Source organism: Hyphomonas sp., assembly GCF_036964145.1.
Lineage (GTDB): Bacteria > Pseudomonadota > Alphaproteobacteria > Caulobacterales > Hyphomonadaceae > Hyphomonas.
The window spans coordinates 363,459-421,129 of sequence record NZ_JBALUC010000003.1 but is presented as its reverse complement, the minus strand read 5'-3'; the positions used below and the strand labels follow the sequence as shown (position 1 = coordinate 421,129).

The following is a 57,671-nucleotide window of genomic DNA, read 5'->3' as shown; positions in this document are numbered from 1 at the left end:
TATCGACGCCGTCTGACGAGGTGAAATCCAGAGCCCGGTAGTCACGGTCACCGCCGGTGATGTTGTCATTTTCCCTGTACTGGTAGGCGGCCAATACGGACCCCGTTCCCCAGTCCTGCCCTACCAGTCCATTCGCCGTAAACGACTCATAGTCATCGGCAATCCCGTAATCGACGGACACATCAACGCCCGAGAACCGCTTACGCGTGATGAAGTTCACAACGCCCGCAACCGCATCCGAGCCATAGATCGAAGACGCACCATCTGCGACGATTTCGACCCGCTCAATCGCGAGGCTTGGAATTAGCGGATAATCGGGATTGGTCTCATTGGCTGCCGCCGCGACCAGCCGATGCCCATTCATCAGCGGCAATGTCGCACTCGCCGGCAAACCTCGCAGGCCCGGCGCAAAGGAACCGAAACCATCGAGACTGGCCTTGGGTGCAGTATTGAAACTGTTCAGTTGTGGCACCGTCGCAAGCAGGTCCGGAGTTGTTGCCGCGCCGATGAGTTCAATGTCGTCACGGGTGACGCCGATCAGATTAGACCCGGTCGGCGGTACGCCTCGGATGCTCGATCCGGTCACAATGATTTTTTCGGCAACGAGTTGGTCTTCGGTCTCAGACTCAGCGGTACTTGTCGTCAGCGTGGTTTCCGCCGGTTCCTGGTCAGATGAGGACTGTGCTTCTGCCGGCGCGGCACAGGACCATGCCATTGCGATGGTGATGGCTGACACAGAGCCAATGAGCTTTGAATTGGTAATCATGTTTTCCTCCCAATAATGTCCGTCTTCCAACAAGCTTGACCGGCCTGTCTTTGCGGATTTCATTTGTTGCAAAAGCGCTACCCCGGTGAATTCGGCCCGTCAAGTTCATTTATTTAGTGCTAAATGAATTAATTTCGCCTGCAACGCTGGCTTGCTTGACTGGACGTTGGCCACGCCCCATCCTAACGCTGCAACTGTGAGGCGAACGACATGTCTCACGGAGGCGCCGAATCAGGAAAGGCCGGTATTTATGGCAGCAACGCCGAAACCCAAGGCTCGCCGCACTCGCGCAGAGCAACGGGCTGCGACGATCAAACTTATTCTCGATACGAGCGAAGGACTCTTCGCTCAGCTTGGATATTTCGGCGTGACGATCAAGGATGTCGCGGACAAAATGGGCATCCATCCCGCTTTGATTCACTACTACTTCAATGGCAAGAAAGAGCTGTTCGATGCCGTCTTCGACCGGCGCATGGAGTTTGCGATCTCGACGCGGACAGCTGGCCTGGACGCCTATGAAGCAGAAGTCGGCGAGCGCCCGACCATAGAAGGTGCCCTGCGGGCCTATTATGACGAAGCCTTTGACGTTTACATCAATGACGATGAAGGCTGGCGGAATTTCGGCCGCATCTTCGCCCAAGTGAACAATGCGCCCGGCTATGGCGCCGAAAAGATGGATACCTATTTTGATCCACTCGTGTTGCGGCTCATCAGCCTTCTGAGCAAGGCATTGCCAGATGCAGAGCCCGAGGACCTCTTCTGGAGCTTCCAGTTCACCTCAGGCGCGTATACGCTCATACTGTCCCAGACAGGCCGAATTGATCGCCTGTCGGACAATTTGTGTGCCTCAGACGATTTCGAAGCAGCCCGGGACCGGTTCGTCACCTTCATGGCTGGCGGATTTGACGCCCTCTATAAAAGCCGCAAGGGAAAATCCGGTCGCGGCTCCAAGCGCGTGCGACCAAAGGCCGGATAAAGTCCAGCCCGGCCCACCGCGCGAGACCCAGCATCCCTACTCTTCAATCGGTACGGCCAGCCGTGCATCCCGGAGGGCCGCGCGGCGCACTTTGCCTGCCTCGTCCCGCAAGGACTCGCTTGTGAATTCGAGGCTCTTGGGCAGCTTGAAGCGCGCCAATTGCCCCGACACGAATTCCATCAACTCGGCTTCACTCAGGGCCTCCCCCTCAAGCGGTTGGACGATCGCGTGGACCCGGGCGCCCCAATCTTCGTCCGGCAGGCCAATCACGGCGCTGGTACGAACAGAGGGATGCGCCTCTATCGCGGCTTCAACTTCCGCCGGATAGATGTTGGCGCCGCCTGAGATGATCAAATCATTACGACGGTCTGACAGGTAGAGATATCCCGCTTCATCCAGAGAGCCGAGATCGCCAGGCGCTTCCCACTCGCCGCGACGCCGCGGCGTGCTTCCGAGGTAGTGATAGGTCGATCCCACGCCCCCCTGGGGACGGAAATATATTTCCCCAACTTCGCCGGCGGGGCATTCCTGTCCTTCCGCATCCAGGATCTTTACTTCATAGCCTTCCCGGACACGTCCCACCGAACCGCGGTGCGATAACCAGTCGGTTCCCGAAATCATGGTCGAGCCTGTCGCCTCGGTCGTTCCGTAATATTCCCAGACGCGTTCGCTCCCGAGCCAGTCAATCCAGGCCTGCTTCAGCCAGGGCGCACACGGTGCCGCCATATGAACCATCATGCGCAAGCTTGGCAGGCTGAAATTGGACAATACATCAGGACCGAGATGCCAGATGCGATGCATCATCGTCGGCACCATGGTCACCCAATTCACGTCATGCGCCTCCATGAGCTGCAGCGCACGCAGCGCATCGAACTTGCGCATTTCGACGATCGTTGCCCCTATGCAAAGACCCATGTGGATGCAGTGAAACGGTGCATTGTGATAGAGCGGGCCAGGGTTGAGGATCACATCTCCTGGGCTTTGGCCCAGGAAGCCCTCCTTCGGGTTCCAACGCGCAGGCATGGCGTCAACGATCACTTTAGGTCGTCCGGTGGATCCCCCACTTGTCATCGCTTTCCAATGGGGGGACACAATCTCTGGCAAACCTTCGACCGAATATGATCGGGCCGCGCCCTCGCCTTCCCGGATAGCTGGAATGTCGGCCCCCGGCGGAGTTCCCACGAAGAGTTTGGGGCGAACGATTTCCAGAATCGCTTCCATCTCCGGACGCGCCAACTTGGCCGACACGATGTTCGGGATGGCGCCCAGTTTCCAGATCGCGAAAACGGTCTCATAGAATTCCAAGCCATTTGGAAGCGCCACCGTGACGAAATCCCCGTATTCGACATCATGCGTCATCAGCATCCGGGCCCGCTGGTTCGAGCGCGCATCAAGTTCACCATATGTGACGGGAACATTCTCGACGATCACGGCCGCCCGGGACGGCGCGTTTCGGGCATGATGTGTGAGCATCGAACCCAGGGCAACATCAGTGTTCGACATAAGGGAAGCGCCTCTCTGTAAAACCCTATCTTCCGCGCACCTGTATGACGCCGCGGATCGGAGCAATTATTGGAAACGACGACTTCACTAACTTAGCACTAAATGAATGACAAGGCGGATTCGTGTCTTCCCTGCCTCTGGATTTTTTGTGAATAAAACTCAGTAAAAATGAGTATTTCTTCAGCAGAAGACTCCATTAAGTCATTGAACTTAATAGAATTTATGATATTCATCGAAAAGCATTTGAAATGATGGAATCATTCCACTCAATAATCCCGAATCCTAGTCTGTGATAAGCATGACTTCATCCTATCGACTAACCAGCCTTTCCACCTGCCCGAATAAATTCGAGGAAGCCTTCAGGATTTACGAGGTTTCATTGCCGGCATCTGAACGGAAAAATCGGGAGGATATTTTCAACCTGCTTGCTCGGGAAGACTATGCGGTAACAGTCTTGGAAATGAATGATCGCGTGATCGGGTTTTCAATTGTTTTCCTGCCTCATCCGCACCCGATTGGCCTACTGGAGTACATGGCAACCGATCAGGCATACCGAAATATGGGCATGGGCGAGATCATGTTTGAGCACGCCCTAAGTCTCTGCGCGGAACGTGTGCTTTTGGTAGAGGTTGAAGCAGCCTTCGGTTCACCTGCGTCTCGCAAACTGCAAAGACGAAGGCAGGACTATTATGGGCGCCTAGGGTGCAGGCCTATCGCCGGTCTGGCGTATAGAATGCCTCAACTCCAAGCGGCGCCGCCACCTCCACTCATTCTGATGTGCCATCCTAATGGAAATCAGATAAATATCTCAAAAGAACTGCTCCGCGATTGGGTCGCGTGCATCTATTCCGGTGTTTATGGCCGTGCCGATAACGACGATATCATTGATGCCATGTTCGCAAACTGGTTCCAACGCGAACAGGCAAACGGCTTTATATAGACCCCTATTTTACGCGCCGGGACAGAACGCCAGAATGGAAGATAAATTTTCCCGGTGCGAAGTCGCGCAGTGGATTTCGCACCGGGATATCATCCCACATTACTCTGCGGGAGCCGGATCATCTACGGCCGTGTCGGTCACAATCTTCCAGGCACCATCTACCTTGCGCCACACGGTTACATAATCTCCAGTTGTATCCGGATCCCCGTCCACAACAAAGCTGCCCCAGGTGATTCCCAGGTCAGCACTGCTTGCGCCCATCGCGCCAACGGGCTGCCAGTGAACGGGCGAGGGAACCTTGTCCAGCTGGCGCTCTGCCATGATCGCTTTCTCGCCCGTGAGGAATCCATCACCCGCTTCAATCATGAAACCCTGTTCAAAATCCACATACTCCAGTGAGGCTGCCTTGTATCCATGAGCGAGATTATAGGCTTCGTATGCCCTGTCTGCCGCCAGGAGTTCCGCTTCAACCTGTTCGGCAGGTATGGGAAGACTGGCGCAGGCAGTCAGGCCAATTGTAAAGCTCAGAACTGCCGTGGCGCGCATCATAGTGACAATGGGATTCATGGGACTCTCCTCTTTCAGACACAATGTAGCGGCGGCCGAGCGTGAGGGGCACTGCGTTTTAAGGCAAGGTTGGTGCGCCCACATCACCAGCCGGTCGACAGTTTGCATCACCCGGCAATTCTATAGGGTGCTATCCTGCACACAGTAGGAGGAAACCATCATGCACATCCGCTCACTGATCTTATACGTGCTTGCATCGGCGGCGACGACAACGGGCCACGCGGTGGCTCAAGCCTCTATCCCCGGCAAATCCGACGCGAAGATTGTTACGTTCGAGCTTTCCGAAGGCTCATGGATGAGCTTGGATATCAGCCCCGATGGCAAGACCCTCATGTTCGACCTTCTGAACGATATCTACAAAATGCCAGCCTCAGGCGGGCCTGCGGTCGCAGTCCACCAAGGTTCCGCAACACAGCGCAGTCCCCAATTCAGCCCAGACGGGCAGTTTATCGTTTATCTCAGCGATGAAAGTGGCGCCGATAATGTTTGGATTTCCCGAGCGGATGGCAGCGACGCCCGTCAGATTACCCATGAAACCCACGCGATGGTCGCTGGACCCGCCTGGTCCCCGGATGGAGAATCCATTGCTGCAGTCCTGACCTATTCAGATATCTTCCGTGTTCGCAATTCAGAGATTCATCTCTATTCGCTAGATGAAACATCGGACACAGTAATCGTGCCCCCACCCGAGAGTGGTAAAGATGTCCAGGAACCGCGCTTTGCCCCGAATGGTATCGATCTCTATTACACAGAGCGGATCAGCGGCGATCACTACGTGTACATGAATACAGGCGCAAAGAATTTCGCCATCAACCGGATCGATCTTGAGAGAGCCTACAGCGCTGGTAATAAAAGGCGCGCCGGAAATAAATCCAGCCAAGACCGGCACCCTGCTCGCCATTCAGACCGGCGCAACCAGAAGCGGCGGGTTATCTCAGGGTTTGGCGGCGCGACAACACCTCAGATTTCACCGGACGGAAAATCCATCGCCTTCATTCGTCGGCTTGGCGCAAAAACGGTCCTGTTCGTCAAGAATCTGGGCACGGGCGAGGAACGCCCCATATATCAAAATCTCGGACGCGACCTGCATGGAGACTACCTGCCACAAGAGCACTACTACCCTGCGTTCGACTGGTTCCCCGACAATCGCAACATTGCCATCTGGGCAAAAGGCAAGCTTGTCCGGATTGACACGCAGACTGCGGATGCAACCAACATTCCCTTTCGGCTGACAGCACGCCACGAAATTCGACCCGCCATCCGCATACGTCAGGACCTGGCGCCAGAGCAAGTTGATGTTCGCACAATCCGGCAATTGGCGCCGGCGCCATCTGGCGATGTGATGCTGTTCCGGGCTTTGGGGAAACTGTGGCAAGTCAATATGGATTCGCATAGTCCGCCTGTACGCCTGACCAAGGCCGACTCTTCAGAGTCAGAACCCGCTTGGTCTTCCGACGGACAAAAGATTGCTTATGTCAGCTGGCAAGACGAAACCGGCAGTCGACTGATTGTTCGTGACGCAGCAACCGGTGCAGAAAAAATCCTGGTTGAGAGCCTTTCCGTGATAAGGGAGCCTCGCTTTTCCAATTCCGGCGACCAGATTGTCTACCGCATCATGGATCCTGACCCGTCTCTGAATGCAGCCGGGCCGGAAACGGGTCTCTACATCGTGGATACTGCCGGAGGGACAGCCCAGCATCTTTCGCCCGCATCGGGTATCGCAGGGTTCTCCGCAGACGACCGCCGCATCTTCCACTTTGCAGAACCCCAGTTTCGCAAGCGCCGTGCATCCGTCCTAATGAGTATCCAGGTAGACGGAAGCGACCTGCAGGCACACGCGATCGCGGAGACCGCAGACATACGAAATCTCGTTCTCAGCCCAGACGGAAAATGGCTCGGCTTCAAGTACTACAACCGCCCCTATGTCATGCCGTTCGAAATGAATGATGCTCCCATTGTGCTGTCACCTAAAGACAATCCAGACGTTCGATTGCTCAGCGAAATAGGTGGATACGAGATGAGCTGGGCAACCGACTCCTCCCGTTTGTACTGGACCTTGGGAACCGATATCCATTCCGTCTCTCCCGAGGCGAGCGATGCCAGAGACGACGTTTTCCCGGTCTCCCTCCAGACTCCTGCGGACAAACCGGAAGGTGTGGTCGCCTTTGTCGGCGGTAAGATCGTGCCAATTGTTGGTGAGGTGATCGAGGACGGAACGGTCATTGTCGAGGGCAACCGTATTGCAGCTGTTGGATCTCGCGGAAAGATCAAGGTCCCCAAGCACGCCACCCGCATAGATACGCGCGGCAAGACGCTGATGCCGGGCCTTTTCGATGCCCACGGGCATATCGATTGCTGTTTCCGGGCTGGAACCATGCCACAGCAACAACCCACAAGATATGCCGCCCTTGCCTATGGCGTTACAACCAATTTCGATCCCTACTCAAATGATCTTATGTCCTATGAGAGTAGCGAGATGACTCAGGCCGGCCTGTTGGTCGGCCCGCGGTGGCTCAAATCCGGACAGGTAGTGCATGGGCTCGAAGCGCGTACCGACGGGGTCTACCACCCCCTCTCCTCACTTGAAGATGCTCGCAATGTCTTGAAACGGCGCGAAGCGCTGGGCCCTTCAATCCTGAAGAGCTACAAACTGTCGACGCGAGCCCAGCGCCAACGCCTGCTACAGGCTGCCCGCGAGTATGGATACATGGTGGACGGAGAGGGCGCCGGCCAGTTCTACACCAATATCGGCATGATCCTGGATGGACACACCAACCTCGAACACAATCTGCCGGTTGCGACATATTACGATGATCTCCAGCAGTTGATTGCGGCTGCTGACACGTCACTGACGCCGACGCTGATTGTCGTATTTGGCGAACTGTTTGGCGAAAACTTTATCTACGAAAACGAACGGCCCTGGACGGACGAGAAGGCGCAGACCTTCATTCCGGACGTCAACAATGCCTACAACCCGATTGCCGGACCGGGCGGCGCATCCTTGCAGACGCGTGGCATGCACTCAATCCATGTGGCGGACGAAATCTACGACATTGGCTTCCGGTCAGTTGGTCGCTCTGTCACGAAGCTCGACAAGGCGGGTGTGACTGTGAATGTCGGATCCCACGGGCAAGCATCCGGATTGGCCATGCACTGGGAGATGCTGTTGATGGCGGAAGGCGGCATGGCCCCTATGGACATCCTTCGGGCCGCGACCTTGAACGGTGCAAAAACCTATGGGCTGGACCATCAAATGGGTTCCATTGAACCCGGCAAGCTGGCTGACTTGATCGTTCTGGACGAAGACCCGACGGAAGACATCCGCAACACGAACAGTGTTCGTTACACCATGGTGAATGGCAGGCTGTACGATGCCTACACCATGAACGAAATCGGTAATTATGACCGTCCACGCCACAAATTCTATTGGGAAATGCTTCCCACCAACGGAATAGATTGGAAATCAACATGGTCTGGCGAATAGCCCTCACCCGCCCAGCAATGCTGGGCGCCTTTCTAGCCCTGAGCGCTTGTTCGGATGCGCCAGACATGGCGATCATTCCTGCCGCGAGCTTTGAAATGGGCGAAACGGTGGACTATGGTTATGGTGACATTGATGGCCCGCGTCACACGGTCGAGATTGCGCACCCCTTCGCGCTCGCGAAGACGGAAGTTACGGTCGGTCAGTTCCGCACGTTTGTTCACCAAACCGGATATGTTTCGGAAAGACTTTGCAACATCTACACGGATGATCAGTCCTGGCATCTAGATACCAGTCGCAATTGGGAGCATCCGGGTTTTGCGCAAGACGAAGATCACCCCGTCGTCTGCGTCAGCTGGGAAGATACGCAAGCCTTCACCTCGTGGCTCAGTGAGAAGACCGGAAAACCCTACCGCCTGCCTTCAGAAGCAGAATGGGAGTATGTTGCCTCCTTGGGCGGCATTGAGGGCGATGACGATATCGTGGGCCATGGCGAAGCCAATATAGGTCTGGTCGATTGCTGCGGGGGCAAGACCGAAGGGCAAGACCAGTGGATCGAGACAGCCCCCGTCGCAAGTTTCCCAGCTGACCGATTTGGCATTCACGACATGCGCGGCAATGTCTGGGAGTGGCAGGCAGATTGCCATCAGGAAACCTATGACGACGCCCCCATTGACGGCACTGCGCGAACAGAATGCGACACACCGGACAGACGCTCCATACGGGGCGGGTCTTATGGCGATGCGGGCGACTATCTTTCCCCGCGTTACCGTCTGCCTGGGCCTCAATCACAAGGATACTTCACGGTCGGTTTTCGTGTGGCCCACGACATCGAATGATCCCGCACAGGTGCGCCACGCGCACCACAGAGCGCCCAAATTGCATCTGTCACTGACTGCCCGCTTGCCAATATACTCGTATCGGAAAATCAAGGATCAAAATGATGACGGCTCGCAAATGGCTCAAACTCGACTGCGCCCCCGCTCTGGGTCTGGCGTTGACGGCCCTGACACTTACGGCATGCGCAGCAATGCCACAGGAGGCCTTGGCTGAGCCCAAGCCTCAAACTGAATTGCCCGCCCTCATCAACGATGGATTCGAAAGCGAGTCGGCGCTGTCATTCGATTGGCCGATGCTGGAAATCGGTACTGGCCAATACGAGGATGGCCCAACCGGCCTGACAGTTTTGAAATTCGGCAAGAAGGTAAATGCGGCCGTCGATGCACGCGGCGGGGGGCCTGGCACGGTAAACGCGGAATACCTCAAACTCGGCTACACCCAGCCGGAGCTGGATGCGATCGTGCTTGCGGGCGGGTCCTGGTATGGCCTTGAAGCGGTAACGGCCGCGAATACGGCCCTGCTTGATGACCGGTATCGTGGCGGGTACTGGGACAATGTCGGTCTTGTCGTCGGGTCTATCATCTATGATTTCGGTGGACGCCGTCTCAATGAGATCTACCCGGACAAGCGCCTTGCCCAATTGGCCCTGCGGGCAGCCGAGCCCGGAATTTTCCCGAACGGCGCTTACGGAGCTGGCCGGTCGGCCATGAATGGTGGCATTTTCGGTTGCCATGCCCGCTCCGGACAGGGCAGCGCGTATCGTCAGGTGGGTGATGTCAAAATCGCAGTCTTCACCGTGGTCAATGCGCTTGGCACCGTTACGGATCGTGAAGGAAACGTGGTGGCCTGCCACAAGGGCGACAACTGGCCTGAAGCCCTCAAGGCAACGGACCTCATGCGCGCAGCGCCTGACAGCCTCCAGCCTGGGTGGAACGGCCAGGAAGACACGAAGGAAGTCGAACGGAAAAATACAACCATCAGCGTAGTCGTGACCAACCGGGCATTGAGCCCCGCAGAACTCCAACGGCTTGCCGTTCAGGTTCACACGTCCATGGCACGTGGCATCCAGCCCTTTGCGAGTGAGTTTGACGGCGATGTGCTCTATGCGGTGTCGACGAATGAAGTAGACTCCGGTCCTGGTGCGACGCTGCCCAGCATGGAAATCGGTGTTACCGCTTCCGAACTCATGTGGGACGCAATCCTCGCTGCGATGCCGGAGGAACAAGTCACTCAACCAGAGCCGGATCCGGAATTGGTTGTCTCTGCCTCCGCGCTTGAAAACTATGCGGGCACCTATCGTTTCAGCCATCTGGCCGAGTTGACGGTACGCGTGGAAGATGGCGCGCTCGTGGCTTCGGCCACAGGTGAGCGCGATGTGTTCCAGGTCAGGAAGGGTTCCCCCCGTACCTTGCTGGCCGCCACGCCTGACACCTTTACAGTCGAACGTGGCCGCTATCCGTTCAGCGTTCAGTTCACAGATGATACAGTCATTGTGAATCCCGGCCGCTGGCAACAAACAGGACACCGTGTTTCGGGCAATTAGTCAGTTCTGGCTACGCCTCACACCCAGGAAACAATCATGACGCAATACTCTGCCTTCAATTGGGCTGATCCCCTTTCGCTCGACTCCGAACTGACAGAAGATGAACGGTCGGTTCAAAAGACCGCACGCGATTTTGCTGAGAATCGACTATTGCCCGGTATTGTCGAGGCGAACCGAAATGGCGATTTCGACCGTAATATCCTGAAGGAGATGGGCGCACTCGGCTTGCTCGGTCCCACTCTTCCTGAAGAGTTCGGCGGAGCTGGCGTAAGCCATGTCGCCTATGGACTGGTATCCCATGAGATCGAGGCCGTGGATTCCGGCTACCGCTCAGCCATGAGCGTCCAGTCTTCCCTCGTTATCCACCCGATTCATGCCTATGGGTCCACTTACCAGCGGGAACGCTGGTTGCCCGGACTTGTGTCGGGGGATCTGGTCGGCTGCTTCGGGCTGACCGAACCCGATCACGGGTCGGATCCGGGTAATATGTCCACACGTGCCAAAGCGGTCGATGGAGGCTTTCGGCTCAATGGAGCTAAAATGTGGATCACAAACAGCCCCATAGCAGATGTTTTCGTCGTCTGGGCAAAACTGGACGGCATCATCCGCGGCTTCGTGCTGGAACGGGGTATGGAGGGACTGTCGACGCCGGAAATCAAAGGCAAGCTGGCCCTGCGGGCATCCGCGACGGGCGAGATTGTCGTGGACGACGTGTTTGTTCCGGAAGAAAACCTGTTGCCTAACGCCCGCGGCTTGTCAGGCCCCTTCGGCTGTCTCAACAAGGCCCGTTTTGGGATCGCTTGGGGCGCGCTTGGGGCAGGTCGCGCTTGCTGGACAGCAGCCAGAGACTACGCAATGGATCGCACCCAGTTCGGCCGCCCACTTGCCGCCAATCAGTTGATCCAGCGGAAGTTCGCCGACATGCAGACCGACATCGCCATTGGGCTGCAAGCATGTCTCAAAGTGGGGCGATTGCTGGACGCAAACCAGGCATCGCCGGAAATGATTTCGCTCATCAAACGAAACAGTACAGGCAAAGCACTTGAGATCGCCCGCGCAGCACGGGACATTCATGGTGGCAATGGTGTGTCAGACGAATTTCACGTCATGCGTCACATGTGCAATCTCGAAGCGGTCAATACGTATGAGGGCACGCACGACATACACGCATTGATCCTCGGCCGTGCCCAAACCGGACTGGCTGCCTTCAACTGATATGGCCCAGGCACTGGAAAAAATTCGCGTTCTGGATTTGAGCCGGGTATTGGCAGGCCCGTGGGCAACTCAGCTTCTGGGAGATCTCGGGGCATATATCATAAAGGTAGAACGCCCAGAGGGCGGAGACGATACCCGCAGCTGGAGCCCTCCTTTTCAGGAAGGTGAAGATCCGAATCTCAGGGAAGCGTCGTATTTCCTCAGTGCGAACCGTAACAAGAAGTCTGTATGCATTGATATTTCCACGCCCACTGGACAGGATATCATCAGGGAACTTGCCGCCTCCAGCGATGTCCTGGTGGAGAACTTCAAGACCGGCAGCCTCGCCAGATACGGTCTCGACGCGGCAACTTTGCGACTGATCAACCCTCGACTGATCTATTGTTCGATCACCGGGTTTGGTCAAACCGGCCCATACGCCACCTTGCCGGGCTATGATCTGCTGATCCAGGCAATGGGCGGGTTGATGAGTATAACCGGCGTCCCCGATGGCGAGCCGGGAGGCGGGCCCCTGAAGGTTGGCGTCGCCCTGGTAGACATAGTGACTGGTCTTTATGCAGCGAATGCCATTCAGGCAGCATTGCTGCATCGGGAGCGGACAGGAGAAGGCCAGACAATCGACATCGCATTGCTCGATTGCCTCATCGCAGCAATGGCCAACCAGTCCCACGGATTTCTCTCAACCGGGGAAAATCCGACACGGATGGGGAATGCTCATCCCAGTATTGTCCCCTATGACGTGTTTGCCACACGCGACGGACACATCGTTCTGGCCGTTGGTAACGACCTTCAGTTCAAGGAACTTTGTGATCTCATCGAATTGCCGAAATTGCCTTCTGACCCTCGTTTCGCGACCAATGGCGCGCGTGTGGCCAACCGTGCCTCACTGACCGAATTGCTGAACGAAACGCTTCAAAAGCAATCCACGTCCCATTGGATAAATCTGCTTCAGGTGAGCAAAGTACCGGCAGGACCTGTCAACAAAATGGCGGATGTCTTTGAAAACCCTCAGGTTCAGGCACGAGGCATACACATTTCAATGCCCCATGCCACGCTGGGTCCTGTTCCCGGAGTCGCATGCCCCATACGCCTGAGCCACACGCCCGTGACTTACAGGACAGCGGCCCCCGCACATGGGGCAAACACATCGAATGTGTTGACCACTGTGCTTGGCTATTCCCCGGAAACGATAAAGAGCCTACAGGCCAATGGAATTGTCGCCTCCGGTAAGGCAGACAACGCCACAAGTTGATCCCGCCGCGGGCCGGTCTTTGATTCCAGCTATCTTGCAACGCATCAGCGCAATCTCTTCCTGCTCCTTTGTGACAACTGCACCAGAGGTGCGAATTCCGCACCATGCTATTCATTTTTGGCATCTGCCAAAGTTTTTGTTTGTCCGTCTTACTCGACCGTAATGTAGCAAAAGCGAGCGGGAGAACACATGAAACGTAAATATCTTTGGACAACGGGGAGCGCGATTATTGCGCTGATGCATGCCGCGAGCGCGCATGCTCAAACAGCTGACGCTCCTGTTGACGACACAGAATTGGTGCAGTCCGCCATCATGGTGACAGCCCAGAAGCGGGAACAGCGACTGATCGACGTTCCGATGGCAATCGAGTCCATTTCCGGCGACGAACTGGCCAAGCTGGGCGTTGCAAGCGTGCAGGATTTGTCCTTCAGCGTACCAGGCCTCACCATGCGTGAAGACGGGCCAGGCAGCTACACGATCTTCATCCGTGGACTGGCAAACCAGTCAGGTTCGGGTGCCCTGGTCGGAATGTATATGGACGAGGCCCCACTCTCCTTGAGCGGATATGATCAACTCAGCCCCACGGCGTTGGATCTTGAACGCGTTGAGGTCCTCAAAGGTCCTCAAGGTACACTCTATGGCCAAGGCGCAGCCGGCGGCGTCATCCGTTATATCACAACAGATCCTGTGCTCGACAAGGTCGAAGGCAAGATCAAGGGCGAACTCTACACAGTCTCTGACGGCGAAATCGGCCAAAAGGGCGAATTTATCGTCAATGCTCCGATCGTGAAAGACAAACTCGCTGTGCGCCTCGCGGTGGGACTGGAAGATGGGGGCGGCTGGATTGACCAGCCTGAAGCTGGCATTGAAGACGGCAATGGCACAGAACTTCTGAATGCTCGCGCCAAGGTCCTCTGGGTGCCGACAGAAAACTTCTCAGCCAAGGCAATGGTTCAGGTCCAGCGGGCCGAAACCGAACTGGGCATGGGATATGAGGAAGCGGATCGCACGGTTGATGTCGGCCCGGACCGCAGCAAGGCGATGATCCCGAAGAAATTCGACTTCAACATCTACAATCTTGAGCTGGCCTATGATTTTGGCTTCGCTGAACTGACCTCCTCGACCACCCAGATCGACCATGATCATCAATACCCGTTCACCTATATTCCGCGAGAGGGCAACTATTCGTACGGAATCGTCGAAGGCAATGATGATCGCTTCGTCGAGGCTGAACAGTTTTCTCAGGAAATCCGCCTTTCGGACTCACATGATAACTACGCTTGGACAGTGGGGGCATTCTATAGCGATGGGGAGCGTTCCCTGACCGCTGACTACGAATACGCATATGCTCTAGCTGGCGATCTCTATGAAAACGGCGGCGTCCTCTATGACTATCTGTACTACTATTCTGCCTCCACATCAGAATCGTATTCACTGTTCGCAGATGGATCATTCGACGTAACCGAAAGGCTGACCCTTGGCGCAGGCATGCGATACTTTCATGATGAGCAAACCAGCCTGATCGAATATGCACCGGGAGCAGGCACCGAATTGTCGGATACTTTCCAGTCGGTCGATCCGCGCGCCTATATGACCTACCAGTATGATGAAGATGCCACGATCTATGCCAGTGCTGGATCAGGCTTCAGAAGTGGCGGATTCAATTCCGCGCCCTTTGATCCGTATGACCCTGAAAACATCCTGACATATGAAATCGGAACCAAGGGCAGTACCCGTAACTTCCAGTATGATATTGCGGCCTTCTTCACCGAGTACAAGGATATGGTGCGTCGTCGCCTGACCGAAGTGAATGGAGCATTCCTTGGAGAATCCAGCAATATCGGCAAGGTCGAAGTGAAAGGCATCGAGGCAGGCTTGGCCTATCAGCCAACTTCAGGCCTCACCCTGTCAGCAAATGCAGCCTATCTCGACAGCGAGATTGTCGAAACCGCAGACACCGATGAGGTCAACGAAGTTGGCGATCCGACCGATTATACACCTGAGTTGAGCTATACACTGGGTGTCAATTACGATTTCGATCTGACACCAGACCATCCGGCCTTTGTCCGCGTTGATTTCAACCATCGGGACAAGGTCACTTATATCGACCGGTCCAGCTTCCTTCCTTCCGCGCTTCCCCAAAGCTCGGATGCCCTGAACCTGCTCAATGCACGCGCAGGCGTCGTCTTCGGGAACTTTGACCTGGAAGTCTTTGCCACCAACCTCACCGACGAAAACAAGTCCATTGACCCCTATCAGGCCTGGGCCAATGCCAACCGCACACGTCCCCGTGTTGTCGGCATCAGCGCAGCGTACAATTTCTAGGGTAATGGATAGTTGATGACCGGGCGTTTCCTGCGAAACCCCGGTCATCACGCCCCTCGTGACTGGCCCGACCTCTCCAGGAGGTCGGGCCTTTTGCGTTGGGACGACGCATATTTCAGCACACAATATCACAAGCGCCCGCAGGCCGAAGTGCGAGCGGGCGCTTGTGATGATTTTATTGTGACGAGGGCTATGGGGAGCTAAACTGGTTTGCAGGCCTCACCATCATCATGAATGACGCGCCCTGCTTCCTCTTCCCCGAAGGCTTCTGCATTGCCGGAAATACTGCCACCACATACCGTGATGAGGCTGTTGCCAGCCGCACGCGCACCAAAGGGCGAATTATCGAGCAATGCGGAATTACGGCTTATAATCCTGGCGTTGTCTTCTGTGTAGAGACCATCATCCTGATTGCTCTCTACGACACTGTCGGAAACGACCGCTGAAGCGTTACCATAGGCGGCCACCGCAGCCGATTCACTGGAGATGATCTGGCTATCCGTCATGTCGATAGTCGCAGTTTCCTCCAGCCACACGCCGAGATGGGAGTGATCGATTACCAGATTTTTCGCTGTTATACGACCGTCTTCCCGGCCTGTCAGCGCCATCTTCGCAACACGTTCAATCGTGACGGAGTTCAGCGTCACATCGCTGTTGATCGTGAAAATGCCATGTCCGTCATAAATGTCGTCCTCGGCTTCTGCGTAATGAAATCCCGAAATGGTCAGACCCGTAATTTGTACGGTGGAATCTTCAATCACGAGGGCGCTCGATGGGAAATCCGCACTTCCGGAAATCCTTGCTCCCGGCTCGGCCACAATTTCCAGCGTCTTGCCTCCAATCACGATCGCGCCGCGTACCTGAAGTTCCTGAAATGGTACATCGCGATAGGATACCGGCCGGTAGGTCCCCGCCTGCATCATAATTTGGTCGCCCGGACTGGACGCATCAATTGCTGTCTGCAGGCCAGTCAGACCCACATATTCGCACGCGTCAGCGGGATCATCCTCTGAACAGACTTCGACAGCGGCACTCTTCTCTTCAAGGCCACTGGGTTCGGCGGTGCACGCAGCCGCCCCTAAAAGAACGGGAATTGAAACCGTTGTGAGTAATCGCGTGAACATTACTGGATCTCCTGTTGGAAGGCTTCCTCAGGGTCGGCTGAGCGATCCGTATCGAGACGCATCAGCCGGCTGAGGACTGGCCGCAAGACGATAAGGAGTATGGCGGCCGCCCCAACAATCGCCGCATGCATGAGCCAAAAGCCGGACGCCGACATTTCCTCGTAAAAGCGCGCTAGCCAGCCGCTGAACAATCCCCCAACGAAGATGGCGAGATAGTAGGATCCCACCATCATGGAATTCACTGATTCCGGCGCAGCCCTGGAAGTCAGCGCCAGTGCAATTGGTCCGACATAGAGAAAACCGATCGCGCAGACAAAATGAAAGATTACCGGCCAGATGAGCGCTACAGGCTTGTCCGCAGACAGGATATCGCCGACCCCAAGCAGCAAAAATGCGATGGAAAATACAGCACACCCCAGTGCCAGCTTGATCAGGTCTCCCGGTTCTGCATTTCGGCGTGATTGGTGGCGCCAATACCAGAGCACCAGAGGCGCCAGCAGCAGGACCGCGAGGGAATCCAGTGACTGGAACCAGGTTACCGGGACATCCAGTCCGAAGACAGACCGCGCCACATCCGATCTCAGCCAGAGCGGATAGGCATTCCAGACCTGGCTCTGGGCCGTCCAGTAGAGCGAGGTCAGGGCCAGCATGACCAGAATCGCCGAAATGACCACACCATCCCCTTTTTGCAATTTTGGGCGGTCTTCGCTCTTGGAAACAGCGTCTACCGGAAGATAGACGCGTCCTGACAAATAGACAGCCAACCCTACCAGCATGCCGATGCCGGCCGCGCCGAACCCGTAATGCCATCCATACACTTCACCCAGTGTTCCGCATATGAGGGGGGCAATGAAGGCACCGACATTGATGCTGAAGACATAGATCGAATATCCGGAATCCCGTCTTTTGTCGGATTTTTCGTAGAGGCCGCCGACTTGCGCCGCGAGATTCCCCTTCAGCAATCCAGATCCGACAATCAACGTCGCCAAAGCCAACAGGAAGCTCGCCTCAAATGCCATCAGGAAGTGGCCCGCAGCCATGAACAGAGCGCCCAGCAAGACGGCCTTGGTCCGTCCAAGAAGGCGATCTCCGATCAGCCCCCCGAGCACAGGCGCAAAATAGACCAGCCCGACATAGGCACCAAACACCTGCGAAGCCAGGGCCTGCACACTAAGTGGGCCGAAGACGGACTCGAAAACACCTCGAAACGGTTCAAACGCAGCAACATTGCCCGAGTGTTCCGGAAGGAACAGATACGTCGCCATATACAGGATGAGCAGGGCCTGCATTCCGTAAAAGGAGAACCGCTCCCATGCTTCTGTGAACACGATATAGGCCAAACCGCGCGGGTGTCCGAAGAACACCTTGTCGTCAGCCGCGCGTTTGCCAGCAATCGCGGGGGTGTCCTGCGCCTGTGTTCCTGACACGTCACTCATACGGCAAGCCTCATTTTTGAAATCAGTAGAATTGTGAACCATTACTTGCCCCATGCGGGCTTCCAGTTGATGTGCTTTGGCACGTCATTGACTTCCCAGTAGAATGGACGGCGGGGATGATCATGATTGCCAACTTCATCCATCTTCACGGAGTCATAGAGACGGCCATTCACCATGGTTTGCGAGACCGTCTCCGTATTGCGGATATCTGTCAGGGGATTGCGGTCCAGCACCAGAACATCTGCAAGCTTGCCAACCTTGAGAGACCCAATCTGGTCCTGGAGCTCCAAGGTGGTCGCGCCGTTAATCGTGCCCGCCTTCAGCACGTCCAGATTGCTCATGCCGCCTTCGGCCAGCAATTGAAGCTCCCAATGCATCGCAAGACCATACACTTGCCCATGTGAGCCGGCATTAACCCGTCCGCCGGCATCGTTCAGCGCCTTCATAGAACGTGCAGCGGCCCGAAAGCCGATATCCCAGATTTCATCGGCGGCCTGCAGGCCGGTCATGCCGCGCACATAGGGGGGCGCTCCAGTGGGAACCGCCAGCGGGCTATAGGAGCTCGTCGTGGTCTGAACATAGGCGTCCACCCGCGGATCTTCCCAGAGCCGGGACGAATTGTAGAGATAGTTCTCTCCCATCAATTCTCCGAACAGCACAATGAGCGTCGGCGTATGAGCTACGTCCGACTTTGCCATCAGCTGAATGAAATCATCATAAAGCGCCTCAACCGGCACATTGTGTTGAAGGTTCATGTTGCCATCGAGGATTGCGGTGATGCCATTGAAGAAGTGGCTTTCGCCCTCGACGTCCACCATGATCCCCTTCTCGCGCCCGGCTTTGATCAACATCTGTCTCTGCTTGCGCTGGATCTGGCGATAGCTCTTGATGACCGTCCCTCCCAGGGCGGTTTTGCGATTCATCACGGTTTCGGCGTCTTCATAGGAATTGATCGGAACATAGACCGGGTCGTACTTGCGCTTGCGCCCGAAAATCACGCTTCCCACGGCAATACTGCGCGGCCCCACCATCTCACCTGCCAAGGTCATCTCGGCGGCCCCATATGTCGGAAGCTCTGACGTGTAGGGATCGTAATTGGTGGTCACACCAAAGGACAGTGCCGCATAGCGGGACGCCTGTTGTTGGGGCGGCAGACCAGCCGACGCATAGTAACACGTATCCAGATGGCCATGCATGTCGACCAGGCCAGGCATGAGCGTTTTGCCGGAGGCGTCAATAACATGCGCATCACCCGGCACACTCACATCACCAACCGGCCCGACGGCCACGATCCGGTTTCCATCCACGACAAGCGTTCCATGCTCGATGATTCCACCCTCATCCATGGTTATGATACGACCGCCCACGAAGGCCGTCTTTCCCTCAGGCCGGTCCGCGGGAACACGCAGGTCCACGCTGGAGAAAAGACGGCGGCCGCGTGCCAGTTCACTCACATCGGCGCGAAACACATCCGGCCCGAGTGTCCAGAAGACACTTCCGGAATCCTGAGCCCAGACAAGCTCATAGCCGCCTGCTGCATCCACCTGCTCGCCGCTCTCCGCATCAAGAATGGACATGTCAGCATCGGCGTCGAACGGAGCAATATGATAGGATTGGAAATGCCGGTAAGCGATCCAGTTGAGATCAGGGCTAAGCTTCAATTCGCTTGTGTCGGAATCCTGCGTCCGCAGGTGAACCCGGTGATCGGTACCATCCAGCGCTATGCTTTCCAGCGTGGTGATGAGTGTTTCGTCGAAATAGCCCTCTGTTGTGAAGTAGACGCGCTCGCCGTCAGGAGAGAATCTCGGATTGCCACCGGCTACGCCGAGGGAGGTGGCTTGTCCGCCGTCTGCCGGAATCCAGTATACGCCCGGATCCGCCTTGTATCCGCCGAGGCAGTCGTCCCCCGCCGCGATCTGGAACATGATTATCGATCCATCCTGCGAGAACACTGGCTCACGGACTATGCCGGACGACGTGAACAGGGTGGCTGTGGTTCCGCTGGCAGATCTGACTTTCAATGCGCCGCCCAGCGCATCATCCCATTCGATGAATGCCACCTTCGAACCATCCGGCGAGAAAGCCGCATCAGACTGAGAGGACTCCGTGGCAGACAATTTGTCCAATCCATTATCCGAACGGTCCAGCTGCCATATCTGACCGAGCGCACTGAATACCAGTGTCTGCTCATCCGGTGACAGGGCAAGCCGAGAAATCGCCTTCACCTGCACCGTGTCAGGGGCGAGGTCCTGAGTGAATCGCGCCGGATCCGTCAGCTGGTGCCGCGCCGTCAGCGAAAATGGAATCTCATCCGCTTGCCCACTTTCAACATCGACACGTTGGATCTTTCCGCTAGCCCAGATGGCGATCGACTTGCCATCAGGAAACCAGGAGAATCTCGGATAGTAGGTCCCCTGTCCCAGGAAATCCGCCTGCCCGTCCCGGTCGAGCCCGTCGAATATTGGAACCTGATCCCGCGTCGCGAAATCATAGATAAACAGCATCGTCTGGTCTTTGACGCGCCGGACGAACGCCATCTTGCTGCCATCGGGAGAAATCGATGGCGCCAGCGCCCCCCCGAATCCCCCTACAACCGTCTCAATACCTCCAGTTTCCAGAAATTTTCTACGGATCGCGAAATTCTTGTGATTGGCGTCCACATACACGGTCGACGCATGGGGCGGTGTCACTTTCTCAACAAAGTAGAGGCTGGCTCCATCGGGCGAGTAGATCGCATCATGCACATTCTCCCCATTTGTTGGCATGGAGACGATTACTTCGGCATGTCCTCCGCCCGCTGGATAGGTCACAAGCTCGGAGGCGTGAAGCCGGTCTGCCGTGTCGAACATGCGAGCCGCAGCAAGTGTGAGACCGTCCGCGCTCCAGGCAGGGTCCACCAGCGCAAGAGAGCTTTCGAAGGAAACTTGTATCGGGTTGCCGCCATCCGGGTCGGACGTCCATATATTGTCGGCTCCGTCCTGGTCGCTGATATAGGCAATGCGCGACCCGTCCGGGCTGAACACGGGAGAGTGCTGGATCGCTGGACCACCATGAAGGAGATGTGCTTCGCCGCCCGTGGCAGGCATGGAAAATATGTCGCCCAATACGTCGAAGACGATCGTGTCACCTGATGGACTCACGGCCACACTGATCCACGTTCCCTCCGTCAGGGTGAATTCCACATCGCGGTGAGGCTGGCCCGTATTGGTGATATCCCATTCCTGGGCGCTGGAGACGCAACCCGCTGCCAGCGCAAACCCCAGTACGCCCAAAACCATGGATGTGAATTTCATGAACGCTCGTTCCCCAGTTCGTTTGTATCGATGCGCTGTCAGGATGCGCAAACGTCGGACAAGCGTGTAGCCTTTTCCGCAGCTCCAACTTGACCATGTCCCGCCCGCATCGGCGAAGGGGCCTAGGATGCACGCACAGGTGCGCAATACGCACCACTGGCCGCGCGCTTCGCATCTGTCAGGCCCTATCAAGTCTTTGCAATACATGGCGCAGGCAAGTGCTTGTTTGGTATTGGAGGTTTCATGCGCATCCCAGGGATCCGGGCAATTCACAAATGGATCAGCTTGAGCTTTCTCTGTCTCTGGATACTGCAGGCAGCATCCGGCCTGGCCATAGGATATCGGGCAGACATCGATGACTTCTTTCTGGGCCAGAGCGCAAGAGAAACAGACGCCGCCGCCATGGCCGCCAGCATCGAAAAACTGCAAGCTGCCGGAGACGAGATATCGTCTGTCTGGATTTCAGGGGGACGGAAAGGACAATATGATATTTATCTGGAACGGGGCGGCGAAGACCGCACCGTCCGGATTGACGGTGCCGGGACGCAGCTTCGGGATCGATCCGATACCAACCGGTTTTCTGATGGCGCCGTCTTTGAAACACTCACCCGGTTCCACAAATCTCTAATGCTCGGGTCGGTCGGTTATGTGTTTCTCATGGTCTCAGGCCTGCTATTGGCATCCAATATCATCTTGGGAGTGGTGATGGGGTGGCCAAAGCGAGAACGCCTGACAGCATTCGCTCGAACTTCCGGCGCTCCAAAGGCAGCAAGGCTTTCAGGCTGGCACTGGCGAATCGGTTTCTGGGGAGCCATCCCTGCAGTGTGCATCATTCTGACGGGGTCCGCGCTAACACAATCCGACATCCTGGCAGAGTGGCTGGGCGTTGAAGAGCAAACTCCTGAACTTTATGCCCCCGCGTCCGCACCTTCAGCCAGTCTGGAGACGGCTATCGAAGCCGCGCTCGTCCAGTTTCCGGGTGCCTCTCTTGTTGCGATAAATCTGCCCACTGAACATCGTCCCTGGTACAAGTTCCGGCTTAACGCACCCGGCGAGATGCCACGCCTGTACGGTGCCACCCGCGTATTCGTTGGATTGGACGGCGCCATTCTGCTGGATCATGACGCCCGCAAAAGCGCCCCCAATGAGCGAATAGTCGAAGCCCTGTATCCGCTACATACCGGGCAGATCGGTGGGAGCATTGGCCGAATGGTGAATACGGCGACGGGTATCTGGCTGCTGGTAATGATCGCCCTGGGGCTGAAACTATGGCTCGCACGGCGACAGCAGCGCCGCCCCGCAACCTCCCCCGTGGTAAATGATGATCAGCCCCGAACATGAGCGCACTGTGCACATGATCCCGTTGGAATCAGCACATGACTTGACTTCAGAACAGGTCGCAACGTCAATTGGGCGACATAAACGCGATCACAGGGAACCCAGCATGGCCGACCGCAAGGACGACCTATCCAAACCCGGACAGCAACCACCCCTTCGCAAGGCGCTCCCCCCGTTCGAAGGTTTGCGGGCCTTTGATGCGATTGCGCGTTTGGGAGGCGTGCGAAAGGCCGCCAAATGGCTCGACCGGGACCATGCCGTCCTCAGCCGCCACTTGCGCGCACTTGAGGAATGGGTCGGAATTACCCTGGTGGAGCGCGCGCCGACAGGACTGGTTCTGACCGATGCCGGCAAGGATTATCACAGGTCCATCTCAATGGCCCTGGATATGGTGGCGCACGCGACGCTAGACGTGCTCAATCAGGGCATTCATCACCAGCTCCTGATCTGGAGCACGCCCGGTTTTGCCCAGCAATGGCTGTCACGGCGCATCGCCTCCCTCGAACGGGCGAACCAGGGTGTCGAAATCGAGCTGAAACCGTCGGTAAGCGCCCCGGACTTTCTCTCCCATGAGGCAACAGCAGACATTCGCTACTGGGCGTCCTACGAAGACCTGGACGAGTTGCCTCCTCACCTGCGCAGCCAGGTGATTGCCCAATCTCCTATCATTCCCGTGGCAAGCCCTGAATATCTTGAAAACGCTCCGGAGATTCATTCTCCGCAAGACCTGCTTAATCATCAGCTCCTGCACGAGAATACCACGGAGACATGGAAAATCTGGCTTGAATCCGTGGGCGTGGACTGCGGCGCCGGACTGAAAGGCCCACGGCTCTGGCAGGGAAACCTGACCAGCGATGCGTCGCGCCACGGTCGCGGCATCGCATTGACCAATCCCCTGCTGGCCGAGAAACACCTCACCCGCGGTGATCTGGTCTGGATCGGCAAGGACAATCCCGCCTTCCCGCCACGGCGCGGCGACTATGTGCTGATCGCACGCCATGATCGCTGGAACGAGCCAAGCCTGCGGAAATTCCGGCAGTGGCTCACGAATACGATCGCCAAGGACACCCCGGAGTTCAAACCTGTCCGCTAGCCCAGCGCATCCACGACTGCATTGAAGAAATCATTGTCCAGAATCGCTTCGGAGAATTTCGGTTTGGACCGGCAACTCAGAACCGTCAGCACGATGTTTCGAGTCGGATTGATATAGATGTACTGGCCGAATATGCCTCGCGCGCTGAAGGCGCCTTCCGAGAAGTCGCCATCGCGGTCAGGAACCGGCCACCACATATAGCCATAATTGAGGGGATTACCTCCGGCCATACGTGGCTCGGTCGCTTCCTTGAACCAGCCTGCCGGTACAACCGGCTCGCCGTCAATCACTCCGCCACTGAGCGCAAACAGCCCAAGCCGGGCATAGTCGTGCAAGGTGGCGCAGATTCCACTTCCCGCCACTTCCAGACCATCCGGCGCCTCCAGCCACCAGGCAGCATCCGCTTGCATGCCGAGGCGCGACCACATGGTTTCGGAACAATAATCGGAAAGCCACTTGCCGGTTGCTGCCTTGACCAGCGCCCCCACGACATGCGTTTCCCCAGTGCTGTAATTCCAGACCTGGCCGGGCTCTGCGATGCGCGGCAGCGACGCCATGAATTTCATGATTTCGCCCGGCTTCTGCGCCACCTGCAGATCCAGCATGATCCGGCGCTCCGAGCCCGCGGTCGTGTGGGTATCGTCCCAACTCACTCCGGATGTCATCTGCAGCAAATGCTTGATGGACACCCCGTCATAACCGCTCCCGCCAAGCTCGGGCATGTATTTCACCAGTTGATCGTCGACACTGTCGATATGGCCGTCCAGCAGTGCCGCCCCCACCAGTGTGGTCGAAACAGATTTCGCCATCGACATCGACATCCAGCGGGTCTCGGGGCCGACGCCCTGGTCATGATATTCGTGAACGATCTGGCCATCCTTGATCGCCAGCAGCCCAACAAGACGGTTCTGGGATACGTAATCGAACAGGTCATAGGTCTTGCCATTCGCCGGAATGGGCATGTCCTCCAAGCGTGTAGCCGAATACGGAAGCGCTGACACAGCAGCACCCGCCTTGATCGTTCTGGTGGGAAAAATCTCGTGCGTATGGCTGAATGTCTGCATCTGCACATCCGGCATAAGCTTGCCGGCATATGCCGTGACGATGTCACCGATATCGGAGGTGGATGGTCGGGAAAACGGAAGGGATGTCGTCACGGATAGTCTCCTTGATGCGTCGCAGCGCATCTGAGCGGATGCGATGGCCATTTTGGGGAACCTTACAGGTCAGCGGCGGCGGGCTCAGGTGCCAAGCAGTTTTAGTCCGGTGCCTGAATCGCACCGGCTTCCGTATATTTCGCGCCTGACATTGCTCTCTTCTCACAGGGAGACTGAAGAGGACATAACAAATGGGAGTCTCTTCATGACTGGTGCGACCACGCCGTGGAACATGTATGTTCCGAAACCCTACCGGGCTCCGGACCCTGTTTCCATTATAGCCTCTTATCCGTTTGGCCAGATTGTCACCACGTTTGACGAGATGCCCTATGCCACATCCGTGCCGATGTATCTTGAGGTGATGCCGGATGGGAGCATGCAGCTTCTCGGTCACATGGCTCGGAACAATCCCCACGCATCCACGCTGGCCGCTGGGCAAAAAACGCTGGCCACCTTTCATGGTCCCAATGCCTACATCTCTGCCAGCTGGTATAAGGACCAGCCCACCGTACCGACATGGAATTATATCGCGGCGCAGGTGCGGGGCATTTTGCAACCGGTCGACGATGCAGACGAACAGCTCGAGATCATGCACACTACGATTTCGGAAAGCGAAGCCGATTCCGGCAGCACATGGCTGCTCGAACAGGCCCCCGATGGCAAGGTGGATAGCCTTGTACCCCACATCCGATCGTTCCGCATCAGGATCACCCATATGGATGCTGTTACCAAACTCAGCCAGACTCATCCGGTCGCGGACCAGGAACGGGTCGTGGAAGCCCTTGAACTCCGCGGGAGCGTACAGGACCGGGAGATTGCGCAGCACATGCGTAGCCTCTGGCTAGAATGATGCTCTGACGGAGCGCGCACCATCGGTGCCGAAACCGCACCGCCCCAATCGGTTTAGTCATCTTCTCCCCCTCCCTGTGGCAGCCCAACATGGGTTCAAACAATTGAAAGGGACGCGCAAATGGCGATCGCACATCGGAACACAGCTCAGTGGCAGGCCATGGACGCCTCTCACCACATCCACCCCTTCTGCGATCCCAAGACGCTCGCAGAACGCGGGGTGCGCGTCATAACCAGCGCGGATGGCTGCTATGTTCACGATAGCGACAACAACCGCATTCTGGACGGGATGGCAGGGCTGTGGTGCGTTAATGTCGGATATGGTCGCCAGGAACTGGTGGACGTGGCTGCCGCCCAGATGGAGCAGCTGCCTTTCTACAATTCCTTCTTCCAGAGCTCGACCCCAAGCCAGATCGAGCTGGCTCAGAAATTGTCGGAGATTGCCCCCGGAAACCTGAACCATTTCTTCTTCGCAAACTCGGGATCGGAGGCCAATGATACGGTCATCCGCATGGCACGCCATTACTGGCACGTGCGTGGAAAGCCCAAAAAGTACAAATTCATCGGCCGCCATCTCGGCTATCATGGCAGCACGCTGGCGGCGACCAGTCTCGGCGGCATGAAGCACATGCACGATATGGGCTCATCCATGCTTCCGGGATTCGAGCATATCATGGAACCTCACTGGTATGCCCACGGAGGAAACATGAGCCCTGAGGAGTTCGGCCTCCGTGCGGCTCAGGCCTTGGAAGACAAGATCCTCGAAGTCGGGGCTGACAATATCGCAGCCTTCATAGGAGAACCGATTCAGGGCGCTGGCGGCGTCATCGACCCGCCTTCCACCTATTGGCCGGAAATTCAGAAGATCTGCCGCAAACATGACATCCTGCTCGTGTCAGATGAAGTCATCTGCGGCTTCGGTCGGCTCGGCGAATGGTTCGGGTGTCAACACTATGGCGTTCAGCCTGACATCATGCCGATGGCCAAGGGCATGTCGTCCGGCTATCTGCCAATCTCTGCGGTCGCGTTCAGCGATGAAGTCTTCGAGACGATCAATGAAGGTGGCCCCATCTCCCACGGTTACACCTATTCGGGGCATCCCGTCGCCTGCGCCGTCGCGCATGCAAACATCAACATCATAGAACGCGAAGGTCTTGTGGAGCGCGTCAAGAATGATGTTGGTCCCTATCTGCACGCCCGTCTTCAGGAGCTGGCCGACGGTCACAAGATCATCGGCGAAGTGCGCGGCACTGGCCTGATCGCAGGCCTCCAGCTGATGAAGTCTCGCGACGCTCGCGAACCCTTCACGACCGAGGACAATGCCGCCAACATCTGTCGCGACATATGCCTCGACAAAGGCTTGATCATGCGTGCCGTCGGACAGGCCATGGTCATCTGTCCGCCTCTCACCATCACGCGGGAAGAAATCGACGAGCTCATCGGCCTGGCATCAGACGGTTTGACCGAAACGGCTGCCCAGTTCGGAGTCGCGTAACATGTCCCTCACACTCGCCTCATCGGTCGGCGCCGCTGCCGGGTCGAACGCCCTGCTTCGACGCCTACTGGAGCGGATGGCAAGTTCCGGTGCTACCAGCACATTTGCGGTCAACAATCCCGCTAATGGCGCAGTCATCGCGAAAGTGCCAGACTTTGGCGCGGCTGAAACCGAGCGCGCCATTACCCTTGCAAACACGGCTCAACCTGCTTGGGCCGCCCTCACTGCGAGGGAACGCAGCACTCTACTTCGCCGCTGGCATGATCTCATCATGTCCTTCGAACAGGAACTCGGAGAAATCCTGACCCTGGAACAGGGCAAGCCCTTGGCAGAAGCTCGCCGCGAAGTCACTTTTAACGCCTCCTACATCGAATGGTTTGCGGAGGAGGCCAAGCGTGCCTATGGCGACGTCATTCCGACCGGGGCCTCGTCACGCAGGCAGATCGTGGTACGCCAACCCGTTGGTATTGTCGGTGCCATTACACCTTGGAACTTCCCAAGTGGCATGATCACCCGGAAGGCCGCTCCAGCGCTTGCTGCGGGTTGCGTCATCCTCCTGAAGCCATCTGACGAAACCCCGCTGTCTGCACTGGCCCTGGAATGCCTCGCGGAAGATGCCGGATTTCCTGCAGGCGTATTCCAGGTCATCACCTCCAAGCAGCCCGCCCCCGTGGCCGATGTGCTGACCAGCGATCCACGTGTGCGGAAGATTTCGTTCACGGGGTCGACCCGGATCGGCAAGCTGCTCATGCGCCAGAGTTCCGATACGATGAAGCGCCTCTCGCTGGAACTGGGGGGTAATGCACCCTTCATCGTGTTCGAAGACGCCGACATCGACGCCGCTGTGGCCGGAGCCATGGTCGCAAAGTTTCGCAATGCCGGTCAGACCTGCATTTGCGCAAACCGCATCCTTCTGCACGCATCTATCCGGGATCAATTCCTCGAAAAATTCATCGCTGCCGCGGAGGCCATGAACGTCGCAGATGGCTTTGATCCAGCCAGCGACATGGGGCCGATGATCAATGCGGCGGCGAAGACAAAGGTGCGCTCACTGGTCGATAACGCACTTTCCAGAGGGGCCGCTTGTGTCACATCCCGCGCGCCAACGGATGACGGAAACTATTTTCCGCCGACAATTCTGACAGGTGTCACTGGCGACATGGATATTTCCCATACGGAAATTTTTGGCCCGGTCGCGCCCATCTATATTTTTGAAACAGATGAACAGGCTATCTCGCTTGCCAATGACACCCGGTATGGCCTGGCCGCATATTTCTGGACACGGGACTATTCCCGCGCCTGGCACGTGGCTGAGCAGCTCGAAGCCGGCATGGTCGGCCTTAACGACGTGGCCATCTCGGGCGATTCAACGCCCTTCGGCGGGGTTAAGGAATCCGGCATGGGCCGGGAAGGCTCGCATTATGGCCTCGAAGATTATCTCGACATCAAATACATCGCCATGGGAGGAATCTGATGCAATTCAAGAAAGCATCCCGATCACACACACATTTACCACGGGCGACGGCTTTGATGGTTGCGGCACTGATGTCCGGCGCCCCCGCTTTTGCGGAAGTGTCGACCGCTGACGATTCGCCAGCCTTGATTGCACAACTTCAGCAACAGATTCGCGAACAGGAAGCACGGCTGGAGAAACTGGAAAACTTGCTCGCCCAGACGCCGCAGTCACGGCCTGGCACGTCACCGGTCATTCAACCGGCTGCGCCAATCGGCTTTGTCTCTGGCGACAGGGTCTCAGAGACCCCTGCATCACCCCCTTCAAGATTCAAAATCACGGGTGACATGCGGCTCAGATATGAGCACAATTCGTCCGACGGTGAGGGTCGCTCAGACTCTCGCGGCGTCGTCCGTGGCCGTGTTGCGGCAACCTATGCGGCCTCTCCGGACCTCGAACTGGGCGCACGGCTTGTCACGGGTGATCCCGATGATCCGAACTCGGCAGATGTTTCGCTGTCGAATTTCAATGATGATCTCCAGGTCAGTCTGGATCAGATCTACGGCAAGAAGGTCTTTGGCCCCCTCACTCTTGTCGGGGGCAAGTTCGCCAATCCATTCCGGCGCACCGACCTGGTCTGGGACGGGGATGTGAACCCACAAGGGCTGGCAGCGCAATATGTCGCCGTCGATACTGGCGCCACCCGAATTGGCGCCAGTGCATTGCTTTTCCCCATCGAACGTTCTGTTGCAGCCGCTGACAGCACCGCGTCCGGAGTCCAGGTAACTGTCGACCAGCAGATCGGGTCAGCATGGAAACTCGGTTTGGCTGCGGGCTATTATGATTACGAAATCGAAGCGACCGGCACGGCAAATTCCGGCGACACCCGAACCAATCGGCTGGATAGCACCGGCGCCTATGTGTCGGATTTTGACCTGTTGGATCTGATCGCCACGGCATCTTACAGTGGTTTCGGAAATCGCTGGCCGCTGCGCTTTCAGGCGGATGTGGTTCAGAATCTCGGGGCCGATGCCTACGACACAGGCTATTCTCTTTCTGCCTCAGTAGGACAGACTGCATCGGCAGGAGATTACAGCTTTGGCTATGGCTATCATCAAGCTGAGGCGGATGCGGTGTTTGCCGCCTTCGCGCAGGACAACATTGCGTACGGTAGCAATTATCTCCAGCACGCCTTGTCAGCTTCCTACGCAATCAGCGACCACCTCGAACTGGATACGACCCTCTATGCCTACCGGATCAAGGATACAGCCCTGATCCCGCTCGCCACGGACGACTGGCAGCAGCGCCTGCGAATAAACCTGGTCGCACATTTCTAGACCTCCTCCCTTAAAACCTGACTGACACCTCAAAGGATTGTTGAATTGCGTATTGGCACCCCAAAAGAACTCAAGAACCGCGAATATCGTGTGGGGCTGACGCCTCAGGGCGCGCAGGAACTCGTCCGGTCGGGACATAATGTGTTTGTAGAGACTGGCGCTGGCGACATGGTCGGCTTCTCCGACGCTCTCTACGAATCTGCCGGCTGCACAATCTCCGCGAACGCCGATGACCTGTTCGATGCGTCAGACATGATCATCAAGGTAAAAGAGCCCCAGCCCGTAGAAATTGCCTGCCTGCAACCACGGCATACGCTCTTTACCTATCTCCATCTGGCACCCGACCCGGAACAGACACGCGGGCTCGTCAATTCCGGGGCGACCTGTATTGCGTATGAAACGGTCACCGACCGGTTTGGTCGCCTGCCCCTGCTCACGCCCATGAGTGAAGTCGCCGGGCGTTTGTCGGTTCAGGCGGGCGCCAAATATCTTGAAATCTCCAATGGCGGATCCGGCACATTGCTGGGCGGAGTCACAGGGGTGGCACCTGGAAACGTGCTTGTCATCGGGGGCGGCGTCGCAGGCCGCAATGCGGCCGAAATGGCGGTCGGGCTCGGTGCCAATGTCACGATCCTGGACCGCTCGCTGGACCGGCTTCGCGAACTCGACATCATCTTCGCAGGTCGCGCCCAATGCCTCTATTCCACCTCTTCGGCCATTGAGACCTTGTTGCGCACGGCTGACCTCGTAGTCGGCGCGGTACTGCTGCCAGGCTCGGCGGCACCGAAGGTCATCTCCGCCGACCAGATTGCCCTGATGAAACCGGGCTCGGTCGTGGTCGACATTGCCATTGATCAGGGCGGGTGTTTCGAGACCAACCGGCCCACGACGCATGACGACCCCGTTTATGACGTCGGCGGTGTCATCCACTATTGCGTGACCAACATGCCCGCCGCCGTCGCGCGCACCTCCACCATCGCTCTGTCAAACGCCACATTGCCCTTCGCCATGGCTCTGGCCAACAAGGGTATCGACGCAGCGATCACCTCCGATCCGCATCTGGCAGGCGGCGTGAATGTTGCCGGCGGCAAGATTGTCCATCCGGAAATCATTGCCGCGATGAAAAACAGTCTCTGAAAAGAACCAGAGTTTCGCGCGGAGAGTTGAAATGCGTTCAGCAGTCACGGCAGTTGCCATCGCCACCGGCTTTTCGTCCTTCGCGGAAGCACAGGGCGGCTCCGTGTTTGCTGACGCGACTGTCTCGACATCGCTACAGGATCGCGGGGCTCAGCTCAGTCGCGAAACACTGGAATTGCTGGCAGGTATTGAGCGGCCGACCTCGTTCGGGACTGCCTACGCTGCCGTGTACCGCATCGAACCGCTCGGAACCTCGCGGTCCGTCTTCAGTCCGGAAACAGACTATTCTCTGGGCTTTGTCCTTGAGGGCAAGAGATACACGGCAGACCTGTCTGCCAACTGGCTGACCTATCCCGGCACGTCTGAGGACTCGACCCTTGAGCTGGTGGCTGCCATTGAACTCGATTTGTGGGGAATGCCTCACATCATCGCCTTTGGCGATATGCACACCGATGATAAGGGGCTGGAGGTCTCAGCCGGCCCCTCCCGGAAAATCGGAGACTGGAGCATCCAGGCTCGCGCACGCACGGGCCTGGTGGGGATGGGGGATGGGTCCCCGACCCGCACCTATGCCGGTCTCGAAGCCAGCGCCCGGCGTATCTTGTCGGACAGGATAGAATTCGGTTTGATTGCCGCTTTTGACATATCCGATCAGGACACATTGTCAGCCGACATTCGATCTGGCGAAATTACCGCGATGGGGCAACAGGGCCTGTCTGCGGGCGCCTTCCTGTCTTTTGCGCACTAAGACAGGCTACGTCCGATACGCCTACCCTATTCCCACTCGATCGTGCCGGGCGGCTTGCTCGTCACGTCATAGACGACACGGTTGACGCCCTTCACCTCATTGATGATGCGGGTCGCGACGCGGCCGAGGAAATCATGCTCATACGGATAATAGTCCGCCGTCATGCCATCGGTTGAGGTCACCGCCCGCAGGGCCAGCACGGCCTCATAGGTGCGTTCGTCGCCCATTACGCCGACCGTATTGACCGGCAGCAAGACGCTGAAAGCCTGCCAGATCTCGTCGTAGAGCCCTGCCTTGCGGATCTCGTCGATATAGATCGCATCCGCCTTGCGCAGCGTATCGGCTTTCTCTCGCGTAATCTTGCCGGGAATGCGGATCGCAAGGCCCGGTCCGGGGAATGGGTGCCGCCCGATAAAGCTCTCCGGCAGGCCAAGCTCCCGGCCCAGCGCGCGCACTTCATCCTTGAACAGCTCGCGCAGCGGCTCGACCAGTTTCATGTTCATGCGTTCCGGCAGGCCGCCAACATTGTGGTGGCTCTTGATTGTCACGCTTGGACCGCCAATGGCCGAGACGCTTTCGATCACGTCCGGATAGAGCGTGCCTTGCGCCAGGAAGTCCGCGCCGCCGATCTTCTTGGCTTCCTCATCGAACACATCAATGAAAAGGCCGCCAATGATCTTGCGCTTGCGTTCGGGGTCGGACACGCCTTCCAGCTTGCCAAGGAACAGGTCCGATGCGTCCACATGGACCAGCGGGATATTGTAATGCTCGCGGAACAAGGTCACCACCTGCTCGCTCTCGCCCTGCCGCATCAATCCGTGATCGACATATACGCAAGTCAACTGGTCACCGATGGCTTCATGGATCAGCACGGCCGCAACCGAGGAATCCACCCCGCCCGACAGGCCACAGATCACACGGCCCTTGCCGACCTGCTCGCGGATTTTCTCGATGGCTTCGGCCCGGTAGGCCGCCATCGTCCAGTCGCCCTTCAGGCCCGCAACGCCATGCGTGAAATTGCGCAGCAATTCCCGGCCATGCACCGTGTGCACGACTTCCGGATGGAATTGCGTGCCGTAGAATTTGCGTTCCGGGTCTGAAATGATCGCATAGGGCGCGCCCGGCGATTTCGCGATTACGCCAAAGCCCGGCGCCATCTCGGCAACATGGTCGCCGTGGCTCATCCAGACCTGCTCGCTGTCGCCCGCATGGAAAAGGTCCGACAGGATCGGATCGTCCACGACTTTCACGATGAAGGCCCGGCCGAATTCGCGGCTCGTGCCGCTTTCCACCTGGCCGCCCAATTGCTGCATCATCACCTGCTGGCCATAGCAGATGCCGAGCACCGGCACGCCGAGTTCAAAAATCGCATCATCGGCGCGCGGGCTGTCGTCCCATGTCACGCTGGAGGGGCCGCCCGACAGGATCACGGCCTGCGGATCATACTCGCCGAGAAACGCCGCATCGACCTTGTTGAAAGGGTGGATTTCACAATAGACGCCGCTCTCGCGCAGGCGTCGTGCGATCAGTTGCGTCACCTGGCTGCCGAAATCGACGATGAGGGCGCGTTCGTGTCTCTGCTCAGTCATGGCGCCCGATAGCCGAGCTTGAGGGATTCGTCCACAGGCTACGGGCGGTTCCCGCGTCACTATTGACGCTGAGCCCGAAACTGGACGACGATCAGGTCATGACTGACACGACTTCACTCAGCCAGTTGAAACAGGCCGCCCTCGACCGGGCCCGCGCCGGGGACTGGAACGGGGCCGCGGACACTCTGCACGCCGTGCTGGCCCAATCCCCGAATGATCTCGGCAGCCTGCTTCTGCTCGGCGATGTCAGCCATTCCGACGGCAATATCCAAGCTGCCAGCGACGGATACCGCGCCGCTTTGGCTCTGGCCGCACGGACGCCGAGCCTGCCCGCGCCCGTTCAGGCGGGCCTGCAGCGCGCCCAGACGCGCCTCGTCGACTATGCCTCGGACTATGCCGCCCGGCTCGACGGTCTGATCCCGCCGTCTGAGCGCTCGGCCCGGTTCAATCAGTCCCTCGACATTCTGCTCGGCCGCCAGCCAGTCTACCTTCAGGAGCCGCGCCGCTACTATTTCCCCGGCCTGCCCCAGATCCAGGTCTATGATACCGCCCGGTTCGACTGGGTGCCGGAGATGGAAGCCAGAACCCCGGAGATCCAGGCCGAACTCCGCGCGGTTCTTGCCGAGGACCAGGCGAGCTTCCGTCCCTATATCGAACGCGGCACCGGCCACCTCGCCGCGCAGGACCATCACCTGCTCGACAATCATGACTGGAGCGCCTTCTATCTCTGGAAGGACGGTAGGAAGGTCGAGGAGAATTGCGCCCGCTGCCCGGTCACCACGGCTGCGCTCGACCGCGTCCCGCTCGATTTCGCCGACGGCAAATGCCCGTCCGTCCTGTTCTCGGTTCTGAAGCCCGGCGCGCACATCCCGCCACACAATGGCATGGTGAACACGCGCCTGATCTGCCATCTGCCGCTGATCGTGCCCGGACCGGCCTGGCTGCGCGTCGGCAGCGAGACGCATCACTGGCAGGAAGGCAAGATCGTGATCTTCGACGACACGATCGAGCATGAAGCAAAGAACGAAGCCGATGAGACCCGGATCGTCCTCCTGTTCGATATCTGGCGTCCGGAACTGAGCGAGCAGGAACGCACCGAAATCGCCACCCTGCTCGGGGCCATCGACGCGTTCAGCGAAAGCTGACCTAGGCCCGCCGCATCACCGCGAAGAAGAAGCCATCCGTGCCGGCCCGGCGCGGCGTCAGGCGCACACTGCCGGTGGGTCCGCGATATTTGCGCACGAGCGCTGCGCCCTCTTCGGTCAGCAGGCCAGAGGCTGTGGCAGACTCGGCCGCGTCTTCCTCGGTGAACTCAGGATGCGCCGACAGGAACTTCGCCACCCGGTCCTCGTCTTCTTCCATCAGGAAGGAACAGGTCGCATAGAGCAGACGTCCGCCCGGTTTCACATAGGCGCTGGCGGCGGCAAGGATCTCGTCCTGCTCGCCCATGCGCTTTTCCAGCTGGCGCTCTTTCAGCCGCCATTTGGCGTCCGGGCGCCGGCGCCATGTGCCGGTCCCGGTGCACGGCGCGTCCACGAAGACAAGGTCCATCTGGTCTGACAGGTCTTCCAGTTGCGTCGGCTCGCTCGGATGTACCAGCTGCACATTGTGCGCGCCGGAGCGTTTGAGGCGCGGGATCAGCGCCGACAGGCGCCGGCCGTCAATGTCATAAGCGAAGATCTGTCCCTTGCCCTGCATTTGCGCGGCCATGGCTAGCGTCTTGCCACCACCGCCCGCGCAATAATCCATGACCTGCTCGCCCGGCTGGGCATTCGCCGCGGCCGAGGCAATCTGGCTGCCGGCATCTTGAACTTCGACCCAGCCCTTGGAATAGGCCGGGATACTTTCCAGAGAGGCTTCCCGCTCGCTCGGGTCGCGGGCGGGAATGTTGAAGGCGTTGAGCAGCAGCGGCGAGGCTTCGGCTTTCGCGCTGCGCAATGGCTGGGCAGCTTTCTCGGCATCCACTTTCAGCGTGTTGACGCGAAGGTCCACATCAGCGCGCACAGCCATCGCCTGCGCTTCGACCGCCGCTTCCTCGCCGAACACGCGCGCCATCATCGGCGCCATCCATTCGGGATAGTCGCCCTGCACATGCGGCGGGGCGACGGGGTCCGGCGCCATGACGAGGCGTTCGCGCTCCTGCAGGGTCAGCTTTGACGGCGCATGGTCTTCATCCATGGCCGAGTCGATTTCCTTTATGTTCCAGCCCCAGGCATGTGCCAGCGCGCCGAGGATCAGGCCGCGCGGGCTGTCATCGCCCATCGCATGGGCAATCGAATTGCGCTTGCGCAGCGCGTCCAGCACGAGGCCGCTGACCCAGGCCCGGTCCTTCGAGCCAGCATAGCGCGCACGCTTGCCCCAGTCCCGCGCAGCCGATTTCACCGGCTGGTGCCGGGTCAGCACGTCGTTCAGCACGTCGATTGCCGCTGCGATGCGTCCGCCATTGCGCATGGGAATTGCCTCTTAAGTCTCTGCAAACCGCCCTGTTACAGCGCAAAAGGCCGATTGGGAACAGAACGTGTCAGCCCGCCTCGTCTAGCGCAGCGTATTCCCAGCTCCACGGAAAGCCGGGGCCACTCAGGATGAACTCGGCAGTCGAGGATAGACGAGATCGGTCGCCAGCGGAATATCCAGGTCAAGCTGTTCCTGATCACTACAGTCCCCGTCCAGCAAGCCCGGCAGCAATTTGCAAACATGGTCTGGCCAAGCCAGACAAAAAGTGGATGAATACACAAAGGCTTGGGAGAATTTGATGCTGGAACTCAAATTGCCTGCTGACGTAACGCCCGCAGCCCCGGCAGACTGGCGACAAGTCGGCGACATCACGGCGGAAGCCTTTTCGGAAGACCCGATCAATCGCTGGATCTTCGGGACCGACGCGGCGATCCGGGCGACATTCCGCCAGCTCGCACGCGACATGTACCTGCCCGAAGGCATCTGCCACCGTATCGGCAATGACGCCGCCACCATGTGGGCGCTATCGGATGCGCGTCATGGGCTGGGCCCATTCCAGACCTTCCGGCTCGCCCTGTCCTTGCTGACCAAGGGCTCGAAGGGGACCGTGAAGCGAGCCCTGACAGCAGGCGAGATCATGCAGGAACACCACCCGACCGATCCGCATCTCTACCTCTTCACCATCGGCACACGGAAGGCTGCGCGCGGCAAAGGCCTCGGCAAGACCATCCTGCGCCCCATGCTGGACGCCGCCGACCGCGCGGGCCTGCCCTGCTATCTCGAAAACTCGAACCCCGCCAATTCCGGCTTCTATATGAGCCACGGCTTCGAGCGCATGAAACTGTTCGAGGTCGGAGAAGGCTCACCCCAGATGGAAGCGATGTGGCGGGAGGCAAAGTAGTTCAATCTTATTTCATATTGTTGCGCTGGCCAAACTGGGTTAAATCCCATTATGCACGGCGACGACCTCAAGCAGAGAATCCAGCAGCGGATGAAAGAACTCGGATGGAAGTCCGCACCCCTCTCAAAGGCGGCTGGGCTTAACCCCACCTATGTGCGCGATCTTCTTAGGACCAGTGAACCGAATCCTCGCCTACGTCATTTACAGGCCCTTGCCGAGCAATTGGAGACCAATGTTGGTTGGCTTGTCGAAGGTAAAGAGCCCGAAGCTGAAATCGTCCGCATCTGGAACAGTATACCCAGCAAGAAGGACAAGGATGAGGTGATCAGTTTCGCACAGTTCAAGGCATACCAATCCGACTGATCCAGCCTGCCATGCTATCGAAAACTATGTGACGGAAACCCTTAGCTCAATGAGGGCCTCATCCTGAGCGAAGTCGAAGGACGAGGCCCGGACACGCATCCAGCCCGCCCATCCTTCGACTTCGCTCAGGATGAGCTATCAGACAGCCCTCGTAGGGCGGGTTAGCCAAAGGCGTAACCCGCCACCCGAGCTATCCCCTACTTAGCGAATAATTCGGGCTTTCCCGCGTCATCTGCACGTCATGCACATGGCTTTCCTGCAGGCCCGCGCCGGTGATCTGGACGAATTCGGCTTTCTCGTGCAGCTCGTCGATTGTCTTGGCCCCGACATACCCCATCGCCGCGCGAAGCCCGCCCACCATCTGGTGGATGATTGGCGCCAGCGGGCCCTTGAACGGCACCTGGCCTTCAATGCCTTCCGGCACCAGCTTCTCCTGCGCCGCGTCCTTCTGGAAATAGCGGTCGGCCGAACCGCGCGCCATCGCGCCGAGGCTGCCCATTCCGCGATATGCCTTGTACGAACGACCCTGATAGAGGAACACTTCGCCGGGCGCTTCTTCGGTGCCCGCAAACATCGAGCCCATCATCGCGGTCGAGGCCCCGGCGGCCAGCGCCTTGGCAAAGTCGCCCGAGAATTTGATTCCGCCATCGGCAATGATCGGCACGCCGCTAGCCTGCGCCGCATTCGCGCACGCCTCAATCGCCGTCAGCTGCGGCACGCCAACCCCGGCCACGATCCGCGTCGTGCAGATCGAGCCCGGCCCGATGCCGACCTTCACCGCATCCGCGCCCGCATCAATCAGCGCCTTCGTGGCCTCGCCCGTGGCGACATTGCCGGCAATGATCTGGACCGAATTGGAAATCTTCTTCGCGCGCTCCACGGCCTGCGCGACAGAGATCGAATGGCCATGCGCGGTGTCGATGATGACACAATCCACGCCCGCCGCGATCAGCGCTTCGGTCCGCTCGAACCCGGCATCACCCACGGTCGAGGCCGCAGCAACGCGCAGACGCCCGGCCGAATCCTTGGCGGCGTTCGGGTTCACGGCCGCCTTGTCCATATCCTTGACGGTCAGCAGACCGACGCAGCGATTGTCGTCATCCACGATGACCAGGCGCTCGATCCGGTGCTTGTGCAACAGGCGCCGGGCTTCCTCGTTCGGCGTGTCCATCTTCACCGTCACGACGTCTTTCGTCATCAGGTTCGCCACAGATTCCGAGACGTCATCGGCAAAGCGCGTGTCGCGATTGGTGATGATGCCGACAACCTTGCCGCTCTTGTCCACGACCGGCACGCCGGAAAAGCCGGTGCGCTGCTTCAGTTCGACCAGATCCCCAAGGCTCGCGCTCGGCGAGATCGTCACGGGGTTCATCACCACGCCGCTCTCGTATTTCTTCACCATGGCCACTTCACCGGCCTGCTGTTCGATCGAGAGATTGCGGTGGATCACGCCAATCCCGCCGGACTGCGCCATCGCAATCGCCAGGCGCGCCTCGGTCACGGTGTCCATCGCCGCCGAGATCAGCGGAATGTTCAGCGGAATGGCTTTGGTCAGGAAGGTTGAGACGTTCACGTCAGCGGGCATGACCTCGCTGGCCCCGGGCTGGAGCAGCACGTCGTCGAAGGTAATGGCTTGTCGGATTTTCATGTGGGGAGCTCCCTTTTTGGCCCAATAAGGGAGTCGCGGGCCTTTGTGAAGTCCCCGTCTGAAAATCCCTGCGCCGGACCGGGTTTCTTCAGATAGCCCTCTGGTCAATCGGCAGGAAGTGTCGTTAGTTTCAATTGTAATCAATTGCTTTTGGGAGAACGTGATCCATGAAGCTTGCAGACTATGGCCTGAGCCGCGACCGGGGTTTCCTGTCATCCTTCGACCCGCCTGAAGTGACGCTGCCTCATTTCCTGCAGCCCGTGCGCGACATGGCGTTGGCCCTACCGCGCATTCTGCCCACGGGGCGCGTCCGGGCTCATCTCGAATCGCTGCCAAAGCTGGACCTCTCCGATTTCATCAAGACGTCCAATGACGCAGAGCGGCGCATTGCCATGCTGCACTACAGCTTCATGGTCCAGGCCTATGTCTGGGGCGAGCCTGAGGCGCCGAAAGCCCTGCCGGCCTGCCTCGCCGTGCCGATCTGGCAGCTCGGCGAAGCCATCAGCCAGCCGCCGCTGCTGCCCTATTCCAGCTACACACTCGAAAACTGGGGCCGGTTCGATCCGGACGGCCCGGTCGACCTCTCCAACATCTACACGCTCCAGCATTTCGATGGCGGACTCGACGAAGCCTGGTTCATTCTCGTCCATGTCGCCATCGAGGCGCGCGCCGGCGAATTGCTCGACGAAGCCACGCAGCTGATCGACCATTTGCAGGAAGGCGACGCAGCCCGCATCGAAGCGAGCCTGAAGGTCATGTCCGCAACCTGGGATGATGTGAACGCCATCTTCGACCGTATGCCGGACCAGTGCGATCCCTATGTCTATTTCCACCGCGTCCGCCCGTGGATTCATGGCTGGAAGAACAATCCGGCCCTCGGAGACGGGCTCGTCTATGAAGGCGTCCTGGAAACCGGCGGCGCGCCGCAGGCTTTCCGGGGCCAGACCGGCTCGCAATCTTCCATTGTGCCGGCCATGGACGCGCTGCTCGGTGTCGGTCACGCCGCCGACCCGCTGCGCACCTTCCTCGACGAATTGCACGCCTATCGTCCGCCCACCCATCGCCGCTTCATCGAAGATTTGCGCGCAAAGAGTTCACTGCGCCAGTTCGTGGAAGGCGCCGGTAACAAGGCGCTGACCGAGCTTTATAATGAGAGCGTCATGAAGCTCGCCCGCTTCCGCACGCGCCACCTCGAATATGCGGCCAGCTATATCAATAAGCAGTCAAAGGGCGGCGCCGGCAATGATCCGGATGTCGGCACCGGCGGCACGCCCTTCATGAAATACCTGAAGAAACACCGCGACGAAGCGCAGGCGCACCTCCTGCCGGTTTAGGCTAGTCGATGCAGAGCGCAGGCGTTGCCCGCCCGTCCTCGACCGTGGCATAGCAGCCGAACGGGCTGTCCGTGGCCTGACACTTTCCCGTAACCGGCTTGCCCGCTTCAGGCATGTCATCGCCCAGGCTCAGGCGGCACTGGCCAAGGCAATCGGCATTATCCGCGCACGCCTGTCCGGCATCGGAAAAGCTCTGGATGCATTGCTCCCAGCCGCGCATCCCGTCGCGCGCGACACTGCCGCCGGCCGCTTCGCATTCCGCGCGCTCGGCTGCGGTCGCCCTCTCACCGGAAAACTGGATCTTCTCATACGGGACTGAGCCGGACTCGTATCCGGAATTGTCCGCATACACATCCTGAAGATAGGCGCAGCCGGCCAGAGCCGCGCCCGCCAGCACAAGTGCAATCATTCTGATCATTGACCGGGAAACCTTTCAAAGTTCGCAATATCATCCGGGACATGCTGGAAGCATTGGGCATCTGCGGTCTGCATGGCCATTTGAGGGTGTCCGAACACCGATGGATCATCCAGCGTCCCCACTTTCAGGATCACGGCATTCAGAAGCGAGGCTGACCGCGTGGCGATATGTGTCCCGCAGGTCGGGCAGAATTCGCGAAGATTGCCGCGTTCCAAATCTGCTCGGCGAAATCCCTTCGACTGCGCCAGCGTATAGCGGAAATCCGAGGCTGGCATCGCCATGAACGTATTGGCCTGCCCGCCGGTGAAATACTGGCATTCCCGGCAGTAGCAACTCGCCTTCATGATCGGCTCACCGCCTGCCTCATACCGGATTGCCCCACAATAACAGCCACCTGCAACAGCCATGATCGGCTCTCTTTTCCGTTTGAACCGATACTGGATCGGACTGGAATCGAATGCAATACGAGGTTGTTTGGGAACCAAATGCCGAGTTTTGCATACTTCTTGCATATTACCCGCAACATACAGCTATCAGGATGCTGAACTCACTTTATGGTTACTGCCCGAACCCCTATGCGCAATATTGTTGGCCTGTCAGCGGTTTCCGTTGACGATGCCATCGACCGCGCCTTGGTTCAGGCGCGCGATCTTCATGGCGAACCGGACTGGTTCGAGGTCTCGAATGCCCGGGGATTCATCAAGGAAGGCCAGGTAACCCATTACGAAGTTTCCCTCAAACTGGGGTATGAACCAAAGCCCGCAAACGCGGATAAAGATCCCTACCTGAATTCGGTGATTTCCCGCCGGCCGAACCGCCGGGTACAGAACACGATTGACTGGCGTTTCTGACACACGCCGGTCGCGTCAGCCCTTGAACCCTTTTGCCACCACGAAGATTTCCGGACTGCCCGCGCGGCTGGACGGCGGCTTGATGTGCTTCACGGTCTTGAAATGGGCCTTCAGCGTGTCGAGCACTTCCTTGGTTGCGCCCCCCTGGAACACTTTGGAACAGAAGCTGCCGCCCGGCGCCAGATGCTCCAGCGCGAACGCCACCGCCATTTCCACCAGCGCCACAGTCCGCAAATGATCTGTCTGTTTGTGCCCCGTCGTGTTCGCGGCCATGTCTGACAGGACGAGATCGGGCTTGCCGGTCAGACCTTTCAGCAGCTTCTCGACATCTTCGGGAATGTTGACGTCACCTTCGATGATGTGCGCGCCCTCGATCGGCTCCACCGGCAGCAGGTCGATCCCGACCACTTCCAGCGCGCCTTTCTTCAGGGCCACCTGCATCCAGCCGCCCGGCGCACAGCCAAGGTCCACGACCCGCTGGCCCTTGCGCAGCAAGTCCATCTTCTCGTCAATTTCCAGCAGCTTGTAGGCCGCCCGCGCGCGATAGCCCTCATCCTTGGCCTTGCGGACATACGGATCCTGCAGCTGGCGCTCGATCCACCGCTTGGAGCTTTCATTCTTGGCCCGGTGCGCAATCACCTTGCGTTCGGTCATCTGCCGGCCGGACGTGTTCTTGCTCTCCTTGCCGGGGCCTTTCCAGCGGCGCTTTTCATCATCCGTCATTGCCGGTCTCCGGTGCCGAAGTGGTCTGAGGGCCCTCGCCCCCGTCACGCCGTTTACGCCCGCCCCGGCGACGCCGGCGCGCAGGTTTCTGGCCATACATCATGCTCAGCAGCAGGCCTTCGCGCAGGCCGCGATCCCCCACGCGCAGGCGCCCGGCCGGATAGGCCCGCCACAGCGCGTCCAGGATAGCACAGCCTGCCAGCATCAGTCCCGCGCGCTCTTCACCGATTGTCGGCAGCGCTGCGCGCCCGTCCGGCCCGGCTTCGCGCAGCATGTTCAGCACCTTTTCGCCCGCCGTCCGGCTCATCCACGTCCCATCCACCTTGTCCCGGCGATAGCGGTCCAGCTTCAGGTGGACGCCTGCCAGGCAGGTCACCGTGCCGGACGTGCCGATCAGGTGCGCGCCTCTCAGGCCCATCGCGGAGCGGATCGCCTGCGTGCCCTTCCACGCCTCGATGACTTCTCCCGAATGGTCCAGCATCGCCTGATAGGCTTCTGCGTCCGGCAGGTGTGCAAAGGCCTCGGTCAGCGTCACCACGCCCAGCGGCAGGCTGGTCCAGTTCTGGATTGGTGCCCGCTGGATCAGGCCGTTCAGGCCATTGGCGCGCGCAAGTTCAGCGTTCAGCCAGGACAATTCGGTCGAGCCGCCGCCAATATCCACCACCAGCACCGAGGGCGCATCGTCCCCGATCAGGTCGTGACAGCCAATACTGGCCAGCCGCGCCTCTTCCTTGGCGCCGATGATCTTGAAGGTCAGGCCGGTCTCTTCGTGCACCCTCTGGATGAAATCAGGACCATTTTCGGCCTTGCGGCAGGCCTCCGTCGCAATACAGCGGACCTTGCCGACGCCATGCGATTTCAGCTTGCCGCGGATCGCCTGCAGCGCATCCATGGCGCGCTCTATGGAGGCATCGGACAGCCGTCCGGTTTCGTGCAAGCCCTCGCCCAGACGGGCAATTTGGGAGTGCGAATCAACCACCCGGAAAGTTTTTCCGTGTGGAGTGGCCACCAGGAGGCGACAATTATTGGTTCCTAGGTCCACGGCCGCGTAAAGGTCCGAGGCCCTGGCAGGGCGCGGTCGGCCGCGTTTTCCGCGCCGGACCGCTGATTTTTTTTCAGCCATAGTGTGGCCCAAGTTTTTCAGTTGGTGCATGGTGTAACACAGGAGTGGGAAATGGCCAGACGCGTATCGCTCTTGGGTTGGCTGCAACGCAGCATTGGGCTCGGTCGCCGTAAGGTTGCCGAGGACCCGCTATTGCTCGACCGTCCCCTCGACCGGGACCAGCGCTATAATGACATCACGCCCCTGCTGGCGAAGTTCCAGATCGGACAGGTTGTCCGCCACCGGCACTTCCCGTTTCGCGGCATCATTTTCGACGTCGATCCGGTCTTCGCCAATACCGACGAATGGTATGATTCCATTCCCGAAGAAGTGCGTCCCCGCAAGGACCAGCCCTTCTACCACCTCTTTGCCGAGAATGAGCGGACCCATTACGTGGCCTACGTCTCGGAACAGAACCTCATCATCGATGATTCCGACACGCCGCTGAGCCATCCGGACATTCAGGAATGGTTCAACGAGACCGGCCGGGGCCGTTACGAGCTGAAAAAGGGCGTTGCCAACTGACACGCTGGCCCAAGGGCCGCCACGCTCACTCCGTTTTTGACTGGGCCCGCGCAATCGCCGCCGTGGTCGACTGGCCATCCACCAGCGGCACGATATGCACCGTCCCGCCCCGCGCCTGCACCGTATCTGCGCCGACAATCGTCTCGATGGAATAATCCCCGCCCTTGACCAGCAGATCCGGCTGCAGGGCCTCGATCAGCGCGCCGGGCGTGTCTTCCTCGAACACGACGACCGCATCCACCGCCATCAGGCCCGACAGGACCCGCGCACGGGAATCCGCATCATTGACCGGGCGTGTCGGCCCTTTCAGGCGCTTGACCGACGCATCGGAGTTCAGCCCGACCACCAGCCGCCCGCACCGGGACTTGGCCTCTTCCAGCACCCGCAGATGCCCCGGATGCAGGATGTCGAAACAGCCATTGGTGAAGCCCACTGTCAGTCCCGCATCGCGCCAGGACGCAACCTGCGCCTTGGCGGCATCGAGGGTCAGGTAGCTGACCCCGCCATTGCGCAGGCCCATTTGCAGGGCCGTGATCATCTCATCGGCCGAAACGGTCGCCGTGCCTGCCTTGCCGACCGCAATGCCCGAGGCCGTGATTGCCAGGCTGACCGCATCCGCAACCGATCCGCCGCCCGCGAGCCCCAGCGCCAGCGCCGCGATGCTCGTATCGCCTGCGCCGGACACGTCATAGACCTCCCGCGCCTGACCGCTGAGGTGCACCGCAGGCTCGCCCTCAATGGCATAGGACATGCCCTTGGCGGCGCGCGTCACCACAATGGATTTCGCCATCAACAGGGTCTGCGCGGCCATCAGCGCATCATCCACGTCCTTGTCGGTCTCGACCTTCAGGCCCATGGCCGCCGCCAGTTCGTTCGCATTCGGCTTGATGAGATCCACCGCGCCATAGCGCGTGAAATCCCGCCCCTTCGGGTCGGCAATCACCGGGATGCCATATTGGTCGCCCGCCGCCAGCGCCGCCGCGATCACGCCATCCGTCACCGCGCCCTTGGCATAATCCGACAGGATGATCACGCTGGCATGGCTGGCTTCATCGGCGATGGAGGCAATCAGTTCGGCTTCGGGGCTCGGCCCGATAGGGCTCGTATCCTCGGCATCGACGCGCAGCAGCTGCTGGCCACCTGCCACGAACCGCGTCTTCAGCGTCGTCGAGCGGTCGCGCATCGCGATCAGATCGGCATCGACCCCGTCAATATCGCCCAGCAAGGCAGCCAGTTCCCGGCCCTCGCCATCATCACCGACGACCCCGATCAGCGAAACCGACAGGCCCAGCGAGGCGAGGTTGCGCGCCACATTGCCTGCGCCGCCCGGCATGGCTGCCTCGCGGGTCCGCCGCATGATCGGCACCGGCGCTTCCGGCGAAATGCGCGTCACGCCGCCATAGATGAACCGGTCGAGCATGACGTCGCCGACACAGACGACGCGCTTGCCGGCAGCGGCATGGATGAGACCCGGAAGATGTGCGCCTGACATATCGGTTACACTCCGCTGGGGCGTATGATTCTTGAGAACATCGAAGGGGTATACCGCCCGAAAGGGGATGGCGGAAGACCAAGGCTCACCCCCCGATGATCCATTTCCACCCTCCATGCGTAGATAGAGAGAAACCGTTCACCACTGCCCGGAGGTCTCGTGTCACAATCTGCGCCTGCCATCGTCTGGTTCCGCGAAGACCTGCGCCTTACGGACAATCCGGCCCTGCAGGCGGCGGTCGCCTCCCATCGCCCGCTGGTGCTGCTCTATGTCCACGACGAAGAGACGCCAGCCCTGCGCCCGATGGGTGGCGCCTCGAAATGGTGGCTCGACAAATCCCTGCGCGCGCTGGCGGCCAGTATTCGGCAGGCTGGCGCCCAGCTGACCCTCCGCTCCGGCAGCTCAGAGGATGTCCTGAATGCCGTCATCGAAGAAACCGGCGCGGACGCCGTGTTCTGGAACCGGCGCTATGACAAGGCCGAACGCAACCTCGACGCCCACCTCAAAGACGCGCTCACCACGCGCGGCATTGGCGTCTCCAGCTACAATGCCCGCCTCCTCAACGAGCCCTGGCAGGTCGAGACCAATGCCGGCGGATACTACAAGGTCTTCACCCCCTATTGGCGTGCCGCTCGCAGCAATTTCCACGCCCGCCACACCTATGGCCGCCAGACAAAACTGAGCGGCCCCAGGCTCGACAGTGAAGCTCTCGACGATTGGGGCCTGCACCCGTCCAGTCCGGACTGGTCCACCGGTTTTGACGACTGGACCCCCGGCGAAGATGGCGCCATCGCCCGGCTCGAAGATTTCCTCGACGGCCCCATCAAGGGCTACAAGACGGACCGCAACCGCCCGGACCTCGACACCTCGACCTCCGGCCTTTCCCCACATCTCCGTTTCGGCGAGATCGGCCCGCTGCAGATATGGCGCGCCGTCCATGCAGGTATGGAAGCCGGCACAATTCCCGAAACGGACGGCCACAATTTCCTCTCCGAAATCGGCTGGCGGGAATTCTCCCATACACTCCTCTTCTACAATCCGGCCCTCGCCTCCGAGAATTACAATGCCGCCTTCGACTTCATGCCCTGGCGCACGGACCATCCTGCCTTCGAGGCATGGACCAGGGGCCAGACCGGCTATCCGATGGTCGATGCCGGGATGCGCCAGCTCTGGCAGACCGGCTGGATGCACAACCGGGTACGGATGATTGTCGCCTCCTTCCTGACCAAGCACCTCCTCCTGCCCTGGCAACAGGGCGAGGCATGGTTCTGGGATACGCTGGTCGACGCCGACCCCGCCAACAATGCCGCCAGCTGGCAATGGACCGCCGGCTCCGGCGCCGACGCCGCGCCCTATTTCCGCGTCTTCAATCCGATCAGCCAGGGTAGCAAGTTCGACGCGACCGGCGCCTATGTCCGCCGCTTCTGTCCGGAGCTGAAGGCATTGCCCGACAAATATCTCCACGCCCCGTGGGAGGCCGATGATTCCACCCTCAGGAAAGCCGGCATCACGCTCGGCGAGACCTATCCGAAACCTATTGTCGACCATTCCGGCGCCCGCCAGCGCGCGCTGGAGGCCTATGACACGCTGAAAGAAAAAAGAGACGCCGCATGAAACGTATCGCTGTCATTGGATCGGGAATTTCAGGGCTTGGCGCCGCATGGGCGCTGCGCAAGTCCGCACACGTAACACTCTATGAACAATCAGGCCGGGCCGGGGGGCACGCATGCACGCATGTGTTCGATTATGACGGTCATGAAACGGCGGTGGACCTTGGCTTCATCGTCTATAACGCGCTCAACTATCCCAACCTGATCGGCTTCTTCGACGCGCTGGGCGTCGAGACGCAGGCGTCCGACATGAGCTTTGCCGTCTCCGATCCGAAGGGCTGGGAATGGGCCTCGACGGTCAAAGGCATCTTCGCCCAGCGCCGCAACCTCCTCAACCCCGCCTTCCACCGCTTCTGGCGCACCATCCTGCGCTTCAACGACATTGCCCGGCAGGAGCTCGCAAACGGCGCCATCCGGGATACCACGCTCGGCGCCTGGCTTGACCGGCATGGTTTCGATACGGACTTCCGCACGAACTACATCCTGCCGATGGGCGCGGCCATCTGGTCGACCTGCGAAGCGAAGATGCTGCACTATCCGGCGAGCAGCTTTTTCCACTTCTTCGACAATCACCGCCTGATGCACAAGGAGCGCCCGAAATGGCGGACCGTCACCGGCGGCAGCCAGAACTATGTCCGCCGCGTCGCCGCCGAGCTGGGCGACCGGCTTCGCCTTGAGACCGGCGTGGAGCGCCTCTTCCCGTTCGGCGACCGCGTCGCCCTCGTCACCACGGATGGCCGCCGCGAACTCTTTGACGATGTCATCCTCGCCACCCATTCCGACCAGGCCCTGCGCCTGACCGAAGAGCATTTCGACGAACAGGCCTTCCTGCTCCGCTCGGTTCGCTACCGGCCGAACCGCATCTACCTCCACCGCGACCCGGCGCTGATGCCATCCCGCAAGGCCGCGTGGGCCAGCTGGAACGTGCTGAAACAGGAAAGCGGCGACATCTGCCTGACCTACTGGATGAACCGGCTGCAGGGTCTCTCCGATGACCGCCCGCTCTTCATCACGCTGAACCCCGACACGCCGCCGCGCGAGGACCTCACCTTCCTTGAATATGATTTCGACCACCCCCAATTCGACGCCGCCGCCGAAGCGGCCGTGCGCGGCCTGAACCGCATTCAGGGCCAGGACGGGCTCTGGATCGCCGGCGCATGGATGGGCCGCGGATTTCATGAGGATGGCCTGAAATCCGGCCTGTCTGCCGCGCTCTCCCTTGGCGGCGCCGTACCGTGGACGGCTGAAGGCGTCGAGATTGCCCGCCCCGCCCGCAAGGCCCGCCGGATGGAAATTGCCGCCGAGGTGTCCGTTTGACCGCCCCCCACCCCCAACCGGCCCTGAGCCTCTGGACAGGCCAGACCGTGCATGTGCGCTACCACCCTTTCGAGCGGCGCTTTGCCTATGACCTCGTCCTGATCGATCTCGACATCGACCGGCTGGACGAGGCCGCCGCCAGCTCAGCCCTGTTCAGCGTCAACGCGCCGGGCCTGTTTTCCTTCCGCAGTGAAGACCACGGCCCCAAACAAAAGGACGCGCCGCTGCGCCCCTGGGCCGAAGCCGAACTCGCCAAGGCGGGCGTCACGCTGGACGGCGGCGCCATCCGCCTCGTCACCTTTCCGCGTCACCTCTTCTACAAATTCGCGCCGCTCTCGCTCTGGTATGGCTACGGACCGGACGGCGATTTGCGCGGCATCCTCTACGAGGTCAACAACACGTTCGGCGAGACCCATTGCTATGTCGCCGCCGTCAGCGGCGGCCGCAACGCCCATACCGCGCCCAAATCTTTCCATGTCTCGCCTTTCTTCGACGTGACCGGAACCTACCGTTTCACCCTGCGTTCGCCGGAGGAGAAGCTGGGAGTGGTCGTGGAAAGCCTGAAAGATGAAACCTGCCTGCACATGGCCAACATCACCGCCCGGCGCAGGCCCGCGACCGGCGCGAATTTGCTGAAACTCGCTGCCACCAATCCGCTCTCGACCCTTGGCGTTACGCTCGGAATCCACTGGCAGGCGCTGAAGATCTGGCTGCGCGGCGCCGCCTATCGCCGCAAGCCTGCCCCGCCAAAATCCGGCACGACGATTGCCTTACCCTTGCAAATAAGTAATTCTGATACGCGGAAGGATGCCGCATGACCGAGGTCATCAAAGCCAGCACCCAGACCATTCGGAACCTGAAAGACGTTCCGACAAGCTTTCGTCTGGCCGCCTTCGCGCTGCTCAACACCCAGAAGGGCAGCGTATCCTTTGTCTTGCCCGGTGAGCGCGTGCTCGAATACTGCCACGACGAAACCGGTCCGCACGCCACCATTATCGTCCACAATTACGACTTCGTGAAACGCGCCATGGCCGGCGGCGATGTCGGCTTTGCCGAGGCCTATATGGATGGCGACTGGTCAACGCCGGACCTGACCGAAGTGCTGCGCTTCTTCTCCGCCAATTTCGACAATATCGGCAAGCTGGCCGTCGGCGGCGCGCTGGTGCGCTGGGTCAACATGGTCCGCCACATGTTCAATCGCAATTCCCGCGAAGGCGCGAAGAAGAACATCATGGCCCATTATGATCTGGGCAATGATTTCTACAGCCTCTGGCTCGACCCGACGATGACCTATTCCTCGGCCATCTTCGACAGCCCGAACATGAGCCTCGAACAGGGCCAGCACAACAAGTACCGGAACATCTGTGACCGGATCAATGCCGGACCCTCTTCGGGAATCCTCGAAATCGGCTGCGGCTGGGGCGGCTTTGCCGAATATGCCGCCAAGCAGCGCGGCTCAAAGGTCACCTGCCTGACCATCTCGCCGTCCCAGCGCGATTTCGCCATGCAGCGGATGCAGAAACAGGGCTTGGGGGAACGCGTCGAAATCCGCCTCGAAGACTATCGCGACCATCAGGGCAGCTATGATGGCGTCGCCTCCATCGAAATGTTCGAGGCGGTCGGCGAATCCTACTGGCCGAGCTATTTCGCCAAGATTTTCGACAGTTTGAAACAGGGCGGCAAAGCCGCGCTCCAGATCATCACGATTGATGACGAGCTGTTCCCGCGATACCGCAAGCGCGTCGACTTCATCCAGCGTCATATCTTTCCGGGCGGCATGTTGCCCAGCGAGAAAGCGCTGAAGGACGAGTTCCACACCGCCGGCCTCCGCCATGACGGCGTCACCTATTTCGGCCAGGATTATGCCCGCACCTGCCGCGAATGGGCCCGCGATTTCAACGCCCATTGGGACACGATCGCCAAGCTCGATTTCGACGAACCCTTCCGCCGCATGTGGAATTTCTACCTGTCCTATTGCGAAGCCGGCTTCACCGATGGCCGCATCAATGTCGGCCAGTTCCAGGTCTCGAAGGCTTAGAACCACACCCGTCTCTCCGGCTCAGGCCGGAGTCTCCCTCGGCTGGCTCTGCGCCGCGCCCGCTTGAGACCCCGGCCTTCGCCGGGGATACGGACTATATTATCCCGCGCCTCCCCCGAAAATATCCCAATAAAATCAAAGCCCATCCAAACCCCATTCCGACCGGGACCCTCGCCCCGCATCCTCAGCCCATGTCCGAGATGCGCTATGCACCCCCACAGGAAATCCGCTCTGCCGTCTGGCTGATGCTGAACGTCATAAGTCTCGGCGTGATCCAGTTGCGCCAGCGGCTCGGCCTGACGCCGCACACCCCGCTCCTGCCGCGCCACGCGATTTCCCGCCTGTCGCGCTTCCTGGCCCAGGCCGAACCGGCCCTGCGCCGCTGCCTCTATCTCTGCGCCGCCGAACTGGGCGCCCTGCCCGCATTCCCTCGCGAGACAGCCAGTTCCGGTCCGACACGCCCGCGAGACACGGCGCAACGTGTCGCCTGCGCAACCCCGTCAATCTTCCGTCTGTTCGAGACGGGCACGCAGCGCTCCGATGCCGCACCGCCCAGGCCCGTCTTCAGGACTGGTCCGCGCATCCGCTTCCTCGACGCGGATGACGTCCCCGACATCCATGAATACGCGAAATATCCGGAGGACATCCTGCCCGCCAAACGCCTCGTCCGTCGGCTGATGGCCCTCGACCATGCGATGGATCACCGCGATCGCTATATCGAAAAGATCCGCCGCAGCCTTGGTGAAGCCAGACAGCTGATCGCCAAAGCCGGAAAGCGCCTCTTCCGCCACGGGCCCCTGACGCGCCTGCAATGCGAAACGGCGCGATTGATCGAGGACGAAACCCACGCCGTCCAGCCGCACTTCAATTCATCCTGAGACGGATTGTTTTTGAAATCTTGCACCCGGCCAAAACCCTTCGCGCCGGATAGGTGTGCTGGTCACCCCGTCCGCGTCACACCCGATGAGCGTAGCTCCGCAAGAACCCCATACTTGTCATCCCGGAATTTGCGCAGCAAATATCCGGGACCCAGGGACCGTTAGTCTTCCTGTTTTTCGAAAGAGCAGCAGAAGCGGCGGCTGGGTCCCGGATAAGCGCTTCGCGCTTTCCGGGATGACAGGATTAGCTCAGTTTCCTAAACCAGCCGGCTCTGCTTGACCGCGGCGCCGATGAAGCTCGCAAACAGCGGGTGCGGCTCGAACGGGCGCGATTTCAGCTCCGGGTGATACTGCACGCCGATGAACCAGGGATGTTCCGGAAGCTCGAAGATTTCCGGCAGCTTGCCGTCCGGGGACAGGCCTGAGAACAGCCCGCCAGCCTTTTCCAGCGCGCCTTTATAGGCAGCATTGACCTCATAGCGGTGACGGTGGCGTTCGGAAATGTCCAGCGTGCCATAGATCTCGGCGACCTTGCTGCCCGGCACGAGACGGGCCGGATACGCGCCAAGGCGCATCGTGCCGCCCTTGTCGGTATTGGCATCGCGCAGGACCTTTTCGTTGCCCCTGGTCCACTCTTCCATCAGGCCGACCAGCGGCGCCGGGGTCTTCGGGTCATTCTCGGTCGTGTTGGCGTCCTCGATGCCGGCCATGTTGCGGGCCGCCTCGATCACCGACATCTGCATCCCGTAACAGATGCCGAAGCACGGCACCTTGCGTTCGCGGGCAAACCGGGCCGCGCGCATCTTGCCATGTGCGCCGCGCTCCCCGAAGCCGCCCGGCAGGATGATGCCATGCACGCCTTCCAGAATGTCCAGCGGCCGCGCCTCGTCATCGAATTCCTCGGAATTGATCAGCCGGATATCGACCTTCACCTTGTTGGCAAGCCCGCCATGCGCCAGCGCCTCGGCGACGGATTTATAGGCGTCCGGCACATCGGTATATTTGCCGACGAGACCGATACAGACATTGCCATCCGGATGATGGGTCGTGTGCGCAATCTCGCTCCAGCCGGACAGGTCCGGGTCCGGGGCGTCATCAATGCGGAAATGCGACAGGACTTCCTTGTCGAGCCCCTCGGCATGATAGGCGCCGGGCACGTCATAGATGTGGCCCACATCGCGCGCTTCGATCACGCTGGAGAGGCGGACATTACAGAAGCTGGCAATCTTGCCCTTTTCGGTCTCCGGGATCGGCCGGTCACACCGGCAGAGCAACACGTCGGGCTGGATACCGATCGAACGCAGCTCCTTCACAGAGTGCTGGGTCGGCTTGGTCTTCATCTCGCCGGCTGCCGGAATGTAGGGCAGCAGCGTGAGATGGATGAAACAGGCGCGCTCAGGCCCCAGTTCCTGACCGAGCTGGCGGATCGCCTCGAAGAATGGCAGGCCCTCGATGTCGCCGACCGTGCCGCCGATTTCGCACAGTACGAATTCCACATCCTCGCCCGGATCGGACAGGACGAAATCCTTGATCTCGTTTGTGACGTGCGGAATCACCTGGATTGTCGCGCCGAGATAATCCCCGCGCCGTTCCTTCTCGATGATGCGGCTATAAATCCGCCCCGTCGTGATATTGTCCGACTGGCGGGCCGAGACGCCGGTGAAGCGCTCATAATGGCCGAGGTCGAGATCGGTCTCGGCGCCGTCATCAGTCACATAGACCTCGCCATGCTGGCGGGGGCTCATCGTGCCGGGATCGACATTGAGATACGGATCGAGCTTGCGCAGGCGGACCTTGTAGCCACGCGCCTGAAGCAACGCACCGAGTGCGGCGGAAGCGATACCCTTGCCAAGGGAGGACACCACGCCGCCTGTAATGAAAATATAGCGGATCATGGGATCACCCTGATGCCGTGATTCGGCTTGGATTGGCGCAGGGAATACACCTGCGCGGCGCAATTACTGGGGATTGCCGGTTTCCGGCTCCGTCTCGGGCGCGGTTTCGGCTGGCGGCATGTCCGCCGTGGGATCAATCAGCTCGCCCGGCTCGGCCGTTTCTGGCGCCGGGGTCGCAGGCGTGGACAGGCCGTCCTGGCCTTCCAGCAGCGGCGCCGTCGGATCCAGAAGGTCAACCGGGCCGGTCGCGCCGTCTTCATCCGCGCCCAGCGCGCGTTCGACTTCGGTGCGCGTGTCATTGTTGCGATTGGCCAGCGTGGTCAGGCCCAGGCTGGTTATGAAGAAGATGCCGCCAAACATGATGGTGGAACGCACCAGGGCGCCGGCTGCGCCGCGTCCCGACAGCAGCGATCCTGCGCCGCCACCGCCGCCCCCACCGATGCCGAGGCCGCCGCCTTCGGATTTCTGGATAAGGACCAGTCCCGTCATGACGAGACAGGCGATGATGTGGACAACAAGAATGACGTTCTGCATGGCTGGTGCGTTTCCAGTAAAATTCAAGCGGCCCGCATATCGCCATTGCGCACGGGAGCCAAGCCTTGGGGTTCAGTCTTTGGTTACTTTGCTTGGCCGTAAATGGCGAGGAAATCCGCTGCCTTCAAGCTCGCGCCGCCAATTAGGCCGCCATTGACGTCCGTGACCTCGAGGATTTCGGCCGCATTTCCGGGCTTCATGCTGCCCCCATAGAGCAGGGGGATCAGGCCTGCGCCGTCCGCGCCGAATCGCTCCGCAAGGCGGCTGCGTATGGCGGTATGGACCTCGTCGATCTGCTCGGGGCTGGCCACTTCGCCCGTTCCGATGGCCCAGATTGGCTCATAGGCGATGACAATATCCTCGGCCTTCGCGCCTTCGGGGATCGAGCTGGCAATCTGGCTGGATACGAACTCCAGCGTCTCCCCGGCCTTGCGCTGGTCAAGACTCTCGCCAATGCAGATGATCGGCGTCAGGCCCGCGCGCAGGGCAGCTGCGGCCTGTCCGGCGACGATTTCATTGGTCTCGGCATGATCGGTCCGGCGCTCGGAATGGCCGACAATCACATGGCTCGCACCGGCATCCGCCAGCATTTCCGCAGAGATATCGCCTGTATGCGCGCCGCTCTCGGCGCCATGACAGGTCTCGCCCCCAACCTTCAGCGCAGAGCCATGTGCAGCCTCTGCAGCCAGGGATACCAGGGTCGCTGGCACACATAGCAGGGCCTCGACCCCGGCCTTGCCCTGCCCCACACCTGCAGCGGCATCGCGGATTTCCCCCAGGCTGGCCTTGAGGCCATTCATCTTCCAATTCCCGGCGATAAGTGTTCTGGTCATAAGCTATCCCTATCTTGAAAGACCTAACGGGGTCGCCTAGCAAGCACTGGACCACCGCTCAACCTGCCAGAAAGACGCTGCCGATATGCTAGCCTTGATGAAAAGCCTGATGAACTCCTTCGTCGGGAAGATTATTGTCATGATCATCATCGCGGGGATGGCATTCTGGGGTGTGGACCAGATGTTCGCCCAGATTCGCGGCGGATTGGGCTCCAACATGGCCGCCGCCGGCAGCCGCAGCTTCGATCCTTCCACCTTCGACCGCCGCGTCGAAAGCGTGATCCGGAACATCAATGCCGATGCCGAGGAGCCGGTCACCAAGCCGGAATTGCTCGAACAGGGCGTGATCGACCAGGTGTTCCAGCTCGAAGCCGCCAAGCTCACCCTGCTCGGCTATGCCGACTCGATTGGCGTGCGCCCCTCAACGGACGCCGTGGTGGAGGAGCTGAAGAACATCGACGCCTTCAAGAACCCGCTGACCGGCGCGCTGGACCTCGACACCTATCGCGATACCCTCTACCGCAGCCGCATCAGCCAGGCCGACTACGAGCAGCAGCTGGCCGATGATCTGACCATGAAAGCCCTGCGCGACGGCGCCAGCGCCGCCATCTATCCGCCCAAGACGCTGTCTTCGCTGCAGGCGCGCTATATCGGCGAGGCCCGCAATGTCGGCTGGTTCATCCTCGACACCAGCACGCTGCCGGAACCGGACGCCCCGACCGAGGAAGACATCCGCGCCTATTACGACGATAATCTCGACGCCCTCAAACAGCCTGAGCGCCGCATGATCGACGTGCTGCGCATGTCGGCCGAGGATTTCCTGTCCCAGGTCACCGTGACCGAACAGGAAGTCGCGACCGTCTATGAAGCCAGCAAGTCCGACCGCTATTCCGAGCCGGACACCCGCACCTATATCGAACTGCTGTTCCCGACCCGCGAAGCGGCCCGCACCGCCTTTGGCCTGCTGGCGGCGGGCGCAGACCCGGCCAGCCTTGAAGGCGTGACCTCCCGCGAGACCAAGACCGGTCGCCGCCCAAGCGTCACCGACCCGACCCTGGCCGAAGCCATGTTCGGCGCCGGCAAGCAGAGCGGCGCCCTGTTCGGCCCCAGCGAGCGCGGCGACCAATGGCTGGTGGCCCGGCTCGTCTCCGTCCAGCCCGGCGCGGTCTTCCCGCTTGAGCAGGTCGAGAACGAGATCCGCGAACAGCTCGCCCGCGAACGTGCCGGTGTCCTCCTGTTCGACAAGATGGAAGCCCTCGACCGCGCAATTGGCGCCGGTTATCCGCTCAGCCAGATCGCCGAGGAAGTCGGCGTGCCGCTGATGACCTATGCCCCGGTCGACCAGTCCGGCCGCACCCGTGGCGACACAGCGCTTGGCGGCCTGATCAATGCGGGCGAAGCCTTCCAGCAGGCATTCGAAATCCCTGTCGGCGAAACCAGCAACCGCGCCGACATTGGCGAGGCCACCTATCTGACCTCGCCGCGCCAGATCATCGAGAGCTACACGCCGGAATTCGAGGAGTTGCGCGACGACGTGCGCGCCGGCCTCGTCCGCCAGCGCGAAGCCAGCGGCGTACAGGCCGCCCTTGATGACCTGACGGATCGCATCGAGTCCGGCGAAAGCACGCTGGAGGCCGAAGCCCGCGCCGCCGGCGAGATCGTGGAAACCCCGCTCGGCCCGATCACGCGCCGCACCGCTGCCGAGTCCGGCCTGCCAAACGCGGCCCTCACCTCGGTCTTCAGCGGCAAGGAAGGCGATGTCTTCACCTTCCCGAGCCGTGACGGGAACGCTGTCATGGTGTTGCAAATCACCTCCATCACCCCGCCGGATGAAGCCGACATGGCCGAACTGGGACCGCTGGCCAATTCCAGCCTGATCAGCTCGCTTCAGGATGATCTCAACCAGGCGATGGAAACAGAGGTCGCCAGCGCCACGAAGCTGCGCACCAATCAGGGCGCGCTGAGAGCTTACAAGGCCACCATCACGTCGGACCAATGAGCAACGCGAAACTGATCGTCCGGCGGCGCATCGGGGATATCGAGACCCCGGTTGCCGCAATGCTGAAGCTCGGCGCGGAAACGCCCGGCAGCTTCCTCTTCGAGTCGATTGCCGGCGGCGAACGCCTCGGGCGCTATTCCTTCATCGGGCTGGAGCCGGACCGCTGGTTCCGCATCCTCGATGGCAAGGCCGAGACGGCCAGCGATGCTGACTTCTCGGACGCGACGATGCTCGATGCCGAGCCGGTCGCAGCCCTGAAAGCCTTTGCCCGCGATGCCCGCGCCAGCGCCGACGAAGACCTGCCGCCGATGGCGTCGGGCGCCTTCGGCTATGTCGGCTATGACATGATCCAGTATGTAGAGCCGGTCGAGATCACCAAGCCCGACATGCTGAACGTGCCGGAAGCCCTGCTGGTCATCCCGCGCGTGGTCATCGTGTTCGATCACATCTATCAGGAAATCCTGCTGATCGGCCGCGTCGAGGCTGGCAACGAAACCGAGATCAACTCCCTGCTGGATGATGTCGAGGCGCGACTGGAGCGCCTGCCCCAGATGCCACCCAAGGACCAGCCGCCCGCGCCGGTGGACCTGCAGTCGAACACCTCCAAGGCGCGCTATTTCGAGATCGTCGAAGCGTGCAAGGACTATATCCGCGCCGGCGACATCTTCCAGGTCGTGCCGAGCCAGCGTTTCTCCGCGCCCTTCCCGCGCCAGTCGATCAGCTATTACCGGGCCCTGCGCCGTCTGAACCCGTCCGCCTTCATGTTCCACATGAATCTCGGCGCGGTCAGCCTGGTCGGCTCCAGCCCGGAAATCCTCGTCCGCGTCCGCGATGGCCGCGTCGCCATCCGCCCGATCGCCGGCACGCGCCCGCGCAGCGGCGACGAGGAAGAGGATGCCCGCCGCGCCCAGAGCCTGCTGAATGATCCCAAGGAGATCGCCGAACACCTCATGCTGCTGGACCTTGGCCGCAATGATGTCGGCCGCGTCGCCGCCTATGGCAGCGTGACGGTCACGGAGCAATTCATCGTCGAGCGCTATTCCCATGTGATGCATATTGTCAGCCATGTCGAAGGGGACCTGCGCGAGGGCCTCGACAGTGTCGATGCGCTGTTCGCAGGCTTCCCGGCAGGCACCGTTTCCGGCGCGCCGAAGATCCGTGCCATGCAGATCATCAATGAGATGGAGAGCCACCGCCGCGGCATCTATGGCGGCGCGGTCGGCTATTTCGGCTGGAATGGCGATCTCGACACCTGCATCGCGCTGCGCACCGCCGTACTGAAGGACGGCCAGTTGCACA

47 protein-coding genes (2 of these 47 cut by a window edge) are annotated in these 57,671 nt (G+C 59.7%); 29 read left to right on the top strand and 18 right to left on the bottom strand.

The genetic code is table 11. The annotated features are described in order from the left end of the window. Positions 1–766: the 5' end (the start) of a TonB-dependent receptor domain-containing protein gene (locus tag V7660_RS11840; RefSeq protein WP_335603254.1), read on the bottom strand. It extends 1,886 nt beyond the left edge of the window; only the first 766 of its 2,652 coding nucleotides appear in the window; it begins with the start codon at positions 764–766; its stop codon lies beyond the left edge, outside the window. Positions 767–1,016: 250 nt separating this feature from the next. On the opposite strand from V7660_RS11840, the gene V7660_RS11835 reads away from it, so the two are divergent. Further along, positions 1,017–1,742: a TetR/AcrR family transcriptional regulator gene (locus V7660_RS11835; RefSeq protein ID WP_335603253.1), complete on the top strand. Its 726-nt coding sequence runs from the start codon at positions 1,017–1,019 to the stop codon at positions 1,740–1,742. A 36-nt stretch (positions 1,743–1,778) separates the two neighbouring features. Here V7660_RS11835 and V7660_RS11830 read toward each other — a convergent pair whose 3' ends face one another. After that, entirely contained in the window at positions 1,779–3,245 is a 1,467-nt protein-coding gene (locus V7660_RS11830; protein ID WP_335603252.1) for an AMP-binding protein, read from the bottom strand. Positions 3,246–3,543: 298 nt separating this feature from the next. Here V7660_RS11830 and V7660_RS11825 point away from each other — a divergent pair, with 298 nt between their 5' ends. Continuing rightward, positions 3,544–4,185 (top strand): GNAT family N-acetyltransferase, encoded by a 642-nt coding sequence (locus V7660_RS11825; protein WP_335603251.1) that lies wholly within the window; start codon positions 3,544–3,546, stop codon positions 4,183–4,185. 99 nt (positions 4,186–4,284) lie between these two features. Here the strand turns inward: V7660_RS11825 and V7660_RS11820 are convergent, their stop codons facing one another. Continuing rightward, on the bottom strand, positions 4,285–4,752 hold the full coding sequence (locus tag V7660_RS11820; protein WP_335603250.1) for a hypothetical protein: 468 nt from the start codon (positions 4,750–4,752) through the stop codon (positions 4,285–4,287). A 160-nt stretch (positions 4,753–4,912) separates the two neighbouring features. On the opposite strand from V7660_RS11820, the gene V7660_RS11815 reads away from it, so the two are divergent. From V7660_RS11815 to V7660_RS11790, 6 genes are all read left to right on the top strand, one after another. Beyond that, positions 4,913–8,236, top strand: coding sequence for an amidohydrolase family protein (locus V7660_RS11815; protein WP_335603249.1), 3,324 nt, complete (start codon positions 4,913–4,915; stop codon positions 8,234–8,236). A 65-nt stretch (positions 8,237–8,301) separates the two neighbouring features. Next, positions 8,302–9,072 carry a formylglycine-generating enzyme family protein gene (locus tag V7660_RS11810; protein WP_335603248.1) on the top strand — a complete coding sequence of 257 codons (771 nt, stop codon included), beginning with the start codon at positions 8,302–8,304 and terminating at the stop codon, positions 9,070–9,072. 104 nt (positions 9,073–9,176) lie between these two features. Beyond that, entirely contained in the window at positions 9,177–10,616 is a 1,440-nt protein-coding gene (locus V7660_RS11805; RefSeq protein WP_335603247.1) for a P1 family peptidase, read from the top strand. A 36-nt stretch (positions 10,617–10,652) separates the two neighbouring features. After that, positions 10,653–11,831: an acyl-CoA dehydrogenase gene (locus V7660_RS11800; protein ID WP_335603246.1), complete on the top strand. Its 1,179-nt coding sequence runs from the start codon at positions 10,653–10,655 to the stop codon at positions 11,829–11,831. Position 11,832: 1 nt separating this feature from the next. Beyond that, positions 11,833–13,083: a CaiB/BaiF CoA transferase family protein gene (locus V7660_RS11795; RefSeq protein ID WP_442910046.1), complete on the top strand. Its 1,251-nt coding sequence runs from the start codon at positions 11,833–11,835 to the stop codon at positions 13,081–13,083. A gap of 189 nt (positions 13,084–13,272) precedes the next feature. Beyond that, positions 13,273–15,408, top strand: coding sequence for a TonB-dependent receptor (locus V7660_RS11790; protein WP_335603244.1), 2,136 nt, complete (start codon positions 13,273–13,275; stop codon positions 15,406–15,408). Positions 15,409–15,608: 200 nt separating this feature from the next. Here V7660_RS11790 and V7660_RS11785 read toward each other — a convergent pair whose 3' ends face one another. The 3 genes from V7660_RS11785 to V7660_RS11775 are packed head-to-tail and all read right to left on the bottom strand — an operon-like array spanning position 15,609 to position 21,261. Continuing rightward, positions 15,609–16,532, bottom strand: a complete 924-nt coding sequence (locus tag V7660_RS11785; RefSeq protein WP_335603243.1) for a right-handed parallel beta-helix repeat-containing protein — start codon at positions 16,530–16,532, stop codon at positions 15,609–15,611. Then, complete coding sequence (locus tag V7660_RS11780) at positions 16,532–17,968, bottom strand: peptide MFS transporter (protein ID WP_335603242.1); 1,437 nt, start codon at positions 17,966–17,968, stop codon at positions 16,532–16,534. The genes V7660_RS11785 and V7660_RS11780 overlap by 1 nt, the downstream gene beginning before the upstream one ends. A 41-nt stretch (positions 17,969–18,009) precedes the next feature. After that, positions 18,010–21,261 carry an amidohydrolase family protein gene (locus V7660_RS11775; RefSeq protein WP_335603241.1) on the bottom strand — a complete coding sequence of 1,084 codons (3,252 nt, stop codon included), beginning with the start codon at positions 21,259–21,261 and terminating at the stop codon, positions 18,010–18,012. A 222-nt stretch (positions 21,262–21,483) separates the two neighbouring features. Here V7660_RS11775 and V7660_RS11770 point away from each other — a divergent pair, with 222 nt between their 5' ends. Then, on the top strand, positions 21,484–22,602 hold the full coding sequence (locus tag V7660_RS11770) for a PepSY-associated TM helix domain-containing protein (protein WP_335603240.1): 1,119 nt from the start codon (positions 21,484–21,486) through the stop codon (positions 22,600–22,602). Positions 22,603–22,705: 103 nt separating this feature from the next. Continuing rightward, a complete protein-coding gene (locus tag V7660_RS11765; protein ID WP_335603239.1) occupies positions 22,706–23,692 on the top strand; it encodes a LysR substrate-binding domain-containing protein in 987 nt (328 codons plus the stop codon). On the opposite strand, the gene V7660_RS11760 is transcribed toward V7660_RS11765, so the two are convergent. Continuing rightward, on the bottom strand, positions 23,689–24,849 hold the full coding sequence (locus tag V7660_RS11760; protein WP_335603238.1) for a serine hydrolase domain-containing protein: 1,161 nt from the start codon (positions 24,847–24,849) through the stop codon (positions 23,689–23,691). The genes V7660_RS11765 and V7660_RS11760 overlap by 4 nt on opposite strands. 205 nt (positions 24,850–25,054) lie before the next feature. Between V7660_RS11760 and V7660_RS11755 the strand changes: the two genes are divergently transcribed. From V7660_RS11755 to V7660_RS11730, 6 genes are all read left to right on the top strand, one after another. After that, positions 25,055–25,699, top strand: a complete 645-nt coding sequence (locus tag V7660_RS11755) for an FMN-binding negative transcriptional regulator (protein WP_335603237.1) — start codon at positions 25,055–25,057, stop codon at positions 25,697–25,699. 120 nt (positions 25,700–25,819) lie between these two features. Beyond that, on the top strand, positions 25,820–27,193 hold the full coding sequence (locus V7660_RS11750; RefSeq protein ID WP_335603236.1) for an aspartate aminotransferase family protein: 1,374 nt from the start codon (positions 25,820–25,822) through the stop codon (positions 27,191–27,193). Between the two features lies 1 nt (position 27,194). After that, positions 27,195–28,667: an NAD-dependent succinate-semialdehyde dehydrogenase gene (locus V7660_RS11745; RefSeq protein WP_335603235.1), complete on the top strand. Its 1,473-nt coding sequence runs from the start codon at positions 27,195–27,197 to the stop codon at positions 28,665–28,667. A gap of 56 nt (positions 28,668–28,723) precedes the next feature. Next, on the top strand, positions 28,724–29,983 hold the full coding sequence (locus V7660_RS11740) for a putative porin (RefSeq protein ID WP_335603234.1): 1,260 nt from the start codon (positions 28,724–28,726) through the stop codon (positions 29,981–29,983). A gap of 45 nt (positions 29,984–30,028) precedes the next feature. Continuing rightward, a complete protein-coding gene (gene ald, locus V7660_RS11735) occupies positions 30,029–31,120 on the top strand; it encodes an alanine dehydrogenase (RefSeq protein ID WP_335603233.1) in 1,092 nt (363 codons plus the stop codon). A 31-nt stretch (positions 31,121–31,151) separates the two neighbouring features. Further along, positions 31,152–31,868 (top strand): hypothetical protein, encoded by a 717-nt coding sequence (locus V7660_RS11730; RefSeq protein ID WP_335603232.1) that lies wholly within the window; start codon positions 31,152–31,154, stop codon positions 31,866–31,868. 26 nt (positions 31,869–31,894) lie between these two features. Here the strand turns inward: V7660_RS11730 and guaA are convergent, their stop codons facing one another. After that, complete coding sequence (gene guaA / locus V7660_RS11725) at positions 31,895–33,457, bottom strand: glutamine-hydrolyzing GMP synthase (RefSeq protein WP_335603231.1); 1,563 nt, start codon at positions 33,455–33,457, stop codon at positions 31,895–31,897. A gap of 98 nt (positions 33,458–33,555) precedes the next feature. Here guaA and V7660_RS11720 point away from each other — a divergent pair, with 98 nt between their 5' ends. Then, complete coding sequence (locus V7660_RS11720) at positions 33,556–34,602, top strand: aspartyl/asparaginyl beta-hydroxylase domain-containing protein (protein WP_335603230.1); 1,047 nt, start codon at positions 33,556–33,558, stop codon at positions 34,600–34,602. A 1-nt stretch (position 34,603) separates the two neighbouring features. On the opposite strand, the gene V7660_RS11715 is transcribed toward V7660_RS11720, so the two are convergent. Continuing rightward, positions 34,604–35,908: an RsmB/NOP family class I SAM-dependent RNA methyltransferase gene (locus V7660_RS11715; RefSeq protein WP_335603229.1), complete on the bottom strand. Its 1,305-nt coding sequence runs from the start codon at positions 35,906–35,908 to the stop codon at positions 34,604–34,606. 301 nt (positions 35,909–36,209) lie between these two features. Between V7660_RS11715 and V7660_RS11710 the strand changes: the two genes are divergently transcribed. Further along, positions 36,210–36,812, top strand: a complete 603-nt coding sequence (locus V7660_RS11710; RefSeq protein ID WP_335603228.1) for a GNAT family N-acetyltransferase — start codon at positions 36,210–36,212, stop codon at positions 36,810–36,812. 51 nt (positions 36,813–36,863) lie between these two features. Then, positions 36,864–37,175 carry a helix-turn-helix domain-containing protein gene (locus V7660_RS11705; protein ID WP_335603227.1) on the top strand — a complete coding sequence of 104 codons (312 nt, stop codon included), beginning with the start codon at positions 36,864–36,866 and terminating at the stop codon, positions 37,173–37,175. Positions 37,176–37,365: 190 nt separating this feature from the next. Here the strand turns inward: V7660_RS11705 and guaB are convergent, their stop codons facing one another. After that, positions 37,366–38,823 carry an IMP dehydrogenase gene (gene guaB / locus V7660_RS11700; RefSeq protein ID WP_335603226.1) on the bottom strand — a complete coding sequence of 486 codons (1,458 nt, stop codon included), beginning with the start codon at positions 38,821–38,823 and terminating at the stop codon, positions 37,366–37,368. A 167-nt stretch (positions 38,824–38,990) separates the two neighbouring features. Here guaB and V7660_RS11695 point away from each other — a divergent pair, with 167 nt between their 5' ends. Beyond that, positions 38,991–40,157: an indoleamine 2,3-dioxygenase gene (locus V7660_RS11695; protein WP_335603225.1), complete on the top strand. Its 1,167-nt coding sequence runs from the start codon at positions 38,991–38,993 to the stop codon at positions 40,155–40,157. Position 40,158: 1 nt separating this feature from the next. On the opposite strand, the gene V7660_RS11690 is transcribed toward V7660_RS11695, so the two are convergent. Then, a complete protein-coding gene (locus tag V7660_RS11690; RefSeq protein WP_335603224.1) occupies positions 40,159–40,575 on the bottom strand; it encodes a hypothetical protein in 417 nt (138 codons plus the stop codon). Next, positions 40,572–40,982 carry a GFA family protein gene (locus V7660_RS11685; protein ID WP_335603223.1) on the bottom strand — a complete coding sequence of 137 codons (411 nt, stop codon included), beginning with the start codon at positions 40,980–40,982 and terminating at the stop codon, positions 40,572–40,574. Before V7660_RS11685 ends, V7660_RS11690 begins: the two co-directional genes overlap by 4 nt. Before the next feature lie 168 nt (positions 40,983–41,150). Here V7660_RS11685 and V7660_RS11680 point away from each other — a divergent pair, with 168 nt between their 5' ends. Continuing rightward, positions 41,151–41,426 carry a dodecin family protein gene (locus V7660_RS11680; RefSeq protein ID WP_335603222.1) on the top strand — a complete coding sequence of 92 codons (276 nt, stop codon included), beginning with the start codon at positions 41,151–41,153 and terminating at the stop codon, positions 41,424–41,426. A 15-nt stretch (positions 41,427–41,441) separates the two neighbouring features. Here V7660_RS11680 and V7660_RS11675 read toward each other — a convergent pair whose 3' ends face one another. Next, positions 41,442–42,149 carry an RlmE family RNA methyltransferase gene (locus V7660_RS11675; protein WP_335603221.1) on the bottom strand — a complete coding sequence of 236 codons (708 nt, stop codon included), beginning with the start codon at positions 42,147–42,149 and terminating at the stop codon, positions 41,442–41,444. Then, positions 42,139–43,272, bottom strand: coding sequence for a Ppx/GppA phosphatase family protein (locus V7660_RS11670; protein ID WP_335603220.1), 1,134 nt, complete (start codon positions 43,270–43,272; stop codon positions 42,139–42,141). The genes V7660_RS11675 and V7660_RS11670 overlap by 11 nt, the downstream gene beginning before the upstream one ends. 174 nt (positions 43,273–43,446) lie before the next feature. Here V7660_RS11670 and hspQ point away from each other — a divergent pair, with 174 nt between their 5' ends. Further along, complete coding sequence (gene hspQ / locus V7660_RS11665) at positions 43,447–43,776, top strand: heat shock protein HspQ (RefSeq protein WP_348211174.1); 330 nt, start codon at positions 43,447–43,449, stop codon at positions 43,774–43,776. A 25-nt stretch (positions 43,777–43,801) separates the two neighbouring features. Here the strand turns inward: hspQ and rfaE2 are convergent, their stop codons facing one another. Then, a complete protein-coding gene (gene rfaE2 / locus V7660_RS11660) occupies positions 43,802–45,268 on the bottom strand; it encodes a D-glycero-beta-D-manno-heptose 1-phosphate adenylyltransferase (protein ID WP_335603218.1) in 1,467 nt (488 codons plus the stop codon). Positions 45,269–45,427: 159 nt separating this feature from the next. Here rfaE2 and V7660_RS11655 point away from each other — a divergent pair, with 159 nt between their 5' ends. The 5 genes from V7660_RS11655 to V7660_RS11635 all read left to right on the top strand — a co-directional run bounded on the left by V7660_RS11655 (position 45,428) and on the right by V7660_RS11635 (position 51,111). Next, positions 45,428–46,882 carry a cryptochrome/photolyase family protein gene (locus tag V7660_RS11655; RefSeq protein ID WP_335603217.1) on the top strand — a complete coding sequence of 485 codons (1,455 nt, stop codon included), beginning with the start codon at positions 45,428–45,430 and terminating at the stop codon, positions 46,880–46,882. Continuing rightward, the gene (locus V7660_RS11650) at positions 46,879–48,195 is read left to right on the top strand and encodes an NAD(P)/FAD-dependent oxidoreductase (RefSeq protein WP_335603216.1); all 1,317 of its coding nucleotides are present in this window, start codon (positions 46,879–46,881) and stop codon (positions 48,193–48,195) included. Before V7660_RS11655 ends, V7660_RS11650 begins: the two co-directional genes overlap by 4 nt. Beyond that, positions 48,192–49,013 carry a DUF1365 domain-containing protein gene (locus V7660_RS11645; RefSeq protein WP_335603215.1) on the top strand — a complete coding sequence of 274 codons (822 nt, stop codon included), beginning with the start codon at positions 48,192–48,194 and terminating at the stop codon, positions 49,011–49,013. The genes V7660_RS11650 and V7660_RS11645 overlap by 4 nt, the downstream gene beginning before the upstream one ends. Beyond that, the gene (locus tag V7660_RS11640; protein ID WP_335603214.1) at positions 49,010–50,233 is read left to right on the top strand and encodes a cyclopropane-fatty-acyl-phospholipid synthase family protein; all 1,224 of its coding nucleotides are present in this window, start codon (positions 49,010–49,012) and stop codon (positions 50,231–50,233) included. The genes V7660_RS11645 and V7660_RS11640 overlap by 4 nt, the downstream gene beginning before the upstream one ends. 191 nt (positions 50,234–50,424) lie before the next feature. Beyond that, positions 50,425–51,111: a hypothetical protein gene (locus V7660_RS11635; RefSeq protein WP_335603213.1), complete on the top strand. Its 687-nt coding sequence runs from the start codon at positions 50,425–50,427 to the stop codon at positions 51,109–51,111. A gap of 257 nt (positions 51,112–51,368) precedes the next feature. Here V7660_RS11635 and V7660_RS11630 read toward each other — a convergent pair whose 3' ends face one another. The 3 genes from V7660_RS11630 to tpiA all read right to left on the bottom strand — a co-directional run bounded on the left by V7660_RS11630 (position 51,369) and on the right by tpiA (position 54,373). After that, on the bottom strand, positions 51,369–53,006 hold the full coding sequence (locus V7660_RS11630) for a CTP synthase (protein WP_335603212.1): 1,638 nt from the start codon (positions 53,004–53,006) through the stop codon (positions 51,369–51,371). A 63-nt stretch (positions 53,007–53,069) separates the two neighbouring features. Further along, entirely contained in the window at positions 53,070–53,540 is a 471-nt protein-coding gene (gene secG, locus V7660_RS11625; RefSeq protein ID WP_335603211.1) for a preprotein translocase subunit SecG, read from the bottom strand. 83 nt (positions 53,541–53,623) lie between these two features. Then, a complete protein-coding gene (tpiA, locus tag V7660_RS11620; RefSeq protein WP_335603210.1) occupies positions 53,624–54,373 on the bottom strand; it encodes a triose-phosphate isomerase in 750 nt (249 codons plus the stop codon). An 85-nt stretch (positions 54,374–54,458) separates the two neighbouring features. Between tpiA and V7660_RS11615 the strand changes: the two genes are divergently transcribed. Together V7660_RS11615 and trpE are read left to right on the top strand one after the other, a co-directional pair. Beyond that, positions 54,459–56,372, top strand: a complete 1,914-nt coding sequence (locus tag V7660_RS11615; RefSeq protein WP_335603209.1) for a peptidylprolyl isomerase — start codon at positions 54,459–54,461, stop codon at positions 56,370–56,372. Then, positions 56,369–57,671 carry the 5' portion of an anthranilate synthase component I gene (trpE, locus tag V7660_RS11610; RefSeq protein ID WP_335603208.1) on the top strand. Its footprint extends 125 nt past the window's final position, so the window shows 1,303 of its 1,428 coding nt (coding positions 1–1,303); its start codon is at positions 56,369–56,371; its stop codon lies beyond the right edge, outside the window. Before V7660_RS11615 ends, trpE begins: the two co-directional genes overlap by 4 nt.

What these genes read in the sequence shown, in the direction of transcription:
- V7660_RS11835 (WP_335603253.1), top strand. Translation starts at nt 1,017, where the DNA reads ATGGCAGCAACGCCGAAACCCAAGGCTCGCCGCACTCGCGCAGAGCAA.
- V7660_RS11830 (WP_335603252.1), bottom strand. Translation starts at nt 3,245, where the DNA reads ATGTCGAACACTGATGTTGCCCTGGGTTCGATGCTCACACATCATGCC.
- V7660_RS11825 (WP_335603251.1), top strand. Translation starts at nt 3,544, where the DNA reads ATGACTTCATCCTATCGACTAACCAGCCTTTCCACCTGCCCGAATAAA.
- V7660_RS11820 (WP_335603250.1), bottom strand. Translation starts at nt 4,752, where the DNA reads ATGAATCCCATTGTCACTATGATGCGCGCCACGGCAGTTCTGAGCTTT.
- V7660_RS11815 (WP_335603249.1), top strand. Translation starts at nt 4,913, where the DNA reads ATGCACATCCGCTCACTGATCTTATACGTGCTTGCATCGGCGGCGACG.
- V7660_RS11810 (WP_335603248.1), top strand. Translation starts at nt 8,302, where the DNA reads ATGGCGATCATTCCTGCCGCGAGCTTTGAAATGGGCGAAACGGTGGAC.
- V7660_RS11805 (WP_335603247.1), top strand. Translation starts at nt 9,177, where the DNA reads ATGACGGCTCGCAAATGGCTCAAACTCGACTGCGCCCCCGCTCTGGGT.
- V7660_RS11800 (WP_335603246.1), top strand. Translation starts at nt 10,653, where the DNA reads ATGACGCAATACTCTGCCTTCAATTGGGCTGATCCCCTTTCGCTCGAC.
- V7660_RS11795 (WP_442910046.1), top strand. Translation starts at nt 11,833, where the DNA reads ATGGCCCAGGCACTGGAAAAAATTCGCGTTCTGGATTTGAGCCGGGTA.
- V7660_RS11790 (WP_335603244.1), top strand. Translation starts at nt 13,273, where the DNA reads ATGAAACGTAAATATCTTTGGACAACGGGGAGCGCGATTATTGCGCTG.
- V7660_RS11785 (WP_335603243.1), bottom strand. Translation starts at nt 16,532, where the DNA reads ATGTTCACGCGATTACTCACAACGGTTTCAATTCCCGTTCTTTTAGGG.
- V7660_RS11780 (WP_335603242.1), bottom strand. Translation starts at nt 17,968, where the DNA reads ATGAGTGACGTGTCAGGAACACAGGCGCAGGACACCCCCGCGATTGCT.
- V7660_RS11775 (WP_335603241.1), bottom strand. Translation starts at nt 21,261, where the DNA reads ATGAAATTCACATCCATGGTTTTGGGCGTACTGGGGTTTGCGCTGGCA.
- V7660_RS11765 (WP_335603239.1), top strand. Translation starts at nt 22,706, where the DNA reads ATGGCCGACCGCAAGGACGACCTATCCAAACCCGGACAGCAACCACCC.
- V7660_RS11755 (WP_335603237.1), top strand. Translation starts at nt 25,055, where the DNA reads ATGACTGGTGCGACCACGCCGTGGAACATGTATGTTCCGAAACCCTAC.
- V7660_RS11750 (WP_335603236.1), top strand. Translation starts at nt 25,820, where the DNA reads ATGGCGATCGCACATCGGAACACAGCTCAGTGGCAGGCCATGGACGCC.
- V7660_RS11745 (WP_335603235.1), top strand. Translation starts at nt 27,195, where the DNA reads ATGTCCCTCACACTCGCCTCATCGGTCGGCGCCGCTGCCGGGTCGAAC.
- V7660_RS11740 (WP_335603234.1), top strand. Translation starts at nt 28,724, where the DNA reads ATGGTTGCGGCACTGATGTCCGGCGCCCCCGCTTTTGCGGAAGTGTCG.
- V7660_RS11730 (WP_335603232.1), top strand. Translation starts at nt 31,152, where the DNA reads ATGCGTTCAGCAGTCACGGCAGTTGCCATCGCCACCGGCTTTTCGTCC.
- guaA (WP_335603231.1), bottom strand. Translation starts at nt 33,457, where the DNA reads ATGACTGAGCAGAGACACGAACGCGCCCTCATCGTCGATTTCGGCAGC.
- V7660_RS11720 (WP_335603230.1), top strand. Translation starts at nt 33,556, where the DNA reads ATGACTGACACGACTTCACTCAGCCAGTTGAAACAGGCCGCCCTCGAC.
- V7660_RS11715 (WP_335603229.1), bottom strand. Translation starts at nt 35,908, where the DNA reads ATGCGCAATGGCGGACGCATCGCAGCGGCAATCGACGTGCTGAACGAC.
- V7660_RS11710 (WP_335603228.1), top strand. Translation starts at nt 36,210, where the DNA reads ATGCTGGAACTCAAATTGCCTGCTGACGTAACGCCCGCAGCCCCGGCA.
- V7660_RS11705 (WP_335603227.1), top strand. Translation starts at nt 36,864, where the DNA reads ATGCACGGCGACGACCTCAAGCAGAGAATCCAGCAGCGGATGAAAGAA.
- guaB (WP_335603226.1), bottom strand. Translation starts at nt 38,823, where the DNA reads ATGAAAATCCGACAAGCCATTACCTTCGACGACGTGCTGCTCCAGCCC.
- V7660_RS11695 (WP_335603225.1), top strand. Translation starts at nt 38,991, where the DNA reads ATGAAGCTTGCAGACTATGGCCTGAGCCGCGACCGGGGTTTCCTGTCA.
- V7660_RS11690 (WP_335603224.1), bottom strand. Translation starts at nt 40,575, where the DNA reads ATGATCAGAATGATTGCACTTGTGCTGGCGGGCGCGGCTCTGGCCGGC.
- V7660_RS11685 (WP_335603223.1), bottom strand. Translation starts at nt 40,982, where the DNA reads ATGGCTGTTGCAGGTGGCTGTTATTGTGGGGCAATCCGGTATGAGGCA.
- V7660_RS11680 (WP_335603222.1), top strand. Translation starts at nt 41,151, where the DNA reads ATGCGCAATATTGTTGGCCTGTCAGCGGTTTCCGTTGACGATGCCATC.
- V7660_RS11675 (WP_335603221.1), bottom strand. Translation starts at nt 42,149, where the DNA reads ATGACGGATGATGAAAAGCGCCGCTGGAAAGGCCCCGGCAAGGAGAGC.
- V7660_RS11670 (WP_335603220.1), bottom strand. Translation starts at nt 43,272, where the DNA reads ATGGCTGAAAAAAAATCAGCGGTCCGGCGCGGAAAACGCGGCCGACCG.
- rfaE2 (WP_335603218.1), bottom strand. Translation starts at nt 45,268, where the DNA reads ATGTCAGGCGCACATCTTCCGGGTCTCATCCATGCCGCTGCCGGCAAG.
- V7660_RS11650 (WP_335603216.1), top strand. Translation starts at nt 46,879, where the DNA reads ATGAAACGTATCGCTGTCATTGGATCGGGAATTTCAGGGCTTGGCGCC.
- V7660_RS11640 (WP_335603214.1), top strand. Translation starts at nt 49,010, where the DNA reads ATGACCGAGGTCATCAAAGCCAGCACCCAGACCATTCGGAACCTGAAA.
- V7660_RS11635 (WP_335603213.1), top strand. Translation starts at nt 50,425, where the DNA reads ATGTCCGAGATGCGCTATGCACCCCCACAGGAAATCCGCTCTGCCGTC.
- V7660_RS11630 (WP_335603212.1), bottom strand. Translation starts at nt 53,006, where the DNA reads ATGATCCGCTATATTTTCATTACAGGCGGCGTGGTGTCCTCCCTTGGC.
- secG (WP_335603211.1), bottom strand. Translation starts at nt 53,540, where the DNA reads ATGCAGAACGTCATTCTTGTTGTCCACATCATCGCCTGTCTCGTCATG.
- tpiA (WP_335603210.1), bottom strand. Translation starts at nt 54,373, where the DNA reads ATGACCAGAACACTTATCGCCGGGAATTGGAAGATGAATGGCCTCAAG.
- V7660_RS11615 (WP_335603209.1), top strand. Translation starts at nt 54,459, where the DNA reads ATGCTAGCCTTGATGAAAAGCCTGATGAACTCCTTCGTCGGGAAGATT.